This window comes from Rhizobium sp. SG741 (genome assembly GCF_012275435.1).
Lineage (GTDB): Bacteria > Pseudomonadota > Alphaproteobacteria > Rhizobiales > Rhizobiaceae > Rhizobium > Rhizobium lusitanum.
Genome location: NZ_JAAZQP010000025.1, coordinates 1 through 46,314 on the forward strand (window position 1 = coordinate 1; position 46,314 = coordinate 46,314).

Genomic DNA, 46,314 nt, shown 5'->3' on the forward strand with positions numbered 1-46,314 from the left:
CCGGAATTGCGGAGGTGCCGTCGGATCCCATGAGGACAACGCGAACATTCCGCGTCGGGTACATGAAACCGGTAACGATGCCCCCCCACTTGAGCATCATCGTGATCGAGTCAGTCTAGACGGCTTGCCCGTTGAAATCCATCCTCAAACAAGAAACTAAGTTCGTAATTGATATCTTCTTAATTTTGCGCTGTTGTGAACCACACGTCATTCAACCCGGGCGACCTGCGCTAGCAAACATGTCCCGCTGGCCGTGGAAAATATCGTGCTTGCAAAAGGTCGAGTTTTCTTAAGTTATTCAGTCACCAGAATATGGAATTGGTCGGACAACGAGCGAAGGCTGCTGCGGGCCTGTTTTCCTCGAATATGACAAGCCCACATTCATGAAGGGCTTCTCGAATATTTGGTAGCTAACGAAGGCGAATGGAACCAGCGCGAGGAAGCAAAGCAAGGCCCAGACCTGTCCAATGTAGTAGTAAGAGATATTCATGATGTGTCGTTGGACGAAGTCTGCCATGAAGAATACGACGTAGAAGTGCCAGAGATATATCGAGTAGGAATATTTGCCGATCTTTGCGATGAATCGCGACGGCAATCCGCGGGAATGTTGGAATGAGCCGTCGTAGTAGGCAATGAGCGCGCTAAAGAAAGCGCCTTCAATCGTAGGGAGAATAATCCAGATAGGAGAGGGCGAGGGGTATTGCGGCATTCGGTAGAAGCCGCCCATCCGGTCAAATAGATAATAAAATACGCAAAACACGGTCCCTAGTACCAGAGCAACGACGTGTTTCCTGATGATCATAGAACGGTAGTGGTAGGCCAAAATTCCAAATACAAATTGGTCTAGGCGGCCAGCGAGCGTCCAGTAGGCGGGCCAGAAAACGGTACCGTTCCTGATGAATAAGAACGTTCGTAAGGCGACTGCCAGGAATATCGCCACGAAGAGCAGCGCTGGCGATTTCCGGCAGAGAAACAGCAGAAGCGGAAGTAGAAGATAGAAGTGGAATTCCACCGTCAGGGACCACGCACCATTGGGCAGTGTCGGTTCGATAAGACCAGTCGCAAGGCTCCTTAAATAGCCAACGAGGTCAGCTCCAACGACATACTCCCGCATGCCCTCCACTACCAACATCGCAAAAAGTAGCGGCAGGAGCCGGGTCGCTCGACGTGACAGGAATGCAAGGTAGTTTACCGATCTCCCGTCGAGAATTTTCGCGAACAGATACCCGCTTAGTGTCATGAAAAGAGCGACGCCTGTATGCCCCTCATCCAGCAGAGCAAGCGGGAAGATCGATGGCGCACCTTCAAAAGGAACTGGGTAGCCGTTCGCGTAATGCAGGAAATGCCAGCTGAAAACCATAAGTGCCGCAAGCGCGCGAATATGATCGAGACCTAAGTCCCTCGTTCGTTTTTTGGTTTCGGTCATCGCTCGAATGGGTCAGATGAGAATATTTGTTTGGGGGCTATACCAATCGAGAGAGCATTTCAATTCCCTACTCGATGAGGCCTGGATTGTTCAAATTGGCTACAGTGACCACTATGGGGCAGCTGATCTTAATAACCCCCCGGCTGCGGATGGGTCGCGAGCCTCAGGTCTCTCAGGCCGCGATTGCCGTCGCGGTTGCCGGTTGCGGCGACCGCGGTGAAGATGCGCTCAGCATCGTCATACATTTTGAGATTGAGGTAGCAGTATCCGCGCAGCACCATCAGGTCCACACGCTCCTGCTGAAGCTGCGAGCGCTGGTCGAGATAGAGGAGGGCCTCATGGTACCGCTTGCCCGAAAACGCCGAGAGCGCGCGATCCGAGAGAATGGCCACCTGTAATTCAGCGGCGCGCTGGTGGTTCATGGGGGCTTTGGTCGCCGCGACGGCAGCGTTGTTGGCAAGCCCGGCTCGCAGATAGGCGAGGCTTTGCCCATAGGCTGCCTCCTCGCGCGACTTTGGGTCGGTATTGTTCAACGCGACGCCAAAGGCTTCTACAGCTTCCATCGGTCGATTGAGGTTCATCAGGCACCAGCCGCGCGATAGCGCGTTTGCCGGCGTCAGCAGTTCGGCACTGATCGTGGTTGTACAGCCGGCCGGACTGCGTGCGCCGCGCACGACCGTCCTGGTGCGGGCTTCCGCTTGATTGTATTCGACTGGTGGCGCGCGGCGAACGGGCGCTGCGGGCTCCGCGGCGGCCTGCGCGTTGACGGGTGGTTGCGTGATGGGGACCAGAGGCGTTGCTTGGGGAGCCGCCAGAGGCTCGCTTTGGAGCGATCCCTGCGGCGCGATCTGCGGTGTTACCTGGACTGTCTGGTTCGGAGAGGGCAGTGGTGCAGAGGTCGGCGTGCGCGTCGCCGGCTCACCGAGAACGGCGATACGCTGCGAACGGCCTGCCCAGAGCCGCTGGACTTCGGCGACACCTTGCCGGTCGTTCAGCTGATTGCGGGTGATGGCCAGTCCATAAGCGGATGGTTCGTCATCCGGCTTCCAGCGAAGCGCCGTCTCGAACCAGCGCGCCGCAGCCTGCGGCTGGTTCAGCGAACGGGCATACCATCCGAATTGTTGCGCCGTCGGAACGTATTTTTGCTTCACTACTTCGCCGGCCATTCGTCCAAGGACGTCCTCGCTGAGATTGGCAGGCGGCTGTAAGGCCATCAGATTGGCGGTGGCGGCAAGATAGGTTGCCATCGCGTCCTTGGATTCGTTGCGCCATTTGTACATCGCCTCTTCGGCCTCTTGCGGCTTGTGGTCGGCGATCAGCACCAATGCCAGGCCCTGCGAGATTGCTGCGGAATCTTCCTTGGCGTGCGCGGCCTCGAACCACTGCTCCGCGTCGCTGTAATTGCTGCGGCGCAGATAATACCAGCCGAGAAGCGAATCATCGGATGCTAGCCCCTGGCTGCGGGCGACGCGTTCGACCTGCGAGAGATAGTCCTGAGAGACGGTCAGTTTCGGATCGTCATTGCCCTGCGCCACGAAACGGCGTGCAAGGTCGGTCCTTATGCTGTCGAATTCCCGCCCGCCATTGCCGTCGGGTTTCTCGAGGGCCAGCAGGTCCTGCATGGGCTGATAAGACAGCAGTGCCGCGGCTTTCTGGATGGTCGCAAGCCTTTCCTGCGGATTGGTGCAGCTCTTCAGCATATAGGTATAGGCGTCCTGCCCGCGCTTGACCCGATCCGTGCGGATAAAGGCTTCCGCCACTCGCCACAGAATGTCTATGTCGCTGCAGGTGAGCAGGCTCTGCGTGTTGGCGGCGATGTCGATGACAGTCGTATATTGCTTGAGATCGGAGGCGTTGACGAGGCGTGCGCGCGCTTCGGCGACGTCGAGGCGTTCCAGCAGATCGGCGGGCGGCTGCCATCCCGCTTCCGCGGTCTGACGGTCGGCGATCGCCTTGCGCAGCTCGGCATAGCGGCCTTCCGAATAGAGCTGCCACATGGCTTCCAGCTGCTTGTCGCTGTTTTGCGGAACGGCAAGCGGATCGGCCGGCGGTGTCCAATTCGGGTAAAGCGTTTGCAATCTGGAGATTTCGGCCTGCAGCCGCGCCTTGTCGCCGCGGCTGGCGAAATAGCGCAACGCGCTTTCGTCCACCTTCGGCGGGCTAGCCGGTTGAGCCTGGCCCGACTGCTGCTGTGCCGGTTGTTGCTGAGCAGCTTGGGGTGCCGTCGACTGCGGTGCGGCCTGTGCCAATGCATCAGGCGCCGGCGCATTCGCTTGGGGATTGCTCGGCGCGTCGGACAGGACGGCGGATGGTGCCGTCGCCTGAATGCGGTCGGCGACCGCGCGTAAATCGACTGTTTGTTCCGTAGCGCCGCCCGGCTTGATATCGGCGACAAGCAGAGTCTGCGGCTCCAGGCGGCTCGATTTCGCCAGCTTGATCTTGTCTTCAGGCGAGACATGATCCTTCGTCGCGAGGGTGAAACCCGCCACGGCCACTGCCATAAAAGCCATGATCAAAGTGGATTTTATAAGCACTCCGGGTGTTTCTCCGCGACGAAAGCCAGGCTCAACAATTGCAAAGTGGACGGGTAGTAAAGGGACGGCGCGAACTGCCGAACCGAGGTGGGTAGTTTCGTTCCGTTAACCACACACGCCACAACATCGTTAACAATTCTATAACCGGGGTCGGTAAGCAGCTGTTTTGGCTTGCCCGTTGCCAGATCGATCGTGCCCGGTACGCCCCCTTCGACGGTCATGCCTTGTCGCAGCCGTGTCAGCAAAATCTTGTCGGCTATCCCGGCTCGCGCCAGGTAGAGCGGTATCCTGATGGCATTATAGCCAAACTCCGCCTCGAAGCCATCGGCAGGTTCCGGCATTGCGCGCAGGCTCACCCAATCGGCCGGCAGTTTGCGCGGGCCGAACTGCATTGAGCGCAACAGGGCAACGCCATCATCCGTCAGTTTTTGCCATCGATCGGAGGGCGCCAGCAGCGCCATGACGGGGATAGCCTCGTAAATCCAATAGGATGGATTGATGATGGGGCCATCCTTGCGGCCCGGGGCCTTGTAGCCATCAACTCCGGGAAGGAGGAGCGTCCGGCCATCGGAATCGATCACGACATGGGAAAGAAGTGCCTTTGCCATGGTTGCGGCGACCTGCAGATAGTCCTTCTTGTTCCATGCCGATCCCGCAAGCGCCAACGCGTAGGCGATCAGGAGGTCGCCGTCGGAGGCATTGTTCGTGTCTGTTATATGCGGCATGACGGCGGGATCCCATTTCCAGGCCGCCAGGCCATCGTCGCGCAACAGCAATTCGGTTCGTGTGAAGTACCAGATCTGCTCGAAATCGGCCGGGCTATTGGCGAGATAGGCGAGCAAGAGGCCGTAACCTTGACCTTCGCTGTGGCTGACGTTGCCGTTGCCATTGTCGATGATACGGCCGCTTGCATCGAGGAATTTCGTTTTGTAGGCGATCCAGGCTTCCGGATCGATCGCAGCATGTTGAGCTGCGACCGGTTGGGCTACCGCCAGGATGACAGCGCCGCAGATTGCAAGGATGAAGCGCCAGCGTCTCATTCGCGCCTGCCGATCTTCGAGAGAATGCTTGCGGTGCTGACGCCGAGCAGCAGCGAACCGATCACGAGCAGGAAGGCGTAGGACAAGATATTGCTGGAAAGCCAGTTGGCGGCGATCAGGCGATAATTGGTCAGCGACCAGGGCTGCGACATGACTAAATCGAAGCGGCTGACAGGCACCGTGTCGATCTTTCCCGTCTTGCCGGAATAGACAGTGATGCGACCGCTGATTTGCGGCCAGTCGAGTTGCGACGTCATGGCCTCCACGCCAGCCCGCAGATCTGCGGCGCTCGGTGCTGTGATCACGGTCCAGGTGGCGTCGTTGGTCGAGTTGGCTTCCTGGGCGATCAGGAACGTATTGGCATTCGACGGCGTAAACACCTGCTCCGAACTCGGCATGAAGCGTAGCGAACTGAGCGAGATATCGAAGTTGCGATGCATCCATTGCTGGAAGCGGTCGAATTGACCCTGCAGCAGACCACCGCTGATGCGGGAGCGCCAATCCGCGATCGTGACGGAGGCGTCCTGCGTGCCGGCTTGCCCTAGAGTGGGTGGACGCCAAGACACTTGGCTCGTCGCCGCGATATTCATTTGCGAAAGGATCGTTGACGGCAGTTGGGAGATCGAACCGATGAAGATCGCGTTGCGGCCACTGATCGTGTTCGGCGAGGTAGTCGGCTCCACGGAGACCGGGTGTCCCGCAACGATCGCCATCTGTCCGAGCAGGGTTGCGGTCGCCGACAGCGTATCGGCATCGGCCCGATCGATGAAGAGGGTGGTCGGCTCGGTGTCACGATTATAGGGATAGCCGGTTCCCGCAAACGCCGCCAGGTTGGGGCGCTGTGCGACCCTTGCAAAATCCGGCATGCGGAACTGGCTTGTGTCGAACAGCGCAAAGCGCGGCGTCGTGCTGGACGTGGCGGCGGGCGCGCAGGCGGTATCCTCGTCGGTCATTAACATGGCCTCGAGCGTCAATGTATTCAGGCCCGGCTTGAAATGGCGCATGGTGATGCGGATGGGCAATTGCCGGAAGATGCCACCGCCGCTGGCAGTAATCGGTTTCGTCGTGGCAATGCTGCCATTGACGTAAACGTCGATATGGCTGCCAGGGCGCACGTCCTTTGCATAGGCGGCGTCCAGCAGGATGGTCGCTTCCCCATAGGCATTCGCATAGAAGTCCGAGGGGATCGCCACGTTGAAGCTGGTGTGGAAGCGACGCCCGGAGAATTCCGTCGTCTTCACGCCCAGTTGCTCGAAGGAAAGGCTGGTGCCGGAGTAGATCAGAGGGGCATCCGGCGCCGTCCATCGCTGTGTAACCAGCAGATCGCGACGGGTGCCAGGGTCCCTGTCGGTCGGTGAAACGACCATATCGATCGCGGCAGAGATCGCCTGCCAGGATGGGCCGCTGATGAGCAGAAGCTGCTGGCCGCTGCGCGGATCGGTCGCGAATGTCGCCAGCGCGCCGCTCTGTGCCGAGGAAGGTGCGGCGAAGACCGGCTGCAGTTCTGCGGGTGTGCCGACGACAACCGTCATTTTGCCCGGTCCCGCCGCCGGTACTCCATCCGTACCAAAGGAGAATGTCTCATTCGGCATGCCGCTGAGGAGCGACAGGCCTTGCGCAAGCCGCAGCAGCGGCTTGGTGGTACCGGGTTGAGCCAACGCCGGCACCACGATATTGTATTGGGTTTTCCCGGCAACATCGACGCCGATCGCGCGGATTGCATCGGTGGTCGACAGTTTCTCAGCCTCGCGGCCGGTGAAGCTCAGATAGGTTTTTTCCGGATCGACATCGGACCAAAGTTCATAAGTCGATTGTATGTCGCAGTCGGTGCGATGGCGTTGTGTCGCCTCGAATGTCAACAGATTGGCGCCCGGCTGCAAGAGCCCTCGCGGAATGTCGAAGCTGACATCCGAAACACTATCGGGCGAACCGATCTGCTGCTGGTGAACTACCCGGTCGTTGAGAAGGACGGTGAGTTGCGATGCTTCAGGAGCGACGACGACCGCGTTTTGATAGGCAAAATTGAATTTCGCCGGTGCCGCCGCCTGTTCGGGCGTCAGATAGATCGACCAGGATCTGCGATCGTTCTCGCCTTCCAGCCGAAACTTCGCGAAGGGGACGACGTAACGCCGGAACGTAGGTGTTGCCGGTGCCGCCTGTTTCATCACCGGTGCCGCCTGCGGTATCACTTGAGCAGGGACGGCCGGCGCCGTCACATGCGGCGCGACAACCTGCGGCGTAGCTGCCGGCGGCACTATCGCTTGTGGAGCAGTCACCTGGGGAGCAATTACCGGCGGAGCGACCGCCTTGGGTGCCTCGGTCTGCGGCGTTGCCGGCTGTGGCGTGAAAATCTGCGGTATGGGCGGCGGCTCGCCTTTCGGCCGTTCGCCCGACATATCGAAGGGCGTCGTTTGCGCCTGTGCGACGGCGGCGCTGATGAGGAAGATCAGTGCTGGAAGGATGCGTCTCATCAGCCTTTCGCCTTCGCGTCCTGCCGTTGCTGCCCCTTTTCGGCCCCGACACCCTTGAAGAGATAGAGCAAGCCCCGGCTGGTCTGGTAGAGCGATAGCCCCAGGAACCACACCGTTCCGCGGAGGATGCCAGGGTTGCGGCGGCGTGCCTGCTGAAATTTCGTCCACTGATCGGAGTTGGCAAAGACGAGATCGGCGATCAGCCGGTGATCGGCTGCACCTTTCGGGACATATTGGCACCCGATGGTCGTGATATCTCCCATCTGCTCGATATTGCGGATGATGACCGACAGCGTCACCATCTCGGTGCCGCTATAGGGCTGGAAGCGGACGATGGCTTCGGAACCGATCTTCACGAGGCCCATGTCCTTGTTGAAGACGTTCAATCTGGCGCCGTGAACGGACACATCCTCGATAGAGGCGGAATTCCATTTGTCGCCGACGCCGAATTCGCTGCGGCGGTCGACCCTGACGCGCCGCGAGGAGGCGCGCTCTCCACGCTCGGAGACGACACCCAGTGCGCAACCGGAGAGGATCAGGTTGATTATGTTCCAGCCGCCGACGACGAGCGTGACATCAGCCTTATAGGGCTCGGCATAGACACGGTATATGGTCACCGCCAGCGCAATGACCTGTACGGCAAATATGACGAAGAATGGGCGGCTGATTTCGGAAAGACGGCTGACGGAGATCGATTCGTCCTTGGCCGTGACCTTGAAGGTCGGCTTGCGGGGGTTGAGCATGACCGAGATGACGGCGGGCAACAGATGTACCGTCTGGACATATTCGTAGAGCTCGGAAATCCACGGCCAGCGGAAGGAGCCATAGAGATAGTTCTGCATCATCAGGTTCACGAGCATATAGGCAAGCGTATAGGCAAGGAATTCGCTGCCTGAGGCCGTGAATATCTCGAGATCGAAAAACAGATAGAAAAGCGGCGCGAACAGAAAAATGACGCGCGGAAACGGGAAGAGCCAGAACAGCGTCGAAGACATGTAGCACAGGCGCTGCGGCAGGGTCAGACCACGCTTCAGCAGCGGGAAGCGGAAGCGCAGGATCTGCATCATGCCCTGCGCCCATCGGCTGCGCTGGCCGATGAAGCTCGCAAACGTGGCGGGCTGCAGCCCGGCGATCAGCGGCTTGTCGACATAGATGCTGTTCCAGCCGGCGCCATGGAGCGCAAGTGCGGTTTCACAGTCTTCGGTAATACTGATGCCGCTGAAGCCGTTTTGGGATTCCAGTGCCTTGCGGCTGAGCACGGCTGCCGAGCCGCAGAAGAAGGCTGCATTCCACTTGTCCAGACCGCGTTGAATGATGCCGTAGAACATCTCGTTCTCGCTCGGCATGCTGTCGAAGGTGCGCAGATTGCGCTCCAGCGGGTCGGGATTGATGAAGAAATGCGGAGTCTGGACGAGAAAGAGCTTCGGATCGTCCTCAAAGTAGCCGACCGTCTCGCGCAGGAAATCGCGCGCGGGCGCGTGATCGGCATCGAAGACAGCGATCAGGTCGCCATCGGAATGTTCGAGTCCGTTGTTGAGGTTGCCGGCCTTGGCGTGTTCGTTGCGCTCGCGCGTCAGATATTCGACGTCGAGCTCCACACATAGCTGTTTGAGCTCGTCATGGCGAGCAATGGCAGCCTGGGATTCAAGTACCTTGGTGGAATTTCGCTTCTGTGCCGTACCGCCGTCGTCAAGCAGCCAGACTCGGAGCTTATCGGCTGGGTAGTCCATCGCCTTGGCGGAGGCGAGCGTATTGGCGAGAAGATTGGTGTCCTCGTTGTAGGACGGCACGAAGACGTCGACGGATGGAAAATTTTGCGTCTTCAAGGCACGGGCCGTGCGCGGGGGCAGGGGTGTGGCGACGATGAAGAGGCTGAGCATCAGCATCGCCACGTTATACATTTCGGCGAGATAGAGCAGCAGCCCCGGGATGAAGTTTTCAAGCTGGTTGATGGGCGGCAGCGTGCTCGTCGTCCGCCAATACACATAGCGCAGCACGATTGCCGTGCCGAAGGCGAGCGCGACAAGCCGCCAGGTGCCCTGACGCTTGAGGATCTTGATGATCGCCATCATCGTGACGACAACGGTGCTGGCGATCAGCTGCGTTTGAAGGTTGACCGGCAACGTTATAAGCACCACCCCGCACAGCGCGATCACGGCCCATATCAAGATGCTGCTTGCTGTCTGCATCGATCTTCCTTCAAGGGTATTGCCAGGCGCCATCCTGGCGCCCCGACGTCGTCCCGCTTAACGGCGGCAAGCTTCAGATATGCCAGCATCTCCGTTACAGTCCGGTAAAGGCACGATGACGCTGCTCCCAGCGGCTGCGGGCGGATGCTGCGCCGTGGTCGCCGGTGCGCTGCCCGCAGCTCCCGTCTGCGGCGTGTCGCCCGGCCCATCGGGGAGCGGCACGCGCGGACCAATCATTGGCGGCAGCGCTGGGATGGCCTGCGGCTGAACGACGACCGGCCGGCGCGGAACGAAGCGGCGCGCTGCCACTGGAGCGGTCTGGTAACCTATGGTGATCGGAGGGGTGCGATAGGCGGCGGCGTCGGGATAAACCGGCTCACCGGGCTTGCCCAAGAGGGCGTCGGCACCCCGCGGAGCTCCGAACGGGTTCAGGGCGGCGCCGTCGAAACGGCCGGCGATCGTGTAGCCGTAGACTGTGCCCAGCAGCTGGCGCTCGGTTGCGTGTGCGTCGCAAAGCCTGAGCCTAACCTGCACCATACCGAAATTGCGCTGCTCCACCGGCGGAGAAAAACCTGCCTGGATCTGCTGCCAGGCATAGAGACAGGTGTCGCCATTTCTGCTTTGGCCTGAAGCATAGCCGAACGGTCCGTAGCTGTTCTGCACGAAGGTCGCCGAGCGTGCCAGCCGTACACCGGGCACGGCGGATGCCATCTCGCGGGCTATCGCGAGGTCGCTGATCGTGTTGTACGGCCTGCTGCCGAGCCCTGGATTGGATCCTGTCAGGCCGAGAAACTGCACCTTGAGGAAATTCTGGCCGGGGACAGAAGACGACGTCGAAAGCGAAATCGTCTGCTCGACATCCTTTGCATGTCTGCGCTCGACCACATTCACGATCGCCGGACCACCGGGGGGCGGAAAGGCCAGCGCCTTGTCATTGTCGACCGTTTCGACGCCGATCGACTGCCTGATGTGACCCGTTGTCGTGCATCCCGCCGTCAAGCCGGCTAACGTCATCAGCGCTATCGTTTTAAGAAGGTGCATCTTGTCGGGTCACGGCAAAGTGTTTCTGTGTAATATTACCCGCTAAATTGCGCGGTGGAGCTGGGAATCAAGTCCTTGTATTTGATAGCACGAATAAGCGGGATTATGGTTAACCAAGGATTAACGCCAGGAATTGAGGTGCCGGATAACGGTATGAAATTCAGCTGGGCGTGACATTCGTTCAAATTTGCACCGAGGCGAACCGCAAAGGCTCGCCCGCGAGCCACTTCTGTTGCAGGCAAATGCGTGAATTTGAGCTCTATTTCGACCTGCGGAACGCAATCTGAACGGCCCTGTTCACGGCGACCGGAAGAACGGACATATGGTTCTCGCCGGGATATTCCTCGAATATCGCAGTTCCTGCGAACGACGCCGATATTGCCCATCGCTGCGCCATGTCACGGGCGAGTTCGATCGTGCGTGTTTCCTTGGCGCGTTCCTGCCTTTTGTGCTCATCGGGCGTGCCCTTGTGGAAAGGCGCGAGCTTCTCGCCTTCATATTCGCCGGACGAAAGGTGCAGCTCGATATCGAGCGGATCCTCAAGATTGTCCAGGAGCGCTCTTTCAGTCGCAAGGATCGCTGCATCTTCCCAGAAGATCGCCGGGCTCGCCGCAATCCAGCGGCTGAAGGCGTCTGGCTTCGAAAACAACGCATAAAGGGCGAACAAGCCGCCGAATGAGTGGCCGAAAAGCGCCTGGCGTGACTGATCGACCGGAACATGGCCTTCCACCCAGGGCTTCAGTTCGTTTTCGATCAGCTTCAGGAACCGTTCTCCTCCGCCTGTCCTGACATCCGGCCCGCCAGGGAAAAATGGCGGATAGGTCCGCCCAGGTGGCGGGCTCAAATCCCAGGAGCGCCTCAGCGGATCGTAGGGTTCGTCGGATGGATAGCCGATAGCGACGATAACGCCTTCACAGATATTGGTTCCGTTTGGATAAGCGGCCTGCACTTTGAGAGCGTCGACGGCGGTTGCAAAGCAGGCATTCCCGTCCATCAGATAAAGAACCGGCCACCCTTCTGGCGGGGGCGATTTATCGGGTCGATAGAGAAAGATCCTGTGCGGCTTATCGGCGTTTTCGAAGGTGATATCGGCAAATGTTGCCCCGGCAAGTGTAACAGGCGTCAGCGGAACCGCTGCATTGAGTGATAACGGGTGAGGCATGGTCTCTCTGGGCGATCGAAAGGGCCGGTGCGGCGCAAAAGAGGCTGCGCAAAAAAAAGATGATAAAATTCCTCATATTATGAGAATCGAAATTTGCCAAGCGGATCAGGAGCTTCAACCTCGTAATTTTACGATGTCCCTCCCTTGGAGGCAACTTTGGTGCGTCAAAGATCCCATATCGACAAAAAAGATGACTATTAAAGTCATGTATTCTTGACGACCACAGCGCCTGCAATCTAATTTGCGCCATCTTTTACAGGAAAGGGCAGGCGAAAAGGGAACATGGGACAAATATTATATAATAATATCAATTATTTGGGAAGAAATTCATTTCGATTGGGGCGCGCTGCCACTGCACTGGTCACCTTGTTTGCGCTGAGCGGCAATGCCTTTGCGCAGGATTCTGCAGCCAGTGAGAATGCGGGCGGCGCGACACAGCTCGCTCCGATCGTCGTCAGCGGCCAGTCGAGCGGCACAAGTGACGATAAGACAGTCGCTGCCAAGAAAAGCCGCGGTGCCACGAAGATCGATACGCCGCTGGTTGAGACGCCACGCGCCGTTTCGGTGGTCACCAAGAAGGAGATCGAGGAGCGCGGTGCGCAGAGCATCATCGAGGCGGTGCGCTATTCCGCCGGCGTCCAGACCGGTATGAACGGCTTCGATCCCCGCTTCGATCAGATCTTCATCCGCGGCAACAACATCACGACAACGGGTGATTTCCGCGATGGCCTGCGGCAACCCTACATGAATTATGGAATGTTCCGCACCGATCCCTATGCGCTGGAACGGGTCGAAGTGATCAAGGGGCCAGTGTCCGTGCTTTATGGTGCGGGCTCGCCGGGCGGCATCGTCAACAAGATCTCGAAACTGCCGACGGAAGAGACGATCAGGGAAGTCGGGGTCGTCTACGGAACATCAGATCGCGCCCAGACCATGTTCGATTTCGGCGGCCCGGTCACCCAGGATGACGATACGATGTTGTACCGGATCGTTGGCCTGGCGCGAAGGGGTGACACCAATTTCGATATTGCCGACGATCGCTATCTCATACAGCCGTCCTTTACCTGGAAGCCGGACGATTCCACTAAATTTACGGTCTATGGCTCGGCGCAGGCGGACGAGACGGATGCCAATGTCGGCGCCATGATCGGTCCTGACGGCAATATTCTCAATCTGCGCGACAGCGATCCCGACTATGACTACCAGAAGACCCGCCAACAGCAGGTGGGCTACCAGTTCGAGCACGAGTTCGACGGCGGCTTCACCTTCCGCCAGAATCTTCGGTTCTCTCATATGGATCTGAGGGCTCGCTATCTCAGCACCTACAGCTGGACCGGCACCGTCGCCCATCGCGGCGCGACCGCAATCCGGGACGCGATGAATGTCTTCCAGGTCGACAACCAGCTCGAATCCAAGTTCGACACGGGGCCAGCCTCGCATACCATGCTGTTCGGCCTGGACTACACCAATGTGAATTCGTCCTTCGGCTACGGCTTCGATGCGACGACCAGCGCCGCTTATGATTTCGACATCTCCAACCCGACTTACGGCGTTTCCGGCCCGACGCCGGACTATAATTATAGCCGGGTCAGCGCCAGCATGCGGCAGGTGGGAGCCTATGCTCTCGACCAGATCGAGCTAGACAAGTGGCGCTTCACGCTTGGTGGACGGCAGACGTGGGTCGATCAATCCAGCGACACGACCTTTGTTTCCTCCGGGACGAGCACGTCCGAAAACATCAACAACAAGGCGTTCTCCGTCCAGGCCGGCGCACTCTATCTTTTTGACAACGGTATAGCGCCTTTCACCAGCTATTCGACCTCCTTCGATCCGGTGACCCAACGATCGGCATCCGGCAGCATTCTGGATCCCACGAAGGGGAAGCAGTATGAGCTGGGTGTGAAGTACCAGCCGCCGGGTACCGATATTCTCTTGTCCGCCGTAGCCTATCATCTCGTCGAGACGAACAAGCCCGTCCTGGTCAATCCCCTGACGCTCGTCTATGCCTCGCTGGGTGAGGTCACCAACAAGGGCATCGAACTGGAGGCCAAGGCGACAGTTGCCGACGGCCTGGATGTGATTGCCGCCTACAGCTACAATCACTCGGAAATCACCGGTGGTGACGACGTCGGCAATTCGCCTTCGATCACACCGAAGCATATCGCCAGCCTATGGACGAATTATGCCTTCCAGGAGGATTCCGTCGCCAACGGCCTGACGGCCGGCGCCGGCATTCGCTACACCGGCGAGACCTATACCAGCACCGCCAACACCTCCAAGAACGACGCGAGCTTCTATCTGGACGCGGCCCTTTCCTACGACTTCGGGGCTGTCGACAAGAAATACAAAGGCCTGACGGCATCCCTCGACGTCCGCAACATCGCCAACCGGCGCCTGACGATCTGCGACAGCGGCTATTGCTATTTGGGTCAGGGCCGCAATATCACGGCATCGCTGAAGTATCGGTGGTAAGTGATTGGCGGGCGCTGCGTATTTGGCGTCGCGCCCGTCATCTCTCCCGCGGTGAATTTGAAGCTTGGACGCCGCGGCTTATCCGCTACCGCACTCAGTGTACTCACCGGCTTATTGAAGCGGATTGTTACGATTCCACCGGCCAAAACCTGTCACTAAGGTCTGCCAGCGACTGAATAGAATGCGCCTGCTACGTGCCGATCGCGCTCTAACGTGATGCTTTTGGGCGCTGCAAGTGTTCCAGCCTGCGTCATGAGACTGTGTCGCGAAAGAGAAGGAGCGACGGAAGCCAGCCTTCATGGATCTTATGCCGTCCTGCGCCGCTTCATCAGCAGCACCAGCAACAACGGCGCACCAACGAGTGCCGAGACCAGCCCGGCCGGAATTTGATACGGAAACACAATCATCCTGCCGAACCAGTCCGCGAGCATCATGATCCCTCCGCCGGCGAGCACTGCTCCGGTAAGCTGGGGGGCTGCGCGTCGTAGCCCAAGCTCTCGCGCCAGATGTGGCCCCATGAGGCCGATAAAGCTCAAGGGACCGACGACGAGTGTTGCGGCGGCGGTCATGGCGGCGGCCAGCGCGAAGAGAGATGCGCGGGCGAGGTTGACGCGGATGCCGATCGCCTGTGCGGCCTGTGGTCCGAGTGGCAGGAGATCAAGCCAGCGGCGGGCGAGGAATGCCAGCGCGAGGCCCATGGCAGCGGCAATTGTGGCGGAAATCGCCTTCGATGTATCAACGAGATAGGTCGATCCGCTCATCCATTGCATGATAGTCATCGCGCGCGGATCGCCGCTGGCGGCAAGCACGCTGATGACGGCATCCAGCATGGCACCCAGCGCGATGCCGGTCAGCAATACCCGTTCTGGTGCGAAGCCGGAACGCATGCCGAAGGCGAAGATGGCAAGCAGGACGGTGAATGCGCCGATGCCGCCGAAGCCGAGCTGAGCGGCCATGCCGGGTGCGGGCAGGATGAAGAGTGCGGCTGTGACGCCGATGGTGGCGCCGGCCGAAATGCCCAGCACTTCGGGGCTTGCCATCTCGTTGCCGCTGAGCCGCTGCAGGATTGCGCCGACGACGCCAAGCATCGCTCCGGCGGCAAAGGCGCCAATGACACGCGGCAGACGATAGGGCAGCACGTCGGGCCAGTTCAAATAGGCAAGGGTAGTCCATGTACCATCCGGCGCGCGTCCGAAAAAGATTGCGCCGGCGAGCAGAGCGAGAAGGCCGCCGATCGTTGCAAGGAGCAGATTTCGCGAGGTGTGTGCAGTCCGGTTCGGGCTGTGCGAAAGGGCCGGCACAGTACGCTGTATCGTCTTCAGACGCGGCAGCATCAAGAGCAGCACCGGAGCGCCGAGCAGGGCGGTAATGGCTCCCGTCGGCAGGAAGGTCGAGGAAGCGCCGGAGAGCAGCACCAATGCCTCATCTGTCAGAAGCAGCAAGCCTGCGCCGATGAGAGGGGACCAGATAAGCTGGCTCCTCATCTGCCGCGCGCCGGAAAGCTGCGCGATCCGGGGGGCAATAAGGCCGATGAAGCCGATGACGCCGACGGCGCTGGTCACGATAGCGGCCAGCACGATGGCAAGGCAGACGGCGGCGATACGGGTCCGCTTCACCGAAAGGCCGAGCCCGCTGGCACCGCCGTCGCCAAGTTCCATAAGCGATAGCGGCCGCGCCATCAGGAAAGCGGCGATGGTGAGAATCGTGATTTTCGGAAGGAGCAAGAGGGGGATGGTCCAGCTCTGCTGCGCCAGCGACCCGGCACCCCAGATGAAAAGGCCGGAGAGGTAGCGGTCGTTCATCAGAACGAGGATGGCAGCAAGCGCGCCGCTCCAGACGCTGACGATCAGTCCCGAAAGCACGAGTGCAAACGGCGAAAAGCCTCGTCTTGCACCGATCAGGAAAACGACGGCGGCTGCCGCGGCACTGCCGAACAGAGCGACCGCATCGCGGCTGAAGCCCTCAAGCGCCGGAAAGGCGAGCATGACGGCGACGAGCGCCAGGTTGGCGCCGGCGGAAATGCCGAGCGTAGAGGGTGATGCAAGCGGATTGCGCAGCACTTGCTGCAGCAGAGTGCCTGATAGTGCGAGCGCCGCGCCGGCCAGCAGCGCAGTCGCGATTCTCGGCAGCGTCGAATAAATAAGCAACAGGCGCTGCGGATCATAACCGGCGTCCTGCACCATCAGCCGCGAAAAATCCGGCGCGACCTGATGCCAGGCAAGCAAGCCGGCAAGCACCAACAGCGTCACCGCCACGGCGGCGGCGCCGAGGGAATTGTTTCCATTGGTGCGGATCATGCGAGCTTTTCCAGGTGATCGAGCAGAATACGGGCGAAGCGCTCCGCCTCCTGAACCATGCCGAACATCAACGTGCCGGGCAGTACCGAGACTCGACCCGCCTTAACGAAGGGAAGGCTGGTCCACAGGGGGCTGTCTTGCAGATTGTCGAGTATATTTGGTGGAATAAGAGGTTCGAAGGCTATCAGCCGCAGGCTTTGATCGAGCGCTGCCAGTTGCTCCAGGCCGATCGTTTCGAAGCCCCAGAAATTGCCGGGTCCTGTCCAGGCGTTCCTGAGGCCGATCCTGGTCATGACGTTCTGATAGAGGCCGGTGCCGCCATAGATGCGGGCGTGGCGCTGATCGACAAAGTTGACGAGCGCCAGTGGCGGAGGCTTGAGTCTGTTCACCCGGCTGGCGCAATCGTCGAAGAACTGCTCGGACTGCGTCAGGAAATCGGTTGCCTGCTGTTGACGGCCGGTGGCGGCGGCTAACAGCCGAGTGGCTTCGATGGAGCGTTGCAGGGCTTCTCCGCCCTGGGCATAGATCGTCAGCTCCATGACCGGCGAAATCGCTTCCAGGCGTGGCTTTAGGGGAGCGAGATAGGGTGTGGTCAGGATCAGCGCCGGTTTCAGGCTTGCCAGGATTTCGAGATTGATCTCATTGGTGGTGCCGAGATCGACGACCCCGGCCGGCATTTTCGGCTCGACGACCCACCTGTCCCAATCGGCAAGCGAGGCGATCGCGGCGGGTGTGACGCCGAGCGCCAGCAGCGTCGAGGCAAGGCCGTAGTCGAGCGACACGATCGGTCCGGACACTGCCGCGCCGGCATGTCCCGCGCGGGGGACGGCAAGGAGAGCCGCGGCGGCAAGAAGCGCGTTGCGGCGCGATAGCCTCAAGCCGTGGAAATGATCCTCAGATGACATAGGCGAGCGGCGTTCCATGCACCGGATGAGCTGTCACGCCCATGTTCGTGCCGTAGATCGTATGCAGCGTTTCGGCCTTCATCAGGCTCGGCGCGGGGCCGGCGGCAATCAGCCGCCCTTGTTTCAGCGCATGCAGGTGATCGCAAAAATGCGAGGCGACATTGATGTCGTGCAGCACGAGGATGACGCTCAGGCCCTTCGTGCGGCAGAGCTCTCGCACCAGGCCGAGGATCTCCATCTGGTGGGCGATGTCGAGTGCCGAGGTCGGTTCGTCGAGAAGGAGGCAGCGACTGTCCTGCGCGACCAGCATGGCGATCCAGACCCGCTGGCGCTCGCCGCCCGAAAGCGTGTCCACCATCCGGCCCTTCAAAGTGTCGACATGCGTCAGCCGCATCGCGGTCTCGACTTTTTCGCGGTCGAGATCGGTGAAGCGGCCCAAGGCGCCATGCCAGGGATAGCGCCCGCAGGCGACCAGTTCCTCAACGGTCATGCCGGCGGCCGATGTGGTATCCTGCGGCAGATAGGCGACAGCACGGGCAAAGGCGCGCATGTCATAGGAAGCGGCAGAGACGCCGTCGAACAGGACTCGTCCCCCCGTCGGCTGGATCTGGCGTGCCAGCAATTTGATCAGGGTCGATTTGCCGGAACCGTTATGGCCGATCAGTCCCGAGATCTCGCCGGCATTGAACGTAAGATCCAGCGGATGGAGAATGGTCTTGCCATCGACGTCGAAGTGGAGGCCCTCCGTCGTGAAGACGGATACCGGATGCTGGCCGGCTTTGGCGATGGTTTCGTGTTTCATGGTCGTTCCTGCTGAAGCAGCATGGCCTCGTGATATTTCGATCGCCTTCAATTGGCGGCCGCTAACGGCTTGACGAAAAACAGGCATGGATGGTCCTCGTGCCAGAGGGTGGGGAACACCTCGGCACGGATAAAGCCGTTCCTGTCATAGAAGGCGCGCGTCGCGTCGTATTGCGGTTCATCCTTGCCGCGCGGCGCAAGTGTCTTCACCGTCAGCAGCTTGCAACCAGCGGACCGAGCGAACCGCTCGGCGGCGGCGAGCAGCCGCTTGCCTACGCCGCTGCCATGGTGCTGCCGCCGGGTGGCAATGACCAGGATTTCAATAGCGGCTGGAGGATGGGCCTGTACGGCAACGAACCCGGCAACTGTGCCTTCGTCGAGACAGCCGAACATCGGCAAGGTTTCGACGGCTTCCGCACATGCCTCGATGACCTCCGGCTCTGTGAACCAGTCCGTCAGCTCCGACATGATGGCACGACAAATATCGCCCTTGGATTCGGTTATTTCGATAGCTTCCTGCATCTGTTCTTCCTTACCGGCTGGTAGCGTCATTCGGCGCTCCCGTGTCAGGCTCGCATCTCTGAGGTTCGTGGTGTTCTGCGCCGGTTATGCTCGCGGCCGGCGGCATAATCCTGGTCGGCCTCGAGCGATATTGCAGCGAGGCAGCGTGAATGCGCCTCTCTCAACAGGCCGCAAACGAGGGCGCGTGAGACGCCGGCTTCTTTGGCGATGATGTTTTGCGGAACATCCTTGAAATAATGCTCCTCGTAAAACTTGCGCGTCCTCGCGGGCATCGCCTCGACCGTGCAGCGGAAGGCTTTGTATGCCTCCGCCTCGTGCAGATGCTCTTCGGGGCTTCCGTAGGCCGACGTGTTGCCGCCGACCTCTTCCTCGACGAACAGGCCTCTCTCATAGCGCAACCGTCGCATGTGGTCCGTCGCCAGATTGCGTACCATGCGCATCACATAGGGGCCTGGTGCCGCTATGTCCTGCTTGAGCGGTTTGGAGACCAATTGCAGAAGCACCTCCTGCACGACATCTTCGGCCAATGTCATGCTACCGGTGATCCGGCGCGCGATGGAGAGAAGCTTGGGATAGGCATGAAGGGCTGTTTGAAGTTGCTCATTGGAAGTCGACTGCGAAGTGTTGGCAATCATGTCGGGCTCTCGCTGAAATCCAAAGTTGCATTTCGGTGTGCCCCTCTTTTTCAGCGCACCGTATAAAACATGATAGTGTTAGTCAAGATAAAATCTAAAGGCTGGGAACCATCTTTCCTTGCATCGGCTAGTGATTTGATTTTATTTTAATTTTAAACAATCCTCAATGAGGCTTCCAACGTCTGGATGCTGCTGCCAAACAGGCTCGGATAGCATTTGCGAGGCCGCGACGGCCCATAGAAAGTTAGGTGCATTTTCGCTACGGCAAGAGCCGAAGCGGATGAAATTAGCTTCATCGAATGCCCGATTTAACATATTTTCGGTTGTACCCGCCGGCTCGAGCGCGATGCCTCTCGGATCATCAAGGAAGCCGCGGCCACGGCACTTCAACACAGCCTCTTTTCGAACCCAATATGAGAGAAATGTCCTGTGTCGTTGCTCTGGCGGCTGTCGCTGGATGTCGTCGAGTTCCCGCTCGCACAGAATCAACGGCATGATTTCGAGCGCCTCGGTTTCGGAAATCCTATCCGGCTGCTCGATGTCGATTCCCACGCGACCGCCGCGGCAGACGGCGAGAGCAACCCTGTCTGTCGTGTGGGAAAGATTGAAGTCGAAATCGGCATGATCCGGCAGATACGGCCTGCCATATGGCGTAAGCGAGATGGTGAGGGCCTGTGGCGCGCAGCCGACCATTCTGCCGATAATGCTGCGGCAGAGAAGGCGTCCGGCGATGAACAAACGCGCAGCATCGCGTGACCGAAATGCGGCGACGCGCGCTTTTTCCGCGTCGCTCAATAGAGCGGTCGAGATATGAAGTCCGTCGCGCAAATGCAGGCTGTGAAGCTCGACCTGCGCGATCTCTTCTCCCTTTGGAAAGGCGAGCACCTTATTCCGCAGCCTGTCCTAGATGCGAAGGGAGTTCGGATGGATGTCGCTGGGTTTCCCATTGGACGATGGGATCGAGCTGACCGAGATCGAAATGCTCACGGCCAAGCAATGCATTGGCGATGACGGCGCTGCGCCAGGCGGCAAGGCTGAGCTGCGGTTCCGCAATCCCGTGGCTGTGGCGCCCTGCATTGAGGACGAAGATGCGATTTTCGCGCGGGCCGTCCCATGTCAGCGAAAAATCGCTTTCCAGCACCGGCTCGCCGATGGAGTTGAGCTCGATGCGGTTCTCAAGCGAATGCAGGAGTTCGGGAAGGACGAAGCGATAGCCTGTGGCAAGCACGATCATGTCGACCGCCAGCGTCTCGATGCTGTTGTCGAAGCCATTGCGCATGGTAAGTGCGATTTCGGGACCATCCTGTTCGGCTGCGACGACATCGCGGAAGGGGCGTAACGAGATGCCCTGATCGGCGCCACCGGCCGCTTCAAGCTTCCTTTCATAGAGCCGGCGATAGAGCTTCTTCAGGGTCGAGGCGGAGACGCCATCGCTCGCAAGCACCTGCCGGCGCGTGTGGGTGAGCCGCAACGCCTCGGGAAGCTCGTGAAAGCGCTCCATGTAGCTCGGTGTGAAGAGCTCGTTGGTGAAGGGCGTGGCATCAAGCGGCTCGAAATTTGGCCGGCGGCTGATCCAGTGGACCGACGAGACGGCGTTCAGATCCAAGAGGGCATCGACGATCTCTGCACCGCTCTGGCCGCCGCCGATAATGGCAACGCGCGGGGCCTTGACGTCGCCAAGGCGAGTGGCGGCCTCGCTGCTGTGAAAGGTCATCGACTTCGGCAGTTGCTCGGCCCAGACCGGGCGCGCCGGTATCTTACCGACGCCGACGGAGAGATTGCGGGCGCAAACCGGGCCGTCGTCAGTCGCGATGGAAAATAGACCGTCATTCGCATGGACTTCGCGCATGCTTGCACCGAAACGAAGCGACGTCAGGCCGCGCGCGACCCATGCGAGATAGTCAGCGAATTCCTTGCGGGGAACGGCCTCATATTCCGCATTAAGAAACTGGTAAAAGCGTTTGTGTGCAACAAGATAGGAGAGAAAGCTCCATGGGCTGGTCGGGTTGGTGGCGGTCACCAGATCCTTGAGGATGGATGTCTGCATTTCCGCGCCGGGCAGCATCATTCCCGGATGCCAGGCGAAGGCAGGTCGCCGCTCGAAAAAGCGGACCGAAAGTTGCGGTATGGAGTCGAGCTGGGCGGCAAGGCTGAGGTTGAACGGACCAATTCCGGCCCCGGCGAGGTCGAGCACGTGCGATGTCATGATGCAGCTCCAGAAGGATGTCGATTAGTTGTTCTTGCCCGCGGGCAGGATGGTCGGCGCAAAGGCGTGGTCCAGCCGTCGGGCGAAGCGCTGGTGGAATGGCGTCTTGCCGATGATCGTCAGGTGGTTGGTGCCGTTGACGATCTCGGAGGCCGTGGCGTTCGGCGAATAGCGGCGCCAGTCGATGACGTTGAGCGCGCGTGTGAGGGAATCCTCGGCGGCAAAGGCATGGATGCGGAAATCCGAAGGCGCAAGGCGGTAGTTTCGAAAGATCATCGCGTTGTCGACCAGAATCCAGAACGTGTGCTCCTCGGAGCCGATGTCCGGACCATCCGTCGGCAACTTGACGTTATGCTTGACGATATGGTGGAGGAACTGTTCGTAGACCTCGCCATCCATTGCGGCAAAGAGCCTCTTCCAATCCTCGCGCATCGGCGTCGTTGCGAGCCAGCTTTGCACGGCGGCATGGGTACGGTCCCTGATGCCGTCTTCGAAGCGCGGCATGATGCCGACGGTGAATTCCTCGTCCATGTCGCAAACATCGACCATGCCGATCATGCGCAGGTCGATGTCATTGCCGAGCTGCCGGGCGGCCTCATAGGCAAGAAGCCCACCCCAGGACCAGCCGAGGAAGGCGCAGGGCCGACCCTTGGCCTTCTTGCGCACTGCTTCCGCATAGCGCGCCGTGATGTCCTCGACACGGGTGCTGAGCGTCTTGGTCTCGGTTAGCGAATAGCAAATGAAGCCGGTCGCCGGCTGTTCCGGGCCGAGATAATCCACCAGGCGCATATATTCGCGCGTCGAGACGAGGAGGCCGGGGAAGCAATAGAGAACCGGCCGGTCGCCGTTTCGCCGGAGATAGACGACGTCGACGCCGGTCTCGTCGCGGCTTCCCTCGATGGCAAGTGCCAGGTCGCGGATGGTCGGATGATTGAACATATCGGCTATCGAAAGCGGCCATTCGGGATGGCGCATCTTCAGGCGTGAGACGATGCGCACGGCGGCCAGCGATTGTCCGCCGATATCGAAGAAGTTCTCGGTGACGCCGATATCGCCAATGTCGAGAATGGCCTTCCACGCGTCGAGGATTGTCTTTTCCTTCTCGCTTGCTGGCGCGACCAGTTCGCGTTCGATGCGAGGTGCGGGCAGGGCGGCGCGATCCAGCTTGCTGTTCGGCCCCATCGGCAGCTTGTCGATGATCATGATGGTTTGCGGCACCATATAATCGGGCAGGGCGGTCATGGCTGCGCGGCGCAGTTCGGTAACGCTTAAGCTTTCGCCCTCGCGCGGAACCACATAGGCGACGAGCGAGCTGCGCCCGCCTTCATTGTGCAGCAGTAGGACGGCTTCGGCGACGCGCTGGTCGGATCGCAGCACGGCCTCGATCTCGCCGGGCTCGATGCGGAAGCCGCGCAATTTGATCTGATGATCGACGCGGCCGGCGAATTCGACGATGCCATCCTCCCGCCAGCGGCCGAGATCGCCGGACTTATAGAGTCTGCCGCCTAGCGAAAAGGGATCGGGAATGAAGCGGTCCGCCGTCAGCTCCGGCTGGCCGAGATAGCCGCGTGCAAGGCCGCTGCCGCCGATATAGATTTCGCCGATCACGCCGACCGGAACAGGCGCGAGGTCGGCATCGAGCACATAGATGCGCCGCTCGCCCACGCCGCGGCCGATCGGCGCGACCGTCCCCTCGAAGCGGGTTCCCGCCGGGATTTTCCAGATCATCGGCGTCATGATCGTCTCGGTCGGGCCATAGCCATTGATCAGCATCTGCGCCTTGAGGTTCTCGGTGATCATGTCGAACACCGCTTGCGACAGCGCCTCGCCGCCGAAGGAATAGAGCCGCAGCCGCGGTATGTCGCTGTTCTCACCGGCATATTCGGCAAGTCCGCGCACGTAGCTTGTGGGAAGGCTGGCATTGTTGACGCCGTGCCGCTTCATCATCGCGAAAGCATCTTCGGGCGTGGCGAGCTTGTCCTGTGTCAGCACTACGCCGCCACCCGCCATCAGCGGCACCATCCAGCGTTCATGCCCGCCATCTGACGTAAATGGCAGGACCGGATATTCGCAAGAGTCCTCGTTCATTTCGTAGATGCGCAGGGTCGCCTTGCAATGATGCGCCAAGGGACCGTGCTCGACCGCGACACCCTTCGGGACACCTGTCGAGCCAGACGTGTAGATCACATATGCGAGCTGCTGCGGGGCTATGGCGGTGGCGGGCGCGTCGCTGCTTTCCGACGAGAGATCGGTTGCGTCGAGATTGAGATACGGCGTGGCGATGTCGCCGGGCAGATTGGCGATGTGCCGCGTGCGGGAGATGACGAGAGACAGGCCGGGAGCGGTCAGGATACGCCGGTTGCGCGCTTCGGGGTGATCCGGCTCGACCGGTGTAAAGGCGCCGCCTGATTTCAGCACGGCAAGAATGGCGACGATCGCATCGATCGACTTTTCGAGCGCGATGGCGACGCGCTTCTCGGGCCCGATCCCCATGGAGATCAGGCGATGCGCCAGCCGATTGGCCGCCGCCTCGAGCTCGCCGTGCGTGACCGACTTCTCCCCTTGCGCAACGGCGAAGGCATGCGGCCGCCGTCTGGCTTGTGCGGAGATGACCTCGTGGATCGGCACTCCGTCATCCGGCTCGGGTATGTCGGGATAGGGCGCAGACAGCCCGTCCAGTTGTTCCGGCGAAACGAATGGGATGTGCTTGATCGTCTCGCCGGGGTTGCTGCCCAACCGGGCAAGGGCGATAACCAGATCATCGGCGAAGCGAGCGATCTGCTTACGGTCATGCTTTTGCGGATCGAAGCCGATCCCGATGCGAAGTCTATCCTTAGATACCCGGGAAACAGTGACGACAAGCTCGGCATCGCGGCGCGCCGGAGGCTCGACGAGGCATCGGATCGGAGTTCCATCCGTGGCCGATTCCATAAACTGGAGCGGCGGCCGTACATCGAGAAGCGTCTTGACGAGGCCGGTGGTGTCAAAGAATTCGTCACGTCGCAGCAATGCGTCGGCAAGAGCCTCGAAGGGCAGGGATTGCCGTGCCGCGGTCTCGATTTCCTCGATGAATGTCTTGCGGACATCCTCAAGCCCCATGGCGCCATTCAGTTCCGCGGTGAGGATCAGCACATCCTCGCTGCGCGCGGCGATAATCGGCGTCTGTGGCCGCGTGACCAAACCGATCCTTTGGGTGCCGTATCCGGTGTGGCGACGGAGGGCGATGCTCAGCGCGACAAGAATGTCACGGGACGTTTCAGCGGTCGGCTGTGCTTGCGCAGGCTGTTCTGGAGCGGGCACCTCCATCAGATGCTCGGACCATGCCTCATCGACTATATCCCTTCCAGCCGATGCCTGCGGCGGGAGCGACGCGATGTTTTCCTGCGCCGTCAGGCGTTCGAACCAGAAATCGACGAGCTCCGGCGCCGGATTGCGTGGCGCGCTATTGCCGGTCATCCAGGATGCTGCGTCCGGGAGCGCGGTTTCGCTAATATCAGCCAGCACATTGGCGCTGCCGCGTATATTGCGCAGGAAATCCTTCGCGAGCAGATCGAGCGTTGCCGCATCGGCAAGAACAGCGTGGAGAGAAAATACCGCGCCGACTGCTTGCTCGTTCCTTAACAGCAGAACGAAACGGGCGGGATTGCCGCTGGCGAGATCTATGGCGCGCGCTCGTTCCGCCGAGGCCGCTGCTGCAAACGCCTCGTCCAGACTGTCGTCGGCAGCCAAATCCGCCTCGATCACATCGACATGACGACTATTCCTCAGGATCTGCTGCACAGCGCCGCCGGCTCGAGCCTCGAATTCCGATGTGATGAGCGGATGTTGACGCGAAAGTGCCGCAAGCCCTTTGCGCGCTACTGCAAGAGCGATGGGAGGGAAGGCGATAGCGAGAATTTGCCGTCCATAAATGACCTCGTTGCCCGTCTCTGATAGAAGCCAAATTCGCGACTGTGTCGGCGATAGCGAGCATTTCGCGACGTGATCGGAGTCATCAACCGCATTGGCATTCCGGTCATGGATAGTCATTTCTTCGCCGTTCTCCTCGAAGATATTTAATACATAGCGAACGTAGTAAAGTGTAATAATGTACATATCCCAATAGTTTTAATAACTATTGAGTTAAACGCGTTATCTATATTGACTTTACGGCGCCAATAAATTCGATTCTTCCGTGAATTACATCGACGCAGCTGCATAACGAACGGGATTCGCAGAAATTCAGAAAAATCTCAAAAATTATTTCCGAAAAATATTTTGAATTTTACGGGGCACCGTTCGTCACTGCGGAATTAGCGCTGTGTGCGGCCTTGCCGATTCCAATGACGCGCGGTTTCGAGAGATGGAGAAGAACTATGGATGCTTCCGTAGCGATGAGGAGCGAAACGATGGCGTCGCAGTCATTCGATCTGCGTCTGCCGGCCGCAGGCGTTGCGAGCCATGCGCTCGCCTGCGGCCAGCCGCTTCTCGTATCGCACGGGCTGATGTCTGGCAGTTTCCGCGTCGAATATCATGGAGTGGAGGTAGCCTCGGGCAATCTGTCGGGTCCCGCCGACGTTCTGGTCTTCGACACTCTATCCGCGGCAACGGTGGCGGTTGCCGCCGACGATATTGTCAACGCCGTGCTGGAAGCCATTTTGACCTGCAATCCGCAATTGGGCTGCGTGGAGGTCAAGCTCGCGGATGATAGCCTCGTCAGGCGCCTGCTGAATTTGGGCGTGATCGAGCAGGGCGGAGACCGTCTGATCGCGCGCCCCGAAAGCTTCTTTCAGCAAACGAAGCCTTGGCTCGGGAGCATTCCTCACGCCTATCCGGAGGTGCCGATCCTGACGAACGGCGCCCTTCATCCGCAAAGGCCGCCGAAGCCGACGGGTCGGGTCTACAATCGTTTTATACCCTGGCTGAATACCCAGCTTGGATTTCACGTGGCCGATGTCGAGGCCGACCTCGAGCATTTCCATCGCTGGATGAACGATCCTCGGGTCGCCGCCATTTGGGAAGACAGCGGGGACCTCGCCTATCACCGCGATTTTATTGCCGGCCGCCTTGCCGATCCGCGCACCTTACCGGTGATCGGGACTTTCGGCGGTATTCCCTTCGGCTATTTCGAGCTCTATTGGGCCAAGGAAGATCGGATCGGACCGCATTTTGACGCTGACGGCTATGATCGCGGCTGGCATGTGGCGATCGGAGAAGATGACTTCCGCGGCAAGACCTTCGTCAGCGCCTGGCTGCCGTCGCTGATGCACTACATGTTCCTCGCCGATCCGCGCACACGGCGCATTGTCGGCGAGCCGATCCACCATCACAGCCAGCAGATCCGCAATCTTGACCGGTCCGGCTTCGCCAAGATCAAGCACATCCAGTTTCCGCACAAGAAGGCGTTGCTGGTCATGCTGCTGCGCGAGCGTTTCTTCATGGATCGGCTGCTCTCGCCGGACCTTTCCGGTCTGACGGATGGCGATGGTCTGCCCGTGCTCGGTTCGCTAGCGCGGGATGCCGCGTGATGAAAGCATCCGTCGACATGAACGATCTGCGCATCCTGCGGCTCGTTATGACGGTCGCGCTTCCGGCCGTGGCCGGGTTGGCCGCCAGCGCCGGGCATCACGCGATAAACGCGATCTTTCTTGGTGCTCTCGGGCCGGAGGTACTGGCAGGCATCAGCCTGGTCATGCCGCTGTTCCTGCTGGTTACCGCTGCCGGCCAGGGGCTCGGCATTGGCCTCGCCACGCTTCTGGCGCGCCATCTCGGCGAGGGCAATCTGACGGCCGCCTCATCGGTTGCCGCGACCGCGCTCGCTGCGACGATCCCGCTCGGCATTGTTTTGTCCGTGCTCATCTATCTCGGACTGCCCGACTTTGTCGGTGCGCTCGGCGCGAGCGATAGTCTGTTGGCGCCCGGCCTCGACTATGGACGGTTGCTCGCCTTCGGCGTCACTCTCGGGCTGCTGCAGGCGGTCTGCGATTTCATTGCGATTGCCGAGGGCAACTCGCGCTTTTCGATGATCGTGCTGATCGCAAGCTTCGCACTCAACGCCGTTCTCGATCCCCTCTTCATCTTTCTCTTCAAGCTTGGCGCATTGGGCGCCGCGCTGGCAACCATCCTTTCCGCCCTGGCGGCACTTGCCTGCTATACCGTCTATTTCATCCGCAGATGGGGCACGGTCCGCGTGACGAGCGGATTGGTTCGCTGGCAATTGCTGCGGCCGATGGCGAGGATCGGCGTTCCCGCCGCTGCCACGAGCGTCGTGACCGGGTTCGGCTTTCTCGTGCTGATGCGTGAGGCTGCGGTCCATGGTGGCGACACCGGAGTGGCGGCCACTGCGATTGCCGTTCGACTGATGACGTTGGGTCAGCTTCCCATCCTCGGCTTCTGCCTTGGGGCCCAGAGCGTCGTCAGCCATGCCTTCGGCTCTGGCGACGCGCTGCGGCTCAAAAGCGTGATCCGCATTATGCTGGCGGTAACGGTGCCCGTCGCGTTGCTCTATTCCATCCTGCTGTTTGTTGCTGCGGAACCGATGGCGCGGCTGTTCACCGGTCGTCCGCAGGTCGTCGATGAGGCGGTGGCGTGGCTGCGCGCCCTCTTTCCGGTCTTTCCCCTGGCCGCCTTTCAGTCCGTGCTGCTCGTGATGCTGCAATCCCGGGGCAGGGCGGGCTTGTCCGCGCTCGTAGGCCTTGCGCCGCAAGGCTACCTCCTCATTCCGCTTCTGCTCCTGCTGCCGCTCTGGATGGGTTTTGCGGGCGTGTCCGCAGCTCCCGCCGCGGCTGCAATCCTAGCCGCCATGCTCGGCCTTTTCGTCGCGCGGAGAGAATGGCTTGCCATTCTGCCGGCCGAAACCGAGGGGCAACTGAGCGGCCGATCGACACTTCACTCCTGACCAAGAGGAACGCCATGAACGAAACACCGAGATTCGATGCCTATCGGCACGCCATTCCCGATACGCTGATGCCCCGCCGCGACGACCCGTTCGACGCGGCGGTACCGCCGATCTATCAGACGTCGCTGTTCCTGTTTGACAACTACAAGGAGCTCGAGGATGTCTTCGCCGGCCGCTCGAAGAAGCCGATCTATTCGCGCGGCGACAATCCGACGGTGCAGCTCCTGGAGCGCAGGATCGCCGAGATGGAGGGCGCCGAGGAGGCGCGCGCCTTTGCGAGCGGCATGGGCGCCATTGCGGCGGCGGTCCTTGCCTTCGTCGGCCCGGGAGATCGCATCGTCACCGTGCGGCACGTCTACAGCGATGCCTTCCGCTTCTTCGAAAAGGTGCTGAAGCGCTTCGGCGTTGTCGTCGACTATATTGACGGCACCGACACCGAGGCCGTGATCGCAGCCCTTCCCGGCGCACGGCTTGCCTATCTCGAAAATCCAACCTCGATGGTGTTCGAGCTGCAGGATCTGCCTGTCATCGCCGAGGCCGCGCGCCGCCACGGCGTCGTGACGATCGTGGATAATTCCTGGGCAACGCCGCTATACCAGAACCCGCTCGCCCTCGGCATCGATCTCGTCATCCACGCGGCCTCGAAATATCTGGGCGGACAGAGCGATACGGTGGCAGGTCTTGTTGCCGGCTCGAAGGCACATATCGGCCGGATCAACAGCGAAATCTACCCCTATACGGGTGCAAAGCTGGCGCCGTTCGAGGCATGGCTGGTCCTGCGCAACCTGGAGACCCTGCCGTTCCGGATGCGTCATCACCACGAGGCCGGCCTTGAGGTCGCGTCCTGGCTTGACGCACATGAGGACGTGACCAATGTCATGCACCCGGCGCTCGGCGAACATATCGGCAAGCGCACTTTTAGCGGCTTCGGCGGGCTGTTCTCGTTCGAAGTTTCCGATCGCATCGATGTGGCAAATTTCGTTGACGCACTGCGCCTCATTCGCATCGGGGTCAGCTGGGGCGGCCCGGAGAGCCTCGTCGTCCCGGCAAAGGCGGCGCTCAGCATCTCGCCGGAGACCAATGTCTTTGCACGATTTGGCGTCAGCGACCGCACGATCCGCCTGAACGTCGGGCTTCATTCAGCCGCAGCCGTTATCTCCGATCTTGAGCAGGCGCTGCTGACGGCAAGACGATAGCAATTTCAGTGTCTCAGATTGCCAAGCGGGCGGAGTGGCACTACTGCTCCGCCCGTCCTATTATCCATTTTGATTTTATTCCCGCCCCACGCTGACCGAGAAAAGATGACCATTCCTTCCAACGAAATACTGAGCGCGTTAGCAGCGGAATATGGAACGCCGCTCTGGATCTACGATGCCGCCGCGATCCGTCGTCGCATCAGGCAACTGTCCGCATTCGACGTCGTGCGCTTTGCGCAAAAGGCCTGTTCCAACATTCATATCCTGCGGGAAATGCGCAAGGCGGGCGTCCGCGTCGACGCCGTTTCCCTCGGCGAGATCGAGCGGGCGGCACGGGCAGGCTTTGCAACCGGCACCGCGTCCGAGGCAGCGGAGATCGTCTTTACCGCCGATGTTTTTGACCGACCGACGCTTGAGCGGGTCATTGCCGACAAGATCGAGGTCAATATCGGCTCGATCGACATGTTGCATCAGCTGGGCGAGCGCTCGCCGGGCCACAGGGTTTGGTTGCGCATCAATCCGGGCTTCGGGCATGGCCATAGCAACAAAACCAATACCGGCGGTGAAAACAGCAAGCATGGCATCTGGTTCGAGCAGCTGCAGGACGCGGTGGCGCTGACGCAGAAATATTCCCTGAGGCTCGTCGGCCTGCATATGCATATCGGCTCCGGCGTCGACTACGGCCATCTGCAACGCGTCTGCGGCGCGATGGTCGGCTTCTGCCGCGATCTCGGCGTCGACATCGAGGCGATCTCCGCTGGCGGCGGTCTTTCCGTGCCTTACAAGGAAGGTGAGGAAGAAATCGATCCCTCGCATTATTTCTCGCTCTGGGATGCGGCGCGGCGTGAAGTCGAGGCGCATTTCGGTCATCCGATCCGACTGGAGATCGAACCTGGGCGCTTCTTGACTGCGGATTCTGGGGTGCTGCTCGCAGAGGTGAGGGCCGTCAAGACCATGGGCCGGAACCGGTTCGTGCTTGTTGATGCTGGCTTCAGCGATCTCGCCCGGCCGGCCATGTATGGCAGCTATCACCACATTTCGGTCATCCCCGGAAAGATGCCACGCAGCGGGGCGGCAACAATCTTCCCGACAGTCGTAGCCGGCCCCTTATGCGAATCTGGCGATGTCTTCACCCAGGCGGAATCCGGAATAGTGCAGCAACGCGATCTCCCCGAAACCCATGTCGGCGACTATCTCATTTTCCATGGCGCCGGCGCTTATGGCGCGACGATGTCGTCGAATTACAACAGCCGGCTCTATGCGCCCGAGGTGTTGATCGATGGCGAAACGCATAGGTTGATCCGCAGGCGCCAGACATTTGATGAGCTGTTGGCCTTAGAGGATGTCTAAGCGAGAGCATCGGCTTCTTGGCAGGGTGCCGGCATGAAGCGAGCGGGGACACAGCAACCATTTTGTGGTTGATGCGCCGTTCTTGTCCGGAGATCTCATTCAAAGATGTCGACGAGCTCTCCTGTCATCAGCGCGGGGGCTTTTCCGCGGTTGCGAAATGAATATAGTGGGCACCACCGGGCGACGTGGTGCCCGATCTTCATCTCATTGTCCTTGGCCACAAGGCGCGAAAGTTCTGCACCGACATGCTGGCCTGGCTTGATCAGAAAACCGAAATCGTTGAGCACGCCGATCAGGCGACGCAAATTTTCGAGCCGGCTCATGCCGCCTATTATAGCGGTAGGCCCGGTCAGCCGCTGAAGCTTATGTTGCAGGCGCGCAGCGATTTCCTGTCCATCTGGCGGCGCGCGGATTATCGGGAGCATGTAGCCGAGTTCAAGCTTTTCGGGCGTCAACTCGTCATCGTCAATTCGCCGGATGCGATCCGTTACGTGGTCGCCAAGCGCCATGAAAATTTCGAGCGCAAGACGCCGCAGATGCGCCGGGCGCTGGAATATCTGCTGGGCGACGGGCTGTTCATCTCCGACAAGGAGACCTGGAAACAGCGGCGGCCGCTGGTCTCCGATATCGTGCACAAGAACCGCGTGCCGGCCTTCGGCGCAATCATGCAGAATACCGCAAGCGAACTCGCCGACCGTTGGCAGGGCCTTGGCGATGGCGCTGAGGTCAATGCCCTGTTCGAAATGGCAGGGCTGACGGCGGAAATCATCTCACGCAGCGTCTTCGGCAACGATCTTGGCGAGGACAGCGCCAATGCCGTTACCGAAGGCTTCGCAAGCTATCAGGCCTTGGTTGATTCCATCAATCTCGGTTATTTCCTGGGCTTCGACGAGGGGCTGCCGATCATCAAGACGCCGAGCCTTCGCCGATCGGTGAAACGCATCCATCGCATCATCGATCAGGTGATCGAGAATCATTTGGCCGGCAAGGGGGACAACAGCTCGATGGTCGAGCTCCTGATCCGCCGGCAGCGGCGCAATCCGGAGCTGAAGCTCGATGTCGTGGCGCTCAGGAACGAGGCGGCGACGATCTTCATGGCTGGACATGAGACCACTGCCGCGACCTTGACCTGGGCATGGTATCTGCTTGCCGGCGCACCCTGGGTGGAGGAGGCGGTTCATGCGGAAATCGAAACCGTCTGCGGCGACCGGGTGCCGTCGATCGATGACGTTGCGAAGCTTGACTGGTGTCGGGCTGTCATTGAGGAGACGCTGAGGCTTTATCCGCCGGTGCCGATCCTGGCGCGGCAGGCGGCCGAAGCAGACGAGATCGGCGGCGTGAAGGTGCGCAAGGCGGCGCTCGTCCTGATCGTGCCGTGGATACTGCATCGCACGGAGACGCTTTTTCCCGAACCACATCGCTTCTATCCCGAACGCTTTCTCGGGGAGGGGCGTCCAACGCCTTACAGCTACATTCCCTTCGCCGCCGGCCCCCGCGTGTGCCCCGGCCTGCAGTTCGGCCTCACCGAGGCGATCCTTTGCCTCGCAATCCTCGCCCAACGCTTTCGGGTGCGCGTGAAGGAGGGCCACAAGGTCCAGCCGCAATGCCGCCTGACACTGCGACCGCGTGGCGGCATGCCCGTGACGCTGCACAGGCGCTAAGGTGGCAACCGGCGACGAGACCGGCAGAAAAACTGCCGGCAGCAAACGCAAAGCCTGGACCTACGAGGCTCCCAAGGCACCGCCGCTCGCCGATTTCCTGGCCGGCGGCGATCGACGCAAGGCGTTTCTGCGCTACTGGCTTTATGAGAATGTCGACAACGCCATAGATCTCCTTTTCTACTTTGCCTTCATGCTTTTACCTGCCCGAGCGTGTTCCGCACTCGGCGGGTGGCTAGGCCGGCTCCTAGCGCCGCGTTTCCACAAAGGGGCTTATGCTCGAGCCGCGGCCAACCTGAAGATGATAAGGCCGGATCTCAGCGGCACCGAGCTCGAGACGCTTCTGGAGCGTTACGCCGATTCACAAGGCCGGCAGATGGCCGAATATTCCGTCGTACCCCGGCTGGCGCGCTGCCATGTCCGCAAAATCGGCACGGAAGGATTGATCGAGCGTTGCGTCGAAGGCCCGGTGATTTTCATCGCGCCGCATGTCAGCAACTGGGAGGTGCTGTGGCATTGCCTGCTCGACATGGGATTGGCAGTGACCATGAACTACGACCCGCCCAAGCGCCGCTCGCGCCACTACATCGTCAACAGACTGCGCAAGGGTGCGGGCCTCGGGATCCTGAAACCCGGCCGCAGCTTCGTGCGTCCGGCGCTGCGGATCCTGGAGAATAGCGGCAACCTGCTGATGTTCTGCGACGAAGGTTTTAATGGTTACATCCGCGCGCCCTTCTTTGGCCAGCCAGCGCATCTGGAGGGCAACTACGCCATCGTCGCGCGGATGGCGCGTAAGACGAATGCGTTGATCTACCCGCTCTTTATCGCACGGGAAGGAGGAGCGAGCTTTGTGCTGAAGGCATTGGAGCCGTTCAGGCTGCCGGCAACTGACGCGCCGGAAGATCAGCTTACCGAGGATGTTCGGCTCTTGAATGCAGTAATCGAGCCAATTGTGCGCGAAAATCCGGAGCAGTGGTATTTTATCGACAACCGAATGCCAGCTGCCAACATCTGAACTTCATGCTGACGGAGCTTGCGGATGGAACTCCCCGTTTCAGCCGCTTGGTGCATTGGCAATGCCAGCCGTCATATTTGGTTCAGATAATCTTCGACGCGGTGCGCCAGATCAAGTGGATCATGGCCTATGGTATGCAGATGGATATCTGGATTTTCGGGCGCCTCATAGGGCGAAGAAATTCCTGTGAAATTGGGGATCTGTCCCGCCATAGCCTTTTTATAGAGACCCTTAGGGTCGCGCCGCACGCATTCTTCGATTGGCGTGTCCACAAAGACCTCGATAAATTCACCGTCAGGCATGAGCTCGCGCGCCATTTGCCGCTCGGATCGGAACGGCGAAATGAACGATACCAGCACAATAAGGCCGGCATCCGTCATCAGCTTCGCGACCTCGGCAATGCGCCGAATGTTCTCCACGCGGTCCTCGGCCGTGAAGCCGAGATCGCGGTTGAGACCATGGCGGACATTGTCGCCGTCGAGCAGGAAAGTGTGCTTTCCCTTCGCATGCAACAGCTTCTCGACGAGATTGGCGATCGTCGATTTGCCGGATCCCGATAGGCCAGTGAACCACAATACGGCGGGACGCTGGTTTTTCTGCTCGGCACGAGCGGCTTTGTCGATCGTCAATGCTTGCCAGTGGACGTTCTGCGCGCGATGCAGCGAGTGGATGATCATCCCGGCGCCGACGGTCGCGTTCGTGAATCGGTCGATCAATATGAAATTGCCGGTTACGCGATTTTCGGCGTAGCTGTCGAAGCAGATCGGCTGCTGGGTCGACAGGTTGCATACGCCGATCTCGTTTATCGCCAGCGTCTTTGCGGACTGATGGGCGAATGTATTGACGTCAATGCTATATTTGAGCGCTGTCACGGTGGCGCTCACACTATCGGTCTCGGTCCTTAGAATATAGGCGCGGCCGGGTATCAACGCCTCGTGGCTGAACCAGATGACATGGGCTTGGAATTGGTCGGAAACGTTGGGTCTTTCCGTCGGAGAAACCAGCATATTTCCACGCGACAATTCGACTTCATCGCTCAAGACCAACGTAACGGCCTGCCCCTCAAAAGCCGAGGTCTGGTCCCCATCATAGGTGACGATGCGCTTTACCGTGGTTTGCTGGCCGGATTTTGCGACCGTGACGGCATCGCCCACGCAAACCGTTCCCGACGCGACCTGGCCGGAAAAGCCGCGAAAATCGAGATTTGGTCGATTAACCCATTGTACCGGAAAGCGGAATGGCTTTTCGGAAGCGTTGCTATCGGCCGAGATGCTTTCGAGATGGTCAAGCAATGACGGACCATCGTACCACGGCGTGTCTGTCGATTTTGTCGCTATGTTGGCGCCATAGCGTGCGGATATCGGTATCGGCCTGATGGTTGCAAAGCCGAGTTCCTTGGCGAACGCTATATAATCGGCGACTATCTTTTCATAGGTTGCCTGCTCATATTGCAGCAGATCCATCTTGTTGATCGCAAGCACGACATGGCGGATGCCAAGCAGCCATGCGATGTAACTGTGGCGCTTTGTCTGCTGCAGGACACCTTGACGGCAATCGACCAGAACAATGGCAAGGTCAGCCGTCGATGCGCCGGTGACCATATTGCGCGTATATTCCTCGTGACCGGGAGCGTCAGCTACAATGAACGTGCGCTTCGGCGTAGAGAAGAACCGATAAGCGACATCAATCGTGATCCCCTGCTCGCGCTCTGCGTCCAAGCCGTCGACCAGAAGTGCAAAATCCACGTCATCGCCCGTGGTGCCGTATTTGGCGCTGTCCTGCTCCAAAGTGGAAAGCTGGTCTTCAAAGAGGCTTTTGGTATCGTAGAGCAAGCGCCCTATGAGTGTTGATTTGCCATCGTCGACGGAACCGCAAGTCAGGAAGCGTAGGAGAGATTTGCTGTCCTGGCTAGAACGATAGCCATCCACAAGACAAAGAGGATCGGGGCTGATCCCACCATTCATCAAAAGTAACCTTCGCGCTTCTTTTTTTCCATCGAACCTGCCTCGTCCTTGTCTATAAAGCGGCCCTGTCGTTCCGAGGTGCGAGCCGCCAGCACTTCCCCAACAATCTCTTCAAGTGTTGCTGCAGTTGATTCTATAGCGCCGGTGAGGGGGTAGCAACCGAGCGTGCGAAAGCGAACCATCCGCTCTTCCACCACATCCGTCGCAGCGAGCGGCAAACGTTCGTCGTCCACCATGATCAACATGCCGTCCCGATCAACCACAGGTCGTTTGGCGGCGAAATAGAGCGGCACGATCGGGATATTTTCCTGCATGATGTATTGCCAGATATCGAGTTCGGTCCAGTTCGACAACGGAAACACACGCATCGACTCGCCCTTGTTCACCCGCGTATTGTAGGTTTTCCACATTTCGGGGCGCTGATTTTTGGGATCCCAGGAATGTCTCGCGGTGCGAAATGAGAAGACACGCTCCTTGGCACGCGATTTTTCCTCGTCGCGTCTGGCTCCGCCGAAAGCGGCATCGAAGCGGTATTTATCGAGCGCTTGCCGCAGCGCTTCCGTTTTCATGATCTGGGTATAGCTGTTCGAGCTATTGGTGAATGGACTAACGTGCTGGTCGATACCGTCGCGATTAATATGAACAAGAAGCTCGATGCCTTGTTTGGCTGCCATCTGATCACGAAACGTAATCATCTCCTTGAACTTCCATCTCGTGTCGACGTGTAGGAATGGAAACGGCGGCTTCCCTGGGCAAAACGCTTTCATCGCAAGGTGCATCATCACCGATGAGTCCTTGCCGACGGAATAAAGCATCACCGGATTGGAAAACGTTGCAGCGATCTCGCGGAGAATGTGAATGGATTCGGCCTCAAGCTTGTGCAACTGGGAAAATATCACGATGACCTTTCTCGAATTTTGCTTTGATTTTGTAAATCATCCGCGGAAATGACGATGCGCTACCTAACATGCTATTGGCTGCTCGTACGGCCCCCGAAGCCGAATACCCTTTAGATCATAAGCCGCCAGCGGTGTTCGGATTTGGCCTCCGAAGGACGATAGGTGCGGCTGTTTAAGTTCATGCAAGAAATTATCTTACTGCTACCGCTGGAGCAAACTCAAAATTTGATAAAACTTTCAGGGAAGGCCAATACAATTTGATGACTATTGTCGCAAATACAATACCAGAATTTTCTACATGATAGTACGCAATGATAGTATTACTGCCATTGTACGCCAATGGATTTCAAATTTAGGTCTCCAGCAGTTGGCGGCGGAAAATGCGATCTATGGCGAGCCCCAGCATAAGTGTTCCCATCCCCCAGGCAACTACATAACCTCGGTCGACAAGCCTGTCACTGTAACTTTCGTAGAATGAGGCTCGCATCCATTCTACACAAACCAGTACTGGATTAAACGAAAGCGCATAACCGATTTTCTCAGGTAGATTAGATGCTACAAAAACGATTCCAGAAGAAATATATATTACCACGATTACTAACGCATATACTGTAACTAGCATTGGTACAAACATGGAGATAACCCCAACAAGCGTACCAAACCCAACTGAAAGAAGTATGGTTGCCAAATAGCAAAATACCGCCTGTTCGACATCAAACGGAATGGGGTTTTCACCCAGGAATATGAGTGCAACGATTGTTAGAAAAAGCGTTATGCATGCGCCGATGATTTCTAAAACTGCCCGTCCCATCATAACGTCGATTAAACGAATTTCAGGAAACGCGAGCATTGGTTTATTCATCAGCAGCGAATATCCCATAAAACGAGAAACGTACATAAAGGTCAAAGTGGGCAGAAGCCCCGTAGCATAGAAAATCGCGGTACTTTCCCCAAACGGCGGGGTGCCCTGCCCTGCGATAGTATGAATTGAGATGAGAATCGCCATATGGGTTAGCGGCCAAAGAGGAACGACTATGAATCCGAGGCCGTGATTAAAGAAACGCGTTCGCATATCTCGCAAAATCACTGCACTCATGACGTTTTTTTGTCGAACTATGGCCTCCAAAGTCGGGTCCTTTAGAATCCGCTGACTTCGTGTGTTTCTCATGCTCTATCGTACCCCGATACGTTGTAGCATAGCAATGAAGCGGTCATAAATTGTCAAACCGTAAATTGCGAGCCAGGCCTCAACGCGAGGCCCGTTCAAATGACATAAAACATTGTATCACAACATCGACTTGGCCGTTCAGCGATTGATAGCCGTGCGTTCGACTGTTTGAGTCAGATGGTGGCGAAAACATCATATTTCAGGCTTTCTCACGAAACTTTCATATCTTTCGATGTGAATGCTTTTTGATATTGTTCTACGGTGGACCATTGTGATCTTGCGCTCGATCCGGTTCCTGCTACGTGTGAGTGAATGGCGTCTTATTTCGGGGGACTATAATGCAATTCGAATTTTCGTCGGCGGTTCCCGGCGACCAAGCTGCTTTAGACATTTACAGAGGAAAATGGGCATCGAGCATGCCGGCGGAGAGTGGCCTTGAAGCTGGAGCGCTCGATCATTTCAATGACACTCGGGTAACCTGGGCTGACAAAGTCCTCAATATCCGAGGCAAACGAATATTGGAGTTAGGCCCGTTCGAGGCATACAACACATATCAGTTTGAAAAGCTCGGTGCCATCCATGTTACGAGTATCGAAAGTTCTATCGAAAATTTCCTAAAGTGTTTGGTCATCAAGAATACTTTTGACCTCAAAGCGAAGTTCCTACACGGCGATTTCGAGAAATTTGAACCGGATGTACATTTCGATGTCGTTTGGGCGTCTGGAGTGCTTTATCACTTGGTGAAGCCGATTGCGTTTCTGGAGAAAATACTTACTTGGTCCGACAAAGTCTTCCTCTGGACTCAATACTATGATGCATCCGTGCTTGTTCCAGAACATTCTGGCTCCGCTAACTTCAATGCTGATAACGATAAAATCGTAAATTTCCGTGGTAGAGATATTCGCCTGCATTGGAGATCGTATCTGTCTTTGGACGGCGCGAATCTTTTCTCTGGCGGCAGCGAGAATTTCTCTTACTGGCTGGAGCTAGAGGACATTAAGTTTGTCTTCAATTCCTTCGGGTTTGAGAACATTGTGATGGGTGTGAACAATCCGCAGCATCCGCCAGGCCCGGCATGCTTCTTCATAGCGACAAAATAAGACATCGCCGCGGATGCAAATGTGATAAATCACAAAAACAAGCCCTACTGGGGTCGCTTCGGCGGCCCTTTTGCGTCGGAGCCTACAATGGACTGAGCGAAATGCTTCGCGGCGGCGCGAACCTCTGTTTTTGAAGGGAAGCTGCCACACGTTATGGCGTTTAAACGTGAGCGCGATGAACAGCCCACTGCTTTCGGCGTTGACGGGATCGCAATAGCGCTTTCTTTCAGAACTTCTGCTTTGCCCGCTTCGGCATAAAGTAGGTTCGGATATTGACGAGTGCTTCGGCCACGGCAGCAGCATCCTGGCGGGTCGCTTTCCGTTTTGTCTCGCCGAGCTTGCGGATAGGCGCGATGATATCGCCCGTTACGGCATGACCTCGAAGCACGGGCTGCCAAAGCTTTGGCGCGTACCCGGTTCCCAGCAGAAAGCAGAGGTCCCAATCGAATGGATCAAAGGTCTGATCATCAATCCTGGTGAACCTGGGCCGGTGGTCTTTCGGTGTTTCGGAAAGGCTCGCCGAGATGCGGTTATATTCCGCAACGATCGTCTGTACGGCCTGATGTTCTGTTGTCTCCATCGGCAGGTTCAGCGCGTCCGGACCGGTCAGTTCCGGGATCCATTTGCGTGGGTCGATGAACTTGGGACCGATGATGAGAGCCGTAAGATAACCATCGAGACCGCTCATTGACCAGATTGGCGATGCTGGACGACGTCCCCTGATAAAGGCTTCGAACGCCTTGTCATCGAGCTTCGGTCGTGCGGTCGTCTCTTGGCTGTTCGATGTCATGCCGCCCGTCGCTCCTGCTCTGTCATCGCCTCGCGCTCAGCCTTCCAGTTCCAAGGGAGGAGACTTTCCATTTCGCTGGCTTTCACCTTGCCGGAGATGATGCGCTCCAGCACATCGGCAAGCCAGGCCTCGGGGTCCACACCATTCAATTTACAGGTGTTGACGAGCGATGCGAGGACCGCGAAGGTCTTGCCACCGCGCTCGTTGCCCACGAACAACGAATTCTTCCTCGTCAGGGCCACGGATTTCATCGAGCGCTCGACGACATTGGAGTCCACTTCGATCCGGCCATCCTCCAGGAAGGCTGCCAGCCCGCTCCAGTGATTGAGCGTGTAGGTGACGGCCTTGCCAAGCGCCGATTTCGCCGACACCTCGTCGCTCAGTTCGGTGAGATGGACCTTCAGTTCTCTCATGATAGGAGCTGCCTTGCGGCGCCTCACGACGAGCCGCATATCGGCACTTTCGCCGCGCAGTCTCGCTTCGATCCGATAGAGCTCGGCAATCCTGGCAAGGATCGACAGCGCTTCCGAGGAGCCGGTCAGCTTGATGACCTCGACGAACTTGCGCCGGGCATGGGCAAGGCAGAAGGCGAGCCGCATCGGGGCGACATTGCTCTTCCCCCGGCGCTTGGCCATGGTCTTATAGGCTTGGTATCCATCGACCTGAAGGACGCCGGCAAACGACGACAATTGCCCCTCGACCTCGCGAGCGCTGCGGCTTTCGGCAAAGATATAGGCAACTGCCGGCGGCGCCGGACCTTTCCATGGCCGATCGTCGACCGCCTGCGCCCAAAGTTGGCAGACCTTGGTTCGCTTACGCCCCGGATCAAGCCGCGGGAGCGGCGTCTCGTCACAGAATACCCTTGGCTGGGAGCGGATGAAGGCAAGCAGCGCGTCATAGAGAAGCTCAAGCCACCAGGCGACCCGCGTCACCCAGGCCCCGAGCGTGCCTCGATCGATGATCACGCCGCAGGAGGCCAGCATCTGGGCCTGGCGATGCAGCGGCAAATGCCAGGCGAACTTCGAGACGGCGACATGGGCTGCAAAGGCCGTGGTCACCATGCCGCCATCCATCACGCGTGCCGGCGCGGGCGCCTGCACAACAACGCTTTCGCAGGCCCGGCATGCATAGCGCGGCCGGATCGTCCGTTTGACCCGGACAACCGCGGGCACGATGTCGAGCGCCTCGCTGACGTCCGTGCCGATGCAATGCAGTTCGAACGAACAGCAGGGGCAAGTCTTGCTCTCCGGCTCGATGACCTCGTCATAACGCGGAAGGTGCTTGGGCAAGCGGCCGATATTACGGGCTGGCGATCGCCGTGCCTGCGTTTTGTCTTCATCGACCGGCGCGACATCATCATTGGCAGCAACGGGAACGTCGCTCACATCGCCAAGGTCGAGCATTGCCTGTGTTGGATCGATGATCGTCATCTTCTCCGATTTCGGCCCAAAGAGTTGGCCCTCGAGGAAGGCAACGCGCGCTTTGAGATCGGCATTCTCTTCGTCGAGCGAGAGAATGATCCGGGTCAATTGCGCAGCATCCTGGGGCAAGGGATCGGGTCGAAGCGGCATGACAGACCCTACCATATGAGCCTGAATCTTCAAGCAAAACCAATAGGATCAGCCTACTTTCAAGGGGCGTTTCACCGGGTTCTGCTTCACCCTTGTCCAGTCAATACCGGCAACCAAAAGCGAGAACTCTTCGCGCGTCATCTGCATGGCGCCATCGCGGATCGGTGGCCAAACGAACTTCCCGCTTTCCAACCATTTCGTTGCCAGGATCATCCCTGATCCATCCCAGTAAATGCAGCGAAGCCGATCCAGACGCTTGGCGCGGAACACGAACACGTCGCCGCAATAGGGATCGGCCGCAAGGGCTGACGCCACCAAAGCCACCAGGCCATTCATGCCGCGCCGGAAGTCGACAGGTTGCGTCGCAACCATGATCTTCACGCCATTTGGCGAAACTCCGATCACCGGCGCCCTCGCAACGCCGCCACCATCGCTTGTGCCAGCTCAGGCGCTACCGAGCCGATAACTGTCATGCGCGCGCCAGCAATCTCGATCTCAACTCGACCAGCGGTAACGAGCTCGACATCCGACAGCGAGTCCTGGCGTGCCGTTCGATCGCCAACCACCGTCACGGGCACGAACATCGCCTGCTGCGCGCAGGTCTTGGCAGAGCGACGAGAGGTTAGTCCAGCTTCCCGACGCCAGACGTTCAGCAAGCCGCGATTGACGCCCCAGCGCCGGGCAACGGCCGAGATGTTCACGTCGGGTTCTGCGCTTTCCGCAAGGATCCGCGCCTTCTCCTCGTCAGTCCAATTCCGCCGCTGCCGCCGACCCGTGATCACCTCGATCCGACGATACTTTCCCTCATGCCTGGCTTCATGCATGCCTTCATCCATGACTTCAAGCATGGCATCAGCGCGATCTCCAACCATTCCATTCCGCTCCTATCGATGAAGAAGCTTATCTCGCGGCCTCAATCTCAAAAGGAAAGGTGGGGTCTTCGTCGCGCTCACGTTTAAACATGTTGGTTGCATATTTCTATTTTGTGTCGACTTCAGTATTGCTCTCCAATTATCCCTTCGTTAAACATGCTAAGACTCTCAAACTTAAATCATGGGTTGTTTCTGGTGAATAGGGTTATCCGTCTTTAGTAAGGCGCATGGCACCTAGTTCGTCGCTTGAGGAATTTGCGAAGGTTTGTTGTGAATGGATCTGGAAAATATCATAAAATTTGCGCGCAATAACAATCTTAACCCCATAGCTGACGAGCTTAAAGCACTCGGCGCGTCGCTCAACGCGCTCAAGTTCGATGACGAAGGCTACCTGTTCGCAAATCCGGATGTCGCCACCGCTGTTGGTCGGAACGGTTCTGCTGCCTATACGCACTGGTTAACTCATGGTCGGGCCGAGGGACGTCTGGGGTCGGGACTCTCGCCTTTCTCCGAAAGGAAGCCCCTTCGGGTTCCGCTTAGTAAATCCGAGATTCACATTGCGTTTTATGGCCCTCTGGCTGCCAAAAGCGGACTTGGAGAGGCGGCAAGGGGCCATGCCGCTGCGCTGCAAACTCTCGGGCTTTCGATCGAGATAATCGACACAACAGCGACACTGTATCCGCATCAAAAATTCCCGCCCATTGTGAAGCCCCGAGCGAAAGCCGACATCGTCATCATTCAGCAAAATGCTGATGCTTTGCGAAACTTCTTCCAGCTAGTTTCGCCTGAGATACTCGATGATGCTTATACAATCGGTATCTGGGTATGGGAGTTAGCAGCATTCAATCCTGCGTGGATTGAGTGTTTCGCTGCATTCGACGAGATTTGGTCACCAAGCCAGTTTTCCGCGGACGCCATCAAATGCCTGGCGCCACCAGCGCTTCCGGTTGTAACAATTCCATATGTCGTAGCTTCACCGCGCGAAATTGTACATTTTGATCGTTCGCATTTCGGCATCCCGGAGGACGTTTTTGCTTTCCTCTATGCCTTCGATGCCAGCAGCGGAATGGACCGAAAAAATCCAGAGGCCCTTATTGAAGCGTTCACATCAGCCTTTGGCAATTCTGCAGATGTCATCCTGGTGATGAAGTGGCATACTACGGGACACGCCACCAAACGTTTAACCGAGATACGTAGGGCTGCCGATCGAGGCAATATAATGCTCATCGATAGTCTGCTGGACGATAATGAAAATCGTTCGCTCAAGCAGGTTTGCGACGCATTCGTTTCGCCGCATCGCGGGGAAGGTTTCGGGCTTAATATTGCGGAGATGATGGCCCTTGGCAAACCCGTCGTCGTTACCGGACACTCCGGCAATTTGGAATTCTGTAACGAGCAAAATTCCTTCCTTGTCGACTATGATCTGGTTGAAGTTGCTGACCGGGCCGGGCCCTATCCATTGGGGTATGTATGGGCTTGCCCGAAGCACGATAGTCTAGTCGATCAGCTGATCGAGGTTCGTTCTCAATCGCCGAAGGTGAAAAGAATCGCCTCGAAGGGACAGAGTGACGTCACGGACAATTTAAGCGATAAGAAAATTGGCGCCCTAATGTCGGAGCGTTTTGTCGAAATCAGAGCCGCTAGAAACGACGAATGGTCGCGGCTGGTCAATCAAGAAAAGAAAGCAAAACATGTCTGGCGACACCCGCTCGCATTGTCGCCTTGCAAAGAACCGTCCATCTCAAAAAGTTCCGAATGGCCAGTTATCAGTGTTATTGTTCCGGTTTACAATATTTCGAAAGAGTATCTGGAGGCGTGTGTGGCTTCCGTGCTGGCCCAGGACTACCCTTATTGGGAATTGTGCCTATGCGATGATGCATCGACATTCTCTGAAACAATCGAAGCTTTAGAGCGCTTGCGGGGGATTGATCAGCGTATCAAGATCAAACGCTTATCCCAGAACGTCGGCATCTCGCGCTGCAGTAATGCGGCGGCGGAAATCTCCACAGGTTCCTACTTGGCATTTCTCGACAATGACGACACGATTGCCTCAAACGCGCTTCTTTCTTACGCAAAGGCCATACGTGTAAACCCCGAGGCGACTCTGCTTTATTGCGACGAAGACAAGATTTCCGCAGCGGGTGAATATATCGATCATTACATGAAGCCAGACTGGTCACCGGAGCATCTGGAATCGGTGATGTATGTCATGCACATGATTGTCGTGAGGAAGGCTCGTTTCCTTCAGCTTGGTGGCTATCGAGAAAAGTACACCGGGGCGCAGGACTATGACCTCGCGCTCAGGATATCCCTGGCAGGCGATCAGGTCGTGCACGTCCCAGAAGTTCTATATCATTGGCGTATGATTGAAGGATCTGCTTCGGCTCAGGTGGATGCTAAGCCGACCGCTCTGTTGAATGCCCGCGCTGCTTTGCAGGAATATGCGGAACAGAAGTTTGGAGCGGGTGCCTCCGTCGAAGACGGAAAGCTGATGGGACTTTTCCGCGTTACAAGGGGGCGCCGTTTCGCACCTCCGGTAACTTTGGCTATCACCACGAACAACGGGGTTAGGGACATACCTGGCCGCGGGAGGATCAACCTCGCAGGACACTTGGTGTCCTCGATAATCGATCGAACAGATTATCCCAACTATCAAATCTTGGTCGTGAGTAACGGCCACTTGGACGAACAGGTTCGTCGGCTTCTGAAGCGGCACAATCATTGCGAAGCACGCTATCATTATGAGGGCCGGTTTAACTTTGCTAACAAGGCGAACTTTGCCTTTGATCAGGCCAAAACTGAAATCGTTGTTCTGCTGAATGACGACATGGAGGTGATTACGGGGGATTGGCTTTGGCATCTCGTCGATCATGTCGATCGCGCTGACGTGGGCATCGTGGGCGCCAAACTCCTATACCCCGATGGCCGAATTCAGCATGCTGGCGTTGCTTTGGGTGTAAATGAGACCGCAGCACATATCTATCATGGGCATCCAGGTGATTTGGTCGGCTACAACGGCTACCCAGTGATAGTTCGCAACTACAGTGCCGTCACGGGTGCATGCATGGCAACGAAGAAATCGATCATTAGGGAGGTGGGCGGTTTCGACGAGGAATTTAGGATCGACTTCAACGATATCGATTTTTGCCTTCGAGTTCGTGAGGCTGGCTACCGTGTGGTATACAATCCATTCTGCGAGCTGTATCACTTCGAAAGCCAGACGGCCGTCAGATCATCACAAGATCCCGGGGAGAAGGACCGGTTTCTCGGGCGCTGGCAGGCGATCATAGCGAGAGATCCATATTACAGTCCGAACCTTCGTAATGATTCCACAACATTTGAGGCTAAGCCCAGTGTTTGGAGTCATGGGCGACGTGAGAGATGAGCAATAGTGATGCAGACATCGAATTTGGAAATACTGCAAAATCGTTTAGGCGAGGCAATCCAAGAGGTAGCTTTGTTGAAGCACGCATTATATTTGGCTAACGAGAGTCTAAAGGTAAATGGGAAGGAGAGGGTGGTCGGCCATTCGATCGCAAGCGAAGTTGTAGTTCGCAACTACTATAGCAAGAACGTTGACATGGATGGGGCCGAAAAGGCTTATATTCTGGAGCTGGGAAGGCTCCTGTTCAAGGCCGGAATAATCCCCTCATCGGCGATATTCGATGAACAAACATACCTCGCCGATAATCCTGATGTCGCTCAAGCAATCGCAACACGGCGTTTCGGGTCTGGCTTTGAACATTGGTTGGTGCATGGACTATCGGAGGGTCGCACTGTAACCTCCAAAATCGTGAACGTTGATCATCTTGGCGATGATGTGATTTCTGCCTATCGATCCTACAAAGTCAGGAAGGCGAAATCCCCATTGAGCTATCTGCTTCGCTTTTTGACAATGTCTCGACGTCGTCAGCAGGTATGACTGTCTTCGTTTATATGGAGCGCTTTGGTAGATCTTCGCAACTGATGCGACCTCATCGTCCTACTTCAGGATGATAATCTTTGGCGTCCGAAAGCTGCAGTATCTTGACGGCTTTTCCCTTTGTCCCACTTTGCGTGGTTACGAAAAAATACCCATTTCTTACCGACGAGTTTGAAGGGGTCGATCGTTAACAACTTTTCGCACGCGGTTTAGCGTCTGATTGTTTTTTCA

At 58.2% G+C, this 46,314-nt stretch carries 32 protein-coding genes; 10 read left to right on the top strand and 22 right to left on the bottom strand.

The window, feature by feature from the left end; genetic code table 11:
- Positions 1–298: 298 nt before the first annotated feature.
- From FHT29_RS33245 to FHT29_RS33275, 7 genes are all read right to left on the bottom strand, one after another.
- Positions 299–1,426 carry an acyltransferase gene (locus tag FHT29_RS33245; protein WP_168601100.1) on the bottom strand — a complete coding sequence of 376 codons (1,128 nt, stop codon included), beginning with the start codon at positions 1,424–1,426 and terminating at the stop codon, positions 299–301.
- Between the two features lie 128 nt (positions 1,427–1,554).
- Positions 1,555–3,936, bottom strand: coding sequence for a cellulose synthase (locus FHT29_RS33250; protein ID WP_210255631.1), 2,382 nt, complete (start codon positions 3,934–3,936; stop codon positions 1,555–1,557).
- 14 nt (positions 3,937–3,950) lie between these two features.
- Positions 3,951–5,000, bottom strand: a complete 1,050-nt coding sequence (locus FHT29_RS33255; protein WP_168601101.1) for a glycosyl hydrolase family 8 — start codon at positions 4,998–5,000, stop codon at positions 3,951–3,953.
- Positions 4,997–7,471, bottom strand: a complete 2,475-nt coding sequence (locus FHT29_RS33260) for a cellulose biosynthesis cyclic di-GMP-binding regulatory protein BcsB (RefSeq protein ID WP_168601102.1) — start codon at positions 7,469–7,471, stop codon at positions 4,997–4,999. Before FHT29_RS33260 ends, FHT29_RS33255 begins: the two co-directional genes overlap by 4 nt.
- Positions 7,471–9,660, bottom strand: a complete 2,190-nt coding sequence (bcsA, locus tag FHT29_RS33265) for a UDP-forming cellulose synthase catalytic subunit (RefSeq protein ID WP_168601103.1) — start codon at positions 9,658–9,660, stop codon at positions 7,471–7,473. The genes FHT29_RS33260 and bcsA overlap by 1 nt, the downstream gene beginning before the upstream one ends.
- 57 nt (positions 9,661–9,717) lie before the next feature.
- The gene (gene bcsN, locus FHT29_RS33270) at positions 9,718–10,701 is read right to left on the bottom strand and encodes a cellulose biosynthesis protein BcsN (RefSeq protein ID WP_168601104.1); all 984 of its coding nucleotides are present in this window, start codon (positions 10,699–10,701) and stop codon (positions 9,718–9,720) included.
- 259 nt (positions 10,702–10,960) lie between these two features.
- A complete protein-coding gene (locus FHT29_RS33275) occupies positions 10,961–11,863 on the bottom strand; it encodes an alpha/beta hydrolase-fold protein (protein WP_168601105.1) in 903 nt (300 codons plus the stop codon).
- A gap of 282 nt (positions 11,864–12,145) precedes the next feature.
- Between FHT29_RS33275 and FHT29_RS33280 the strand changes: the two genes are divergently transcribed.
- Entirely contained in the window at positions 12,146–14,335 is a 2,190-nt protein-coding gene (locus FHT29_RS33280; RefSeq protein ID WP_168601106.1) for a TonB-dependent siderophore receptor, read from the top strand.
- A gap of 305 nt (positions 14,336–14,640) precedes the next feature.
- Here the strand turns inward: FHT29_RS33280 and fhuB are convergent, their stop codons facing one another.
- From fhuB to FHT29_RS33320, 8 genes are all read right to left on the bottom strand, one after another.
- Entirely contained in the window at positions 14,641–16,632 is a 1,992-nt protein-coding gene (fhuB, locus tag FHT29_RS33285; protein WP_210255632.1) for a Fe(3+)-hydroxamate ABC transporter permease FhuB, read from the bottom strand.
- Positions 16,629–17,537 (bottom strand): iron-siderophore ABC transporter substrate-binding protein, encoded by a 909-nt coding sequence (locus FHT29_RS33290; RefSeq protein ID WP_168601107.1) that lies wholly within the window; start codon positions 17,535–17,537, stop codon positions 16,629–16,631. Before FHT29_RS33290 ends, fhuB begins: the two co-directional genes overlap by 4 nt.
- On the bottom strand, positions 17,527–18,339 hold the full coding sequence (locus tag FHT29_RS33295; RefSeq protein WP_168601108.1) for an ATP-binding cassette domain-containing protein: 813 nt from the start codon (positions 18,337–18,339) through the stop codon (positions 17,527–17,529). Before FHT29_RS33295 ends, FHT29_RS33290 begins: the two co-directional genes overlap by 11 nt.
- Positions 18,340–18,386: 47 nt before the next feature.
- Positions 18,387–18,860: a GNAT family N-acetyltransferase gene (locus tag FHT29_RS33300; RefSeq protein WP_168601127.1), complete on the bottom strand. Its 474-nt coding sequence runs from the start codon at positions 18,858–18,860 to the stop codon at positions 18,387–18,389.
- Between the two features lie 44 nt (positions 18,861–18,904).
- Positions 18,905–19,495, bottom strand: a complete 591-nt coding sequence (locus tag FHT29_RS33305) for a sigma-70 family RNA polymerase sigma factor (RefSeq protein WP_168601109.1) — start codon at positions 19,493–19,495, stop codon at positions 18,905–18,907.
- A 141-nt stretch (positions 19,496–19,636) separates the two neighbouring features.
- On the bottom strand, positions 19,637–20,380 hold the full coding sequence (locus FHT29_RS33310) for a 4'-phosphopantetheinyl transferase superfamily protein (protein WP_168601110.1): 744 nt from the start codon (positions 20,378–20,380) through the stop codon (positions 19,637–19,639).
- Position 20,381: 1 nt separating this feature from the next.
- Positions 20,382–21,701, bottom strand: a complete 1,320-nt coding sequence (locus tag FHT29_RS33315) for a lysine N(6)-hydroxylase/L-ornithine N(5)-oxygenase family protein (RefSeq protein WP_168601111.1) — start codon at positions 21,699–21,701, stop codon at positions 20,382–20,384.
- Positions 21,702–21,725: 24 nt separating this feature from the next.
- On the bottom strand, positions 21,726–25,730 hold the full coding sequence (locus FHT29_RS33320; RefSeq protein WP_168601112.1) for a non-ribosomal peptide synthetase: 4,005 nt from the start codon (positions 25,728–25,730) through the stop codon (positions 21,726–21,728).
- 326 nt (positions 25,731–26,056) lie between these two features.
- Between FHT29_RS33320 and FHT29_RS33325 the strand changes: the two genes are divergently transcribed.
- The 6 genes from FHT29_RS33325 (at position 26,057) to FHT29_RS33350 (ending at position 33,797) form a co-directional block, all read left to right on the top strand.
- The gene (locus FHT29_RS33325) at positions 26,057–27,208 is read left to right on the top strand and encodes a GNAT family N-acetyltransferase (RefSeq protein WP_168601113.1); all 1,152 of its coding nucleotides are present in this window, start codon (positions 26,057–26,059) and stop codon (positions 27,206–27,208) included.
- Entirely contained in the window at positions 27,208–28,578 is a 1,371-nt protein-coding gene (locus FHT29_RS33330) for an MATE family efflux transporter (RefSeq protein WP_168601114.1), read from the top strand. Before FHT29_RS33325 ends, FHT29_RS33330 begins: the two co-directional genes overlap by 1 nt.
- Positions 28,579–28,592: 14 nt before the next feature.
- Positions 28,593–29,774: a PLP-dependent transferase gene (locus FHT29_RS33335; RefSeq protein ID WP_168601115.1), complete on the top strand. Its 1,182-nt coding sequence runs from the start codon at positions 28,593–28,595 to the stop codon at positions 29,772–29,774.
- 105 nt (positions 29,775–29,879) lie between these two features.
- Positions 29,880–31,124, top strand: coding sequence for a diaminopimelate decarboxylase (gene lysA / locus FHT29_RS33340; protein ID WP_168601116.1), 1,245 nt, complete (start codon positions 29,880–29,882; stop codon positions 31,122–31,124).
- Positions 31,125–31,312: 188 nt separating this feature from the next.
- The gene (locus tag FHT29_RS33345) at positions 31,313–32,785 is read left to right on the top strand and encodes a cytochrome P450 (protein WP_348644918.1); all 1,473 of its coding nucleotides are present in this window, start codon (positions 31,313–31,315) and stop codon (positions 32,783–32,785) included.
- A 1-nt stretch (position 32,786) separates the two neighbouring features.
- A complete protein-coding gene (locus FHT29_RS33350; protein WP_168601117.1) occupies positions 32,787–33,797 on the top strand; it encodes a lipid A biosynthesis lauroyl acyltransferase in 1,011 nt (336 codons plus the stop codon).
- A 71-nt stretch (positions 33,798–33,868) separates the two neighbouring features.
- Here FHT29_RS33350 and cysN read toward each other — a convergent pair whose 3' ends face one another.
- From cysN to FHT29_RS33365, 3 genes are all read right to left on the bottom strand, one after another.
- Positions 33,869–35,761 carry a sulfate adenylyltransferase subunit CysN gene (gene cysN, locus FHT29_RS33355; protein WP_168601118.1) on the bottom strand — a complete coding sequence of 631 codons (1,893 nt, stop codon included), beginning with the start codon at positions 35,759–35,761 and terminating at the stop codon, positions 33,869–33,871.
- The gene (cysD, locus tag FHT29_RS33360) at positions 35,761–36,660 is read right to left on the bottom strand and encodes a sulfate adenylyltransferase subunit CysD (RefSeq protein ID WP_348644919.1); all 900 of its coding nucleotides are present in this window, start codon (positions 36,658–36,660) and stop codon (positions 35,761–35,763) included. The genes cysN and cysD overlap by 1 nt, the downstream gene beginning before the upstream one ends.
- A 352-nt stretch (positions 36,661–37,012) precedes the next feature.
- On the bottom strand, positions 37,013–37,756 hold the full coding sequence (locus tag FHT29_RS33365; RefSeq protein WP_168601119.1) for a capsular biosynthesis protein: 744 nt from the start codon (positions 37,754–37,756) through the stop codon (positions 37,013–37,015).
- A gap of 410 nt (positions 37,757–38,166) precedes the next feature.
- Here FHT29_RS33365 and FHT29_RS33370 point away from each other — a divergent pair, with 410 nt between their 5' ends.
- Positions 38,167–38,928: a class I SAM-dependent methyltransferase gene (locus FHT29_RS33370; RefSeq protein WP_168601120.1), complete on the top strand. Its 762-nt coding sequence runs from the start codon at positions 38,167–38,169 to the stop codon at positions 38,926–38,928.
- Between the two features lie 226 nt (positions 38,929–39,154).
- On the opposite strand, the gene FHT29_RS33375 is transcribed toward FHT29_RS33370, so the two are convergent.
- From FHT29_RS33375 to FHT29_RS33390, 4 genes are read right to left on the bottom strand one after another with little or no spacing between them, the layout of a single operon-like run.
- Positions 39,155–39,718, bottom strand: a complete 564-nt coding sequence (locus FHT29_RS33375; RefSeq protein ID WP_020920429.1) for a UPF0149 family protein — start codon at positions 39,716–39,718, stop codon at positions 39,155–39,157.
- A complete protein-coding gene (locus tag FHT29_RS33380; RefSeq protein WP_168601121.1) occupies positions 39,715–41,289 on the bottom strand; it encodes an IS66 family transposase in 1,575 nt (524 codons plus the stop codon). The genes FHT29_RS33375 and FHT29_RS33380 overlap by 4 nt, the downstream gene beginning before the upstream one ends.
- A gap of 48 nt (positions 41,290–41,337) precedes the next feature.
- On the bottom strand, positions 41,338–41,694 hold the full coding sequence (gene tnpB, locus FHT29_RS33385; RefSeq protein WP_025669532.1) for an IS66 family insertion sequence element accessory protein TnpB: 357 nt from the start codon (positions 41,692–41,694) through the stop codon (positions 41,338–41,340).
- A complete protein-coding gene (locus FHT29_RS33390) occupies positions 41,691–42,161 on the bottom strand; it encodes a transposase (protein ID WP_168601122.1) in 471 nt (156 codons plus the stop codon). The genes tnpB and FHT29_RS33390 overlap by 4 nt, the downstream gene beginning before the upstream one ends.
- Before the next feature lie 274 nt (positions 42,162–42,435).
- On the opposite strand from FHT29_RS33390, the gene FHT29_RS33395 reads away from it, so the two are divergent.
- Positions 42,436–45,546, top strand: coding sequence for a glycosyltransferase (locus FHT29_RS33395; RefSeq protein WP_168601123.1), 3,111 nt, complete (start codon positions 42,436–42,438; stop codon positions 45,544–45,546).
- Positions 45,547–45,555: 9 nt separating this feature from the next.
- Positions 45,556–46,083: a hypothetical protein gene (locus FHT29_RS33400; protein WP_168601124.1), complete on the top strand. Its 528-nt coding sequence runs from the start codon at positions 45,556–45,558 to the stop codon at positions 46,081–46,083.
- Positions 46,084–46,314 lie beyond the last annotated feature (231 nt).

Coding starts and splice junctions, on each gene's coding strand:
- FHT29_RS33365 (WP_168601119.1), bottom strand. CDS start 37,756: ATGAGTGCAGTGATTTTGCGAGATATGCGAACGCGTTTCTTTAATCAC.
- FHT29_RS33275 (WP_168601105.1), bottom strand. CDS start 11,863: ATGCCTCACCCGTTATCACTCAATGCAGCGGTTCCGCTGACGCCTGTT.
- bcsA (WP_168601103.1), bottom strand. CDS start 9,660: ATGCAGACAGCAAGCAGCATCTTGATATGGGCCGTGATCGCGCTGTGC.
- FHT29_RS33390 (WP_168601122.1), bottom strand. CDS start 42,161: ATGGTTGGAGATCGCGCTGATGCCATGCTTGAAGTCATGGATGAAGGC.
- FHT29_RS33375 (WP_020920429.1), bottom strand. CDS start 39,718: ATGACATCGAACAGCCAAGAGACGACCGCACGACCGAAGCTCGATGAC.
- FHT29_RS33325 (WP_168601113.1), top strand. CDS start 26,057: ATGGATGCTTCCGTAGCGATGAGGAGCGAAACGATGGCGTCGCAGTCA.
- FHT29_RS33315 (WP_168601111.1), bottom strand. CDS start 21,701: ATGACATCGCACGTGCTCGACCTCGCCGGGGCCGGAATTGGTCCGTTC.
- FHT29_RS33305 (WP_168601109.1), bottom strand. CDS start 19,495: ATGATTGCCAACACTTCGCAGTCGACTTCCAATGAGCAACTTCAAACA.
- FHT29_RS33395 (WP_168601123.1), top strand. CDS start 42,436: ATGGATCTGGAAAATATCATAAAATTTGCGCGCAATAACAATCTTAAC.
- cysN (WP_168601118.1), bottom strand. CDS start 35,761: ATGAATGGTGGGATCAGCCCCGATCCTCTTTGTCTTGTGGATGGCTAT.
- FHT29_RS33335 (WP_168601115.1), top strand. CDS start 28,593: ATGAACGAAACACCGAGATTCGATGCCTATCGGCACGCCATTCCCGAT.
- FHT29_RS33260 (WP_168601102.1), bottom strand. CDS start 7,471: ATGAGACGCATCCTTCCAGCACTGATCTTCCTCATCAGCGCCGCCGTC.
- FHT29_RS33320 (WP_168601112.1), bottom strand. CDS start 25,730: ATGACTATCCATGACCGGAATGCCAATGCGGTTGATGACTCCGATCAC.
- FHT29_RS33255 (WP_168601101.1), bottom strand. CDS start 5,000: ATGAGACGCTGGCGCTTCATCCTTGCAATCTGCGGCGCTGTCATCCTG.
- FHT29_RS33370 (WP_168601120.1), top strand. CDS start 38,167: ATGCAATTCGAATTTTCGTCGGCGGTTCCCGGCGACCAAGCTGCTTTA.
- FHT29_RS33300 (WP_168601127.1), bottom strand. CDS start 18,860: ATGCAGGAAGCTATCGAAATAACCGAATCCAAGGGCGATATTTGTCGT.
- FHT29_RS33295 (WP_168601108.1), bottom strand. CDS start 18,339: ATGAAACACGAAACCATCGCCAAAGCCGGCCAGCATCCGGTATCCGTC.
- FHT29_RS33330 (WP_168601114.1), top strand. CDS start 27,208: ATGAAAGCATCCGTCGACATGAACGATCTGCGCATCCTGCGGCTCGTT.
- lysA (WP_168601116.1), top strand. CDS start 29,880: ATGACCATTCCTTCCAACGAAATACTGAGCGCGTTAGCAGCGGAATAT.
- FHT29_RS33400 (WP_168601124.1), top strand. CDS start 45,556: ATGCAGACATCGAATTTGGAAATACTGCAAAATCGTTTAGGCGAGGCA.
- FHT29_RS33280 (WP_168601106.1), top strand. CDS start 12,146: ATGGGACAAATATTATATAATAATATCAATTATTTGGGAAGAAATTCA.
- fhuB (WP_210255632.1), bottom strand. CDS start 16,632: ATGATCCGCACCAATGGAAACAATTCCCTCGGCGCCGCCGCCGTGGCG.
- FHT29_RS33245 (WP_168601100.1), bottom strand. CDS start 1,426: ATGACCGAAACCAAAAAACGAACGAGGGACTTAGGTCTCGATCATATT.
- FHT29_RS33250 (WP_210255631.1), bottom strand. CDS start 3,936: ATGGCTTTTATGGCAGTGGCCGTGGCGGGTTTCACCCTCGCGACGAAG.
- FHT29_RS33380 (WP_168601121.1), bottom strand. CDS start 41,289: ATGCCGCTTCGACCCGATCCCTTGCCCCAGGATGCTGCGCAATTGACC.
- FHT29_RS33290 (WP_168601107.1), bottom strand. CDS start 17,537: ATGTCATCTGAGGATCATTTCCACGGCTTGAGGCTATCGCGCCGCAAC.
- bcsN (WP_168601104.1), bottom strand. CDS start 10,701: ATGCACCTTCTTAAAACGATAGCGCTGATGACGTTAGCCGGCTTGACG.